General features: G+C 74.8%; 57 protein-coding genes (2 of these 57 running past the window's edge). 28 read left to right on the top strand and 29 right to left on the bottom strand.

The window, feature by feature from the left end:
• The 3 genes from IRY44_RS05810 to IRY44_RS05800 form a co-directional block, all read right to left on the bottom strand.
• Positions 1-719: the 5' portion of an RNA polymerase sigma factor gene (locus IRY44_RS05810; RefSeq protein ID WP_194799459.1), read on the bottom strand. Its footprint begins 439 nt before the window's first position; only the first 719 of its 1,158 coding nucleotides appear in the window; the start codon lies at positions 717-719; its stop codon lies beyond the left edge, outside the window.
• 8 nt (positions 720-727) lie between these two features.
• Positions 728-1,135: a YciI family protein gene (locus IRY44_RS05805; RefSeq protein WP_194799422.1), complete on the bottom strand. Its 408-nt coding sequence runs from the start codon at positions 1,133-1,135 to the stop codon at positions 728-730.
• A gap of 200 nt (positions 1,136-1,335) precedes the next feature.
• On the bottom strand, positions 1,336-1,752 hold the full coding sequence (locus IRY44_RS05800; RefSeq protein WP_194799421.1) for a DUF6069 family protein: 417 nt from the start codon (positions 1,750-1,752) through the stop codon (positions 1,336-1,338).
• A 169-nt stretch (positions 1,753-1,921) separates the two neighbouring features.
• Between IRY44_RS05800 and IRY44_RS05795 the strand changes: the two genes are divergently transcribed.
• The 4 genes from IRY44_RS05795 (at position 1,922) to IRY44_RS05780 (ending at position 5,131) form a co-directional block, all read left to right on the top strand.
• Entirely contained in the window at positions 1,922-3,025 is a 1,104-nt protein-coding gene (locus IRY44_RS05795; RefSeq protein WP_194799420.1) for a sensor histidine kinase, read from the top strand.
• Positions 3,022-3,690 (top strand): response regulator transcription factor, encoded by a 669-nt coding sequence (locus IRY44_RS05790; RefSeq protein ID WP_194799419.1) that lies wholly within the window; start codon positions 3,022-3,024, stop codon positions 3,688-3,690. Before IRY44_RS05795 ends, IRY44_RS05790 begins: the two co-directional genes overlap by 4 nt.
• A 243-nt stretch (positions 3,691-3,933) precedes the next feature.
• Positions 3,934-4,416: a hypothetical protein gene (locus tag IRY44_RS05785; protein ID WP_194799418.1), complete on the top strand. Its 483-nt coding sequence runs from the start codon at positions 3,934-3,936 to the stop codon at positions 4,414-4,416.
• A gap of 73 nt (positions 4,417-4,489) precedes the next feature.
• Complete coding sequence (locus tag IRY44_RS05780; RefSeq protein ID WP_194799417.1) at positions 4,490-5,131, top strand: class F sortase; 642 nt, start codon at positions 4,490-4,492, stop codon at positions 5,129-5,131.
• Positions 5,132-5,134: 3 nt separating this feature from the next.
• On the opposite strand, the gene IRY44_RS05775 is transcribed toward IRY44_RS05780, so the two are convergent.
• Entirely contained in the window at positions 5,135-6,136 is a 1,002-nt protein-coding gene (locus IRY44_RS05775) for a phosphotransferase family protein (protein ID WP_194799416.1), read from the bottom strand.
• 79 nt (positions 6,137-6,215) lie between these two features.
• On the opposite strand from IRY44_RS05775, the gene IRY44_RS05770 reads away from it, so the two are divergent.
• On the top strand, positions 6,216-6,614 hold the full coding sequence (locus tag IRY44_RS05770) for a YchJ family protein (RefSeq protein ID WP_194799415.1): 399 nt from the start codon (positions 6,216-6,218) through the stop codon (positions 6,612-6,614).
• An 18-nt stretch (positions 6,615-6,632) separates the two neighbouring features.
• Here the strand turns inward: IRY44_RS05770 and IRY44_RS05765 are convergent, their stop codons facing one another.
• The 9 genes from IRY44_RS05765 to IRY44_RS31225 form a co-directional block, all read right to left on the bottom strand.
• Positions 6,633-7,022: a DUF2267 domain-containing protein gene (locus IRY44_RS05765; RefSeq protein ID WP_194799414.1), complete on the bottom strand. Its 390-nt coding sequence runs from the start codon at positions 7,020-7,022 to the stop codon at positions 6,633-6,635.
• 81 nt (positions 7,023-7,103) lie between these two features.
• The gene (locus IRY44_RS05760; protein WP_194799413.1) at positions 7,104-8,966 is read right to left on the bottom strand and encodes a transketolase; all 1,863 of its coding nucleotides are present in this window, start codon (positions 8,964-8,966) and stop codon (positions 7,104-7,106) included.
• A 79-nt stretch (positions 8,967-9,045) separates the two neighbouring features.
• A complete protein-coding gene (locus tag IRY44_RS05755; RefSeq protein WP_194799412.1) occupies positions 9,046-10,278 on the bottom strand; it encodes an MFS transporter in 1,233 nt (410 codons plus the stop codon).
• 202 nt (positions 10,279-10,480) lie between these two features.
• The gene (locus IRY44_RS05750; protein WP_194799411.1) at positions 10,481-11,497 is read right to left on the bottom strand and encodes a hypothetical protein; all 1,017 of its coding nucleotides are present in this window, start codon (positions 11,495-11,497) and stop codon (positions 10,481-10,483) included.
• A gap of 73 nt (positions 11,498-11,570) precedes the next feature.
• Positions 11,571-12,587 carry a hypothetical protein gene (locus IRY44_RS05745; protein ID WP_194799410.1) on the bottom strand — a complete coding sequence of 339 codons (1,017 nt, stop codon included), beginning with the start codon at positions 12,585-12,587 and terminating at the stop codon, positions 11,571-11,573.
• A 54-nt stretch (positions 12,588-12,641) separates the two neighbouring features.
• Positions 12,642-14,276, bottom strand: coding sequence for a serine/threonine-protein kinase (locus tag IRY44_RS05740; protein WP_194799409.1), 1,635 nt, complete (start codon positions 14,274-14,276; stop codon positions 12,642-12,644).
• A 292-nt stretch (positions 14,277-14,568) separates the two neighbouring features.
• On the bottom strand, positions 14,569-16,356 hold the full coding sequence (locus tag IRY44_RS05735; RefSeq protein WP_194799408.1) for a hypothetical protein: 1,788 nt from the start codon (positions 16,354-16,356) through the stop codon (positions 14,569-14,571).
• Between the two features lie 43 nt (positions 16,357-16,399).
• On the bottom strand, positions 16,400-16,840 hold the full coding sequence (locus IRY44_RS05730; protein WP_194799407.1) for a DUF4395 domain-containing protein: 441 nt from the start codon (positions 16,838-16,840) through the stop codon (positions 16,400-16,402).
• 114 nt (positions 16,841-16,954) lie between these two features.
• On the bottom strand, positions 16,955-17,401 hold the full coding sequence (locus tag IRY44_RS31225; RefSeq protein WP_269697047.1) for a thioredoxin family protein: 447 nt from the start codon (positions 17,399-17,401) through the stop codon (positions 16,955-16,957).
• Positions 17,402-17,624: 223 nt separating this feature from the next.
• Here IRY44_RS31225 and IRY44_RS05720 point away from each other — a divergent pair, with 223 nt between their 5' ends.
• The 7 genes from IRY44_RS05720 (at position 17,625) to IRY44_RS05690 (ending at position 26,825) form a co-directional block, all read left to right on the top strand.
• Entirely contained in the window at positions 17,625-18,758 is a 1,134-nt protein-coding gene (locus IRY44_RS05720) for an N-acetylmuramoyl-L-alanine amidase (RefSeq protein ID WP_194799406.1), read from the top strand.
• Between the two features lie 258 nt (positions 18,759-19,016).
• Complete coding sequence (locus IRY44_RS05715) at positions 19,017-22,202, top strand: penicillin acylase family protein (RefSeq protein WP_194799405.1); 3,186 nt, start codon at positions 19,017-19,019, stop codon at positions 22,200-22,202.
• A gap of 98 nt (positions 22,203-22,300) precedes the next feature.
• Complete coding sequence (dinB, locus tag IRY44_RS05710; RefSeq protein ID WP_194799404.1) at positions 22,301-23,488, top strand: DNA polymerase IV; 1,188 nt, start codon at positions 22,301-22,303, stop codon at positions 23,486-23,488.
• A 105-nt stretch (positions 23,489-23,593) separates the two neighbouring features.
• A complete protein-coding gene (locus tag IRY44_RS05705; protein WP_194799403.1) occupies positions 23,594-24,526 on the top strand; it encodes a hypothetical protein in 933 nt (310 codons plus the stop codon).
• Positions 24,523-24,975: an ABA4-like family protein gene (locus IRY44_RS05700; protein WP_194799402.1), complete on the top strand. Its 453-nt coding sequence runs from the start codon at positions 24,523-24,525 to the stop codon at positions 24,973-24,975. Before IRY44_RS05705 ends, IRY44_RS05700 begins: the two co-directional genes overlap by 4 nt.
• 9 nt (positions 24,976-24,984) lie before the next feature.
• Complete coding sequence (locus IRY44_RS05695; protein ID WP_194799401.1) at positions 24,985-26,202, top strand: histidine kinase; 1,218 nt, start codon at positions 24,985-24,987, stop codon at positions 26,200-26,202.
• Positions 26,199-26,825: a response regulator transcription factor gene (locus IRY44_RS05690; protein ID WP_194799400.1), complete on the top strand. Its 627-nt coding sequence runs from the start codon at positions 26,199-26,201 to the stop codon at positions 26,823-26,825. The genes IRY44_RS05695 and IRY44_RS05690 overlap by 4 nt, the downstream gene beginning before the upstream one ends.
• 5 nt (positions 26,826-26,830) lie before the next feature.
• Here the strand turns inward: IRY44_RS05690 and IRY44_RS05685 are convergent, their stop codons facing one another.
• The 3 genes from IRY44_RS05685 to IRY44_RS05675 form a co-directional block, all read right to left on the bottom strand.
• Complete coding sequence (locus tag IRY44_RS05685) at positions 26,831-27,544, bottom strand: RraA family protein (RefSeq protein WP_194799399.1); 714 nt, start codon at positions 27,542-27,544, stop codon at positions 26,831-26,833.
• Positions 27,545-27,553: 9 nt separating this feature from the next.
• On the bottom strand, positions 27,554-28,852 hold the full coding sequence (locus IRY44_RS05680; RefSeq protein WP_194799398.1) for an aromatic acid exporter family protein: 1,299 nt from the start codon (positions 28,850-28,852) through the stop codon (positions 27,554-27,556).
• A 64-nt stretch (positions 28,853-28,916) separates the two neighbouring features.
• Entirely contained in the window at positions 28,917-29,669 is a 753-nt protein-coding gene (locus IRY44_RS05675; RefSeq protein WP_194799397.1) for a dienelactone hydrolase family protein, read from the bottom strand.
• Positions 29,670-29,782: 113 nt separating this feature from the next.
• Here IRY44_RS05675 and IRY44_RS05670 point away from each other — a divergent pair, with 113 nt between their 5' ends.
• A complete protein-coding gene (locus tag IRY44_RS05670; RefSeq protein ID WP_135240288.1) occupies positions 29,783-30,181 on the top strand; it encodes a DUF2267 domain-containing protein in 399 nt (132 codons plus the stop codon).
• Between the two features lie 10 nt (positions 30,182-30,191).
• Positions 30,192-30,452 (top strand): hypothetical protein, encoded by a 261-nt coding sequence (locus IRY44_RS05665; RefSeq protein ID WP_194799396.1) that lies wholly within the window; start codon positions 30,192-30,194, stop codon positions 30,450-30,452.
• A 5-nt stretch (positions 30,453-30,457) separates the two neighbouring features.
• On the opposite strand, the gene IRY44_RS05660 is transcribed toward IRY44_RS05665, so the two are convergent.
• Complete coding sequence (locus IRY44_RS05660; RefSeq protein ID WP_194799395.1) at positions 30,458-31,387, bottom strand: diacylglycerol kinase family protein; 930 nt, start codon at positions 31,385-31,387, stop codon at positions 30,458-30,460.
• Positions 31,388-31,502: 115 nt separating this feature from the next.
• Between IRY44_RS05660 and IRY44_RS05655 the strand changes: the two genes are divergently transcribed.
• Genes IRY44_RS05655 through IRY44_RS05635 form a run of 5 tightly spaced genes read left to right on the top strand, consistent with a single transcriptional unit; the run spans position 31,503 to position 38,606 of the window.
• Positions 31,503-33,209, top strand: a complete 1,707-nt coding sequence (locus tag IRY44_RS05655; RefSeq protein WP_194799394.1) for a sugar ABC transporter permease — start codon at positions 31,503-31,505, stop codon at positions 33,207-33,209.
• A 47-nt stretch (positions 33,210-33,256) separates the two neighbouring features.
• Positions 33,257-33,823 (top strand): hypothetical protein, encoded by a 567-nt coding sequence (locus IRY44_RS05650; RefSeq protein ID WP_194799393.1) that lies wholly within the window; start codon positions 33,257-33,259, stop codon positions 33,821-33,823.
• A gap of 11 nt (positions 33,824-33,834) precedes the next feature.
• Positions 33,835-34,389, top strand: a complete 555-nt coding sequence (locus IRY44_RS05645; RefSeq protein WP_194799392.1) for a hypothetical protein — start codon at positions 33,835-33,837, stop codon at positions 34,387-34,389.
• Positions 34,386-35,816 (top strand): hypothetical protein, encoded by a 1,431-nt coding sequence (locus IRY44_RS05640; protein WP_370584861.1) that lies wholly within the window; start codon positions 34,386-34,388, stop codon positions 35,814-35,816. Before IRY44_RS05645 ends, IRY44_RS05640 begins: the two co-directional genes overlap by 4 nt.
• 48 nt (positions 35,817-35,864) lie before the next feature.
• Positions 35,865-38,606, top strand: coding sequence for an AAA family ATPase (locus IRY44_RS05635; protein WP_194799391.1), 2,742 nt, complete (start codon positions 35,865-35,867; stop codon positions 38,604-38,606).
• A gap of 5 nt (positions 38,607-38,611) precedes the next feature.
• Here the strand turns inward: IRY44_RS05635 and IRY44_RS05630 are convergent, their stop codons facing one another.
• Entirely contained in the window at positions 38,612-39,190 is a 579-nt protein-coding gene (locus tag IRY44_RS05630) for a TetR/AcrR family transcriptional regulator (protein ID WP_194799390.1), read from the bottom strand.
• A 70-nt stretch (positions 39,191-39,260) separates the two neighbouring features.
• On the opposite strand from IRY44_RS05630, the gene IRY44_RS05625 reads away from it, so the two are divergent.
• The gene (locus IRY44_RS05625) at positions 39,261-39,806 is read left to right on the top strand and encodes a hypothetical protein (protein WP_194799389.1); all 546 of its coding nucleotides are present in this window, start codon (positions 39,261-39,263) and stop codon (positions 39,804-39,806) included.
• 3 nt (positions 39,807-39,809) lie between these two features.
• Here IRY44_RS05625 and IRY44_RS05620 read toward each other — a convergent pair whose 3' ends face one another.
• The 7 genes from IRY44_RS05620 to IRY44_RS05590 all read right to left on the bottom strand — a co-directional run bounded on the left by IRY44_RS05620 (position 39,810) and on the right by IRY44_RS05590 (position 46,327).
• The gene (locus IRY44_RS05620; RefSeq protein ID WP_194799388.1) at positions 39,810-40,727 is read right to left on the bottom strand and encodes a carbohydrate ABC transporter permease; all 918 of its coding nucleotides are present in this window, start codon (positions 40,725-40,727) and stop codon (positions 39,810-39,812) included.
• Positions 40,724-41,677 carry a carbohydrate ABC transporter permease gene (locus IRY44_RS05615; RefSeq protein WP_194799387.1) on the bottom strand — a complete coding sequence of 318 codons (954 nt, stop codon included), beginning with the start codon at positions 41,675-41,677 and terminating at the stop codon, positions 40,724-40,726. Before IRY44_RS05615 ends, IRY44_RS05620 begins: the two co-directional genes overlap by 4 nt.
• Positions 41,678-41,683: 6 nt before the next feature.
• On the bottom strand, positions 41,684-43,036 hold the full coding sequence (locus IRY44_RS05610; protein WP_194799386.1) for an extracellular solute-binding protein: 1,353 nt from the start codon (positions 43,034-43,036) through the stop codon (positions 41,684-41,686).
• Positions 43,037-43,105: 69 nt separating this feature from the next.
• Positions 43,106-44,332 (bottom strand): low temperature requirement protein A, encoded by a 1,227-nt coding sequence (locus IRY44_RS05605; protein WP_194799385.1) that lies wholly within the window; start codon positions 44,330-44,332, stop codon positions 43,106-43,108.
• A gap of 168 nt (positions 44,333-44,500) precedes the next feature.
• On the bottom strand, positions 44,501-45,397 hold the full coding sequence (locus tag IRY44_RS05600; protein WP_194799384.1) for a Sir2 family NAD-dependent protein deacetylase: 897 nt from the start codon (positions 45,395-45,397) through the stop codon (positions 44,501-44,503).
• Positions 45,394-45,681: a DUF1905 domain-containing protein gene (locus IRY44_RS05595; protein WP_013476678.1), complete on the bottom strand. Its 288-nt coding sequence runs from the start codon at positions 45,679-45,681 to the stop codon at positions 45,394-45,396. Before IRY44_RS05595 ends, IRY44_RS05600 begins: the two co-directional genes overlap by 4 nt.
• Before the next feature lie 4 nt (positions 45,682-45,685).
• Positions 45,686-46,327 (bottom strand): DUF998 domain-containing protein, encoded by a 642-nt coding sequence (locus tag IRY44_RS05590; protein ID WP_194799383.1) that lies wholly within the window; start codon positions 46,325-46,327, stop codon positions 45,686-45,688.
• A 133-nt stretch (positions 46,328-46,460) separates the two neighbouring features.
• On the opposite strand from IRY44_RS05590, the gene IRY44_RS05585 reads away from it, so the two are divergent.
• Both IRY44_RS05585 and IRY44_RS05580 read left to right on the top strand, forming a co-directional pair.
• Complete coding sequence (locus tag IRY44_RS05585; RefSeq protein ID WP_194799382.1) at positions 46,461-47,744, top strand: sensor histidine kinase; 1,284 nt, start codon at positions 46,461-46,463, stop codon at positions 47,742-47,744.
• A complete protein-coding gene (locus tag IRY44_RS05580; RefSeq protein WP_194799381.1) occupies positions 47,732-48,391 on the top strand; it encodes a response regulator transcription factor in 660 nt (219 codons plus the stop codon). Before IRY44_RS05585 ends, IRY44_RS05580 begins: the two co-directional genes overlap by 13 nt.
• Positions 48,392-48,399: 8 nt before the next feature.
• On the opposite strand, the gene IRY44_RS05575 is transcribed toward IRY44_RS05580, so the two are convergent.
• Positions 48,400-48,822, bottom strand: a complete 423-nt coding sequence (locus tag IRY44_RS05575) for a thioesterase family protein (protein ID WP_194799380.1) — start codon at positions 48,820-48,822, stop codon at positions 48,400-48,402.
• A gap of 72 nt (positions 48,823-48,894) precedes the next feature.
• Here IRY44_RS05575 and IRY44_RS05570 point away from each other — a divergent pair, with 72 nt between their 5' ends.
• Entirely contained in the window at positions 48,895-49,638 is a 744-nt protein-coding gene (locus tag IRY44_RS05570; protein ID WP_281601125.1) for an N-acetyltransferase, read from the top strand.
• 13 nt (positions 49,639-49,651) lie between these two features.
• Here the strand turns inward: IRY44_RS05570 and IRY44_RS05565 are convergent, their stop codons facing one another.
• A complete protein-coding gene (locus tag IRY44_RS05565; protein ID WP_013286485.1) occupies positions 49,652-49,957 on the bottom strand; it encodes a DUF1330 domain-containing protein in 306 nt (101 codons plus the stop codon).
• Positions 49,958-50,120: 163 nt separating this feature from the next.
• Between IRY44_RS05565 and IRY44_RS05560 the strand changes: the two genes are divergently transcribed.
• From IRY44_RS05560 to IRY44_RS05550, 3 genes are all read left to right on the top strand, one after another.
• Entirely contained in the window at positions 50,121-51,083 is a 963-nt protein-coding gene (locus IRY44_RS05560) for a hypothetical protein (protein WP_194799378.1), read from the top strand.
• A gap of 39 nt (positions 51,084-51,122) precedes the next feature.
• Complete coding sequence (locus tag IRY44_RS05555) at positions 51,123-51,461, top strand: putative quinol monooxygenase (RefSeq protein ID WP_194799377.1); 339 nt, start codon at positions 51,123-51,125, stop codon at positions 51,459-51,461.
• A 98-nt stretch (positions 51,462-51,559) separates the two neighbouring features.
• Positions 51,560-51,919, top strand: coding sequence for a hypothetical protein (locus tag IRY44_RS05550; RefSeq protein ID WP_194799376.1), 360 nt, complete (start codon positions 51,560-51,562; stop codon positions 51,917-51,919).
• A 42-nt stretch (positions 51,920-51,961) separates the two neighbouring features.
• Here IRY44_RS05550 and IRY44_RS05545 read toward each other — a convergent pair whose 3' ends face one another.
• A complete protein-coding gene (locus IRY44_RS05545; protein WP_194799375.1) occupies positions 51,962-52,807 on the bottom strand; it encodes a S1 family peptidase in 846 nt (281 codons plus the stop codon).
• A 382-nt stretch (positions 52,808-53,189) separates the two neighbouring features.
• On the opposite strand from IRY44_RS05545, the gene IRY44_RS05540 reads away from it, so the two are divergent.
• Positions 53,190-54,635 (top strand): endo-1,4-beta-xylanase, encoded by a 1,446-nt coding sequence (locus IRY44_RS05540; RefSeq protein ID WP_194799374.1) that lies wholly within the window; start codon positions 53,190-53,192, stop codon positions 54,633-54,635.
• Positions 54,636-54,751: 116 nt separating this feature from the next.
• Positions 54,752-55,687, top strand: a complete 936-nt coding sequence (locus IRY44_RS05535) for a superoxide dismutase (protein WP_194799373.1) — start codon at positions 54,752-54,754, stop codon at positions 55,685-55,687.
• Positions 55,688-55,729: 42 nt separating this feature from the next.
• Here IRY44_RS05535 and IRY44_RS05530 read toward each other — a convergent pair whose 3' ends face one another.
• Positions 55,730-55,774, bottom strand: partial view of a Na+/H+ antiporter gene (locus tag IRY44_RS05530; protein WP_194799372.1) — the end only. It continues 1,521 nt past the right edge of the window; only the last 45 of its 1,566 coding nucleotides appear in the window; its start codon lies beyond the right edge, outside the window; it ends in the stop codon at positions 55,730-55,732.

The raw sequence follows: 55,774 nt of genomic DNA, 5'->3' as shown, positions 1-55,774 counted from the left end.
AGCGTCGTGTCCCACCGGCCGCGGTCCTGCTCGGCCAGCGGCACCAGGCTGCCGTCGGGCGCGGTCCGCCCGGCCCGGCGGGCGTGGTGCAGCAGCATGAGCGCGAGCAGCCCGGCCACCTCCGGATGGTCGATCGCGGCGGCGAGCTGCCGGGTGAGCCGGATCGCCTCGGCCGCCAGGTCCACGTCGCCGGAGTAGCCCTCGTTGAACACCAGGTACAGCACCCGCAGCACGGTGGCGACGTCACCGGGCTGGTCGAACCGGACCCCGGAGACGGTGCGCTTGGCGCGGCTGATCCGCTGCGCCGTGGTGGCCTCCGGCACCAGGTACGCCTGCGCGATCTGCCGGGTGGTGAGCCCGCCGACGGCACGCAGCGTCAACGCGACGGCCGACGACGGGCTCAGCGACGGATGCGCGCAGAGGAAGTAGAGCCGCAGCGTGTCGTCCACCGCCGGCACCGGGCCGGGTGGCGGCTCCTCGTCCACGAGGTCCTCACGCCGGCGCCGGGCGGCGTCGGCGCGGACCACGTCGAGGAACCGCCGCCACGCCACTGTGACCAGCCAGCCGCGCGGATCGCGGGGCGTGTCGGCCGGCCAGACGCGCAGCGCCTCGATCAGCGCGTCCTGCACGGCGTCCTCGGCCGCCGCGAAGTCGGCTCCGCGGCGGACGAGGACACCGAGCACGCCCGGGATGAGGCTGCGGAGCGCGACCTCGTCCATCGGACGGATCACTCGGTGATGGTCGGCGGCGCGGTCAGGAACGGGCGCAGCTCCAGCCACTCGTGGATCGGCTTGCCGCCCTGCCCCGGCGCGGCCGACAGCTCACCGGCCAGTTCGAGCGCGCGCTCGTAGCTGTCCACGTCGATCACCATCCAGCCGGCGATGAGGTCCTTCGTCTCGGCGAACGGGCCGTCGGTGACCGGCGGGCGTCCCTCGCCGTCGTAGCGGACGAACGTGCCCTCCGGGGCGAGCGCCTGGCCGTCGACGTACTCGCCGCTCTCCTGGAGCCGCGCCGCGAACTCCTGCATGTAGTTCACGTGCGCGGAGATCTCCTCCGGCGTCCACTTGTCGATCATCGGCATGTCGGTGACCGGAGTCGGGCCGCCGCGGTAGTGCTTCAGGAGCAGGTACTTCATGAGTGTCTCCTCGTGGAGTCGTGCGGTCCATTCTGGCCGCGTTCACTCCGGGGACGAAGCTGCCCGTCCGTTCTCGACATCGGTGGCGGAGGAATTTCGGGCGTCACCTCGTGTAGGGCATCCTAGGAGGCTGGTTCTAGTGGTCCGAGCCGCCCGCCCCCGTCGCGGCGGCCCGGACCCGTCAGCGGATCGCCCGGCCGTCAGCGGGCGGCGGTCCGGCGCAGGCCGGTGATCAGCACCGCGCCCGCGACCAGGTGCAGCGCCACCAGCGTCAGCGTCGCCGCGCCCCCCACTCCCCCGCCCAGCGGCCCGAGCAGCGACACCAGCAGCACCAGGCCCGCGACCACCGTCCAGGCCGTCCGGGCGCGGGCGGTGAGCCGCTCCAGCAGGGCCAGCAGCGCCCAGCCGGCCAGCCCGGCTAGCAGCGTGCTCACCACCACCGCCACCGGCGTCACCCGCTGGTCGGCGGAGCCGCTGCGCGTTATCAGCTCCACCCCGGCGACCGGTACCGCGACCACCCATCCCAGCAGCGCGGCGACGGTCGCCGCGAACACCGCGAGCAGACGGTCCCGGCGGCGGTTCGGGCGGGCGGCGACGGTCGGGATCGTGGTCTCCATCGGTGACTCCTCCACATCGGGACGACTGCCGGAAACGCTAGGTCCGGCCTGCCGCCGCGCGGATCGGGCCACGGAGCGGTTCCCGGCTCCGCCGCCGGACCGACCACCGGCCCGGATCTCCGTCCGGCGACCGATGAGAAGCGGTGGACCGGCGGCCTAGCATCCGGACATGAGGTGCGCGTCCCGGTCCCGGTTCCTGCTGCTGCTCGACGGCGGCATCGCCACCGCGAGCCTCGCCGTGTGCCTGCTCGCGCTACTGGCCTCCGACGCCGGCCCGGACACGCCCGGCGCGACCGCCGTCGCGGTCGGCCTCGCCGTCGCGCAGGCGAGTTGTCTGCTGTGGATCCGGCGCCACCCGGGGTACGCCGCCGGCGTCGCCGCGCTCGCGGGCGTCGGCCTGGAGGCGCTCTGCCCGCAGCTCGGCTGGCTCGGCCTGGTCGCCATCCCGATGGCGTACGTGGCCCGGCTGCGCCCGCCCCGGTACTCGCTCGTCGCACTCGGACTGCTGCTGGCGCCCACACCGTGGAAGCTGGTCACCGGCGGCTGGCGGGACCTGCTGCTGGCGGTGACCGCGCTGGCCCTGAGCTGGACGCTCGGCGAACTGCAACGGGGCCAGGCGCAACGGCGCTGCGCGTGGGAACGGCAGGTGCTGGCGGCCGAGCGGGAACGCATCTCCCGGGAACTGCACGACGTGGTGGCGCACCACGTCGCGGTCATCGCGGTGCAGGCCGGCGCCGCCGAGGACGTGTTCGACGAGCACCCGGCGCAGGCCCGGGCCGCGCTCGCCGCGATCGACACGGCGGCCCGGTCGGCGCTGACCGAACTACGGTCCATGCTGCACGCGCTCGCCGTCGACGACGGGTCCGAGCAGGGCGGGCCACAGCCGGGGCTGGCGCAGCTCGACGCGCTCGCCGACGCGGTACGGGCGGTCGGTCTGCCGGTGACGCTGCACCGGGAGGGCGACGGCGAGGCGCTACCCGGCGGGGTGCAGCTGTCGGCGTACCGGATCGTGCAGGAGTCACTGACGAACGCGCTGCGCCACGGGCACGCCACCCGCGCCGACGTGGACGTCCACTACCGCGACGGCGTACTGCGGCTGGAGGTCGTCAACGACGGCCCGGCGCCCGCCCGCCGGCCCGGTACGCCCACCGGGCGCGGCATCGTCGGCATGCGGGAGCGGGCCCGGCTGCTCGGCGGCACGCTGGACGCCGGCCCGCTGCCGGCCGGCGGGTTCCGGGTCCACGCGCGACTGCCGGTCGGAGCGGGCCGGTGACCGTGCGGGTGGTGGTCGCCGACGACCAGGAGCTGATCCGCGCCGGGCTGCGCACAGTCCTCGACGCGCGGCCCGACCTGAGCGTGGTCGGCGAGGCCGCCGACGGCGTCGAGGCGGTCGCGGTGGCGACGCGGACGAGGCCGGACGTGGTGCTGATGGACGTGCGGATGCCCCGGCGCGACGGCATCGCGGCCACCCGGGACCTGGTGGCCGCCGGCAACCCGGCCCGGGTGGTCATGCTGACCACGTTCGACCTGGACGAACACGTCTACGCCGCGCTGCGCGCCGGGGCGAGCGCGTTCCTGCTCAAGGACACCCGCCCGGCCGACCTCGCCGAGGCGGTACGCGTGGTGGCGCGCGGCGAGGCCCTGCTCGCGCCCACAGTGACCCGGCGGCTGCTGGACCGGTACGCCGAACGCCTGCCCGCGCCCGCGCCCACCGGCGACGTGCTCGCCGTGCTGACCGCGCGCGAGCGGGAGGTGCTGACGCTCACCGCGCGGGCACTGTCCAATGCGGAGATCGCCGCCCGGCTGCACCTGAGCACCGCCACCGTGAAGACCCACGTCTCGGCGATCCTCACCAAGCTGGGCCTGCGCGACCGGATCCAGGCGGTGGTGCTCGCGTACGACACCGGACTGGTCCGGCCGGAGCCGCCGGTCCGGTAGGCAACCGAACCGGACAGCGGACCCAGACGTACCGAACCGGGACGGTTCGCCGCCCGGCCTGGCCCGGCATGTCCGCCGTCTCGCGGCGGCAGGGAGCACACCGGACGGCAACGAAGATTTCTCAATTACCCCCAGTGACCGCCGCAACCCTCCTAGTGTTGGCCACACCGGTGCTCGTCACGGAGTTGGCCACCCGAACGACGTCCCACGCCTACAGCGGACGAAAAGTGAGGGAAGACGCGGATGAAGGCACAGTCATTTCTCGGATCGGCGGCGTTCGGCGTGGGCCTCGGCGCACTGCTGCTCCCGGCCGCCGCGCTGGCGGACACCAGAGTCTCACCCGCCACCACCCCGGTCGGCGGCACCGTCGTGCTGACCACCACGTGCAACCCGAACGCCGGTGACGCGATCTTCCGGGTCACCGGCCCGGACCGGGACCAGAACGTCCGGTCCACCACTGCGGCCGCGGGCGGTGGCCTGAGCGCCGAACTGTTCACCGCCGGGTTCACGCTCGGCACGTACACCGTGGCCACCACCTGCGGCGACGGCAGCGACGGCGGCAGCGCCACGTTCACCGTCACGCCGATCGGTGGTGCGCAGGCCGGTGGCGGCGGGCGCGACGGCGACACCGGAGTGCTGATCGCCGGTGGCGTGCTGGCCGCCGGGGCGCTCGCCGGTGGCGCGTACGCGGTCATCCGCCGGCGCCGCGCGGACGCCGTAGCCTGACCGGCTCGCCGGGCGGTCCGCCCGCGCCGGATGCTCCGGCGCGGGCGCCGCGTCTCCGTCGAACGGAGGTGGGATGCTGTCGGAGTCGCAGCGCCGGTCGCGCCTGCACACCGCCGTCCTGGTCACCGCCGTCACCGTCGCCGCCGCCACCGGCACCGGCCTGGTCTCGGCCGGGCTCGGCACCACATCGGCGTCACCACCGCAGCCCGGCGTCTCCGCCGCGCCCGCCACCGAACGGCCGGGTACGGCAGGTCCGGCGCTCCCCCGGTCCACGCCGGTCCGGGTCACCGTCCCGCGCATCGGCGTCGACGCCGAGATCGTCCCGGTCGCCACCGACGCGGACGGCGCGCTCGAGGTGCCACCGCTGGACCGCCCGGAGGTCACCGGCTGGTACCACCCCGGTCCCGCCCCCGGCCAGGCCGGCAACGCGGTGCTGGTCGGGCACGTCGACTCGCAGCACGGCCCGGCGGTCTTCTTCGACCTCGGGCGGCTGCGCGGCGGCGACACGATCCGGGTGCTGCGGGCCGACGGCCGGACCGCGACGTTCACTGTGGACGGCGTCGGGGCGTACCCGAAGGAGCGCTTCCCCACCGCGCGGGTCTACGGCGGCGACGCGGCGGCGCGGCTCCGGTTGATCACGTGCGGCGGGCGGTTCGACCCGCGCACCGGCAGCTACCCGGACAACATCGTCGTCTTCGCCACCGCGACCCGGTGACGCTCAGTCCGCCAGGTCGGCCAGCTCCGCGCCGAGGAGTTCCGCCAGCAGCTCCACCCGGCCCGGGTCGTTGTCGGCGGTGATGTTCCGGCTGGGCATCTCGACGGTCATCAGCAGGTAGAGGTAGAGCCGGTAGAGCCCGAGCCGCCGCCGCGCCCCGGCGTCGAGCGGGAACGGCGCCGCCGCCCGGTAGGCGCGCACCAGCGGGTCGTCCGGCTCGTCCTCGGCGCGGCGGAACAGCAGCGGCGACACCAGGTCCATCAGCGGGTCACCCCACAGGTACCGCTCGCCGTCGACCAGGCCGCTCAGGCGCGGCGTGCCGTCCGGCCCGTCGACGGCGAGCACGTTCCCGGCCCAGCCGTCGAAGTGCAGCAGCGCCGGGCGGTCGACCGCGTCGAGCACCGCCGCGTGCCGCGCCACCAGCTCCCGGATCCGGGAGGCGGGCACCGGCAGCGGCACCGCCCAATCCGCGGCATCGGCGAGCATGTCGTCCACCATCGCCGTGTACGCGTCCCGCCACGTCGCGCCGGAGGCCCGGTCGCCGTCGTAGCCGTACCGCTCGCCGGTGACCGTGTGCAGCGCGGCGAGCGCGCGGCCGAACTCGGCGCGCAGCGGACCGACGTCCGCGCCGGCCTGGCTCAGGTCCCAGAGGGTACGACCCGGTAGCCGCGCCATGAGCAGCCAGTCGCCCAGCTCGGGGTCGGTTCCGTGCCGCAGCAGCGCCGGCGTCGGCACCCCCGGTGCGCGGTCGGCCACCAGGCGCAGGTAGTGCGCCTCCGCGCCGATCATGTCCCGCTCGTAGCGCAGCAACGGCACGTGCGGCGGCGGACCGACCTTGAGCACCACCTCGCGGCCGTCGGTGAGGCGTACCCACCAGACGGCGGCGAAGCCGCCACCGGTCAGCGGCCCGCAGTCGGCCACCTCGGCGCCGGATCCGAGCGAGGCGGTGAGGTAGCGGCGGACCTGCGCGGGGTCGAGAGCACGCTGAGTAGGACTCACGCTCATGGTCCGGGGAGCCTAGTGCGTCGAGGTGCCGGGAAGGGCCCCTGCTGGGCACCGCCCCGGCGCTTGGGAGAATCGTGGCATGGCGAAACGGGGTCAAAGTCCGGCGGTGTGCCCGTGCGGCACCGGCCGGCCGTACGCGGACTGCTGCGCCCCGGTCCACCGGGGCGAGGCGACGGCGGCGACCGCGGAGGCGCTGATGCGGTCCCGGTTCAGCGCGTTCGCGCTCGGCGACGCCGCGTACCTGCGGCACAGCTGGCACTCCAGCACCCGCCCCGAGCGGCTGGAGCTGGACCCGGGCACCCGCTGGACCCGGCTGGAGATCGTGGAGACCGGGCAGGGCGGCCTGTTCGACAGCGCCGGTACGGTCCGGTTCCGGGCGCACTACCGCGAGAGTGGCCGGGCGGGCGTGCTGGCCGAGCACAGCCGCTTCGCCCGCGAGGACGGCCGCTGGGTCTATCTGGACGCACTGCCCGAGTGACGGTCAGGCCGGGCGCGGTCAGGCCGGGCGGGGGGTGGGCTGGGCAAGCTCGGCGATCTCGCGGGGTAGCTGGGACAGCGCGCGGTTGAACTGGGCCGGCCCGATCACCCGGTGCAGCGCCTGCAACACCGCCCGCGCGCCGCGCTCGGCGTCGGACGGGGTCGCGCCGGAGCGCTCGGCGACCCGGCGCAGGAACTCGTCGTACCCGAAGACCTCCGGGTCCTCGACCCGGGCGCGGGCCAGCAGCGGACGCAGCTCGTGCGCGAGGTGCGCGGACAGGTCGTCGGCCTCGCCGCCGCTGATCCGTTCGGCGAGCGTGCGCAGCGTCGCCTCGGTCAGCGCGCGGGCCGTCTCGACCGGCACGCCGGCGCGGGCGGACACCCGCGCGTAGAACTCCGGTTCGGCCATCGTCCGTCCTCCCGTCGCAACGGCAGCGTGGCTACCCGCCGCCGGCCGCCGCAAACACCGCCGGCCCCGGCGAACAGGCGCTCAGGCCAGGGCCCGCGCCGCCGAGACGATCGCGCCGACGCCGATACCGGCCCGGTCGAACTGCTGGGCAGGGGTGCCGGAACCGGGCAGCCCGCGTACCGCCAGGTGGTTGACCCGGGCCGGTTCGCCCAGGTCGGCGAGCGCCTCCAGCACCGCGGAGCCCAACCCACCTTCCGGGTAGTGGTCCTCGACCACTACCAGCCGCCCGCCGGTCTCCACGACGGTCTCGGCCAGGCGTTGCCGGTCCACCGGCTTGATCGAGTACATGTCGATCACCCGGGCGTCGATGCCCTCGCGGGTCAGTTCGTCGGCGGCGGCGAGGCACAGGTGCACCGTCACGCCGGTGCCGAGCAGCGCCACGTCGCCGCCGTCGCGCACCATCCGGCTGCCGCCGATCGGGAACGGCTCGGCGTCGTCGTAGAGCACCGGGTACTTGCCACGCGTGGTGCGCAGGTAGGTGATGCCCGGGTGGTCGGGCATCTGGGCGACGAGGGCCGCGCAGGAGACCGCGTCGGCCGGGCAGAGCACCGTGGAGCCGGGCACGGCCCGCAGCGCGGCGATGTCCTCCAGCCCCATCTGGGACGGGCCGTCCGCGCCGATCTCCACCCCGGCGTGCGACCCGACCAGCGCGATGTCGGCCCGGGACACCCCGGCCATCCGGATGAAGTCGTAGGCCCGGGACCAGAACGCGGCGAACGTCGCCGCGAACGGCCGGTAGCCGCGCACCGCCAGGCCCACCGCCGCGGCGGTGAGCTGCTGTTCGGCGATGAACATCTGGAAGAACCGATCCGGGTACGCGGTGGCGAAGCGCTCCGCCCGGGTGGAGTCGCTGACCTCGCCGTCGAGCGCGACCACGTCGGGCCGGGCGGCGCCGAGGGCGCGCAGCGCGTCACCGTACGCGTCCCGCGTGGCGACCTTCGCGCCACGCTCGTATCGCGGCAGCTCCGGCTGCCCGTGCTCGGCCGGGGCGGTGCGCGGCGCGGCCGGTGGTTTCGGTCCGGCGACCCGGATGCGCCGGGGCCCGCCGAGCGCCCGGACGGCCCGATCGGCCAGCTCCGGGTCGAACGGCTTGCCGTGCCAGGACGGGTCGTTCTCCACCGCGGGTACGCCCTTGCCCTTGACCGTACGGGCCAGGACCACTGTCGGCCCGGTCGCGTCGCGGGCCTGCCCGTACGCCTCGTCGATCGCGCCCAGGTCGTGGCCGTCGACCACGATCGCCCGGCAGCCGAACGCCTCGACGCGCCGCCGGTAGGTGTCCAGGTCCCACTCCAGCTCGGTGGGGCCGCGCTGGCCGAACCGGTTGACGTCCACGATCGTGGTGAGGTTGCGCAGCCCGTAGTGGCCGGCCTTGTCCAGCGCCTCCCACACCGAGCCCTCGGCGGTCTCGCTGTCGCCGCAGAGCACCCAGACGTGCGCGGGCGACCGGTCGAGGTACTGGGCGGCGAGCGCCACCCCGACGCCGACCGGCAGTCCCTGCCCGAGCGAGCCGGTGGCGACGTCCACCCAGGGCAGCACCGGCGTGGGGTGGCCCTGCAGGCGCGACCCGGATCGCCGGTACGTCTCCAGCAGCTCCTGCTCGCTGATCGCGCCGGTGGCGCGGAACACCGCGTACAGCAGTGGGGAGGCGTGTCCCTTGGAGAAGATCAGGTGGTCGTTGCCGGGGTTGCCCGGGTAGGACCAGTCGTAGCGCAGGTGCCGGGCGACGAGCACGGCGAGCAGGTCGGCGGCGGACAGGCTGGACGTGGGATGCCCGGAGCCGGCCATCGTGCTGCACCTGATCGCGTCCACCCGTAGCTGGGCGGCCAGGTCCGCCAGCCCGGTCAGCTCCTCGTCGCGCAGCGTGCGCTCTGCTTCCAACGTCACCGCGATCGTCTCCCGGGGTCGCCGATGTCCGCACTCACGCTAGGCCGCGCACGCGACCATTGGTCCCCTTTCTGGCGATTCATGCTCGACCGGTGAGCAGCCAGAGCGCCACCAGCAGGTACGGCAGCACCGCGACCGCGAACGCCGCCGGGTTGCCCACCGCGCCGGCGAGCAGCCCGTACCCGCCGTAGAAGACGACGACGGTCAGGTCGGTGGCCATCCCGGCCAGCGACGTGACGGTGGCCCGGGCCGGCCCGGCGATCCGGGCCTGGAGCCGCACGTCGGCGAGCACGGTGGCGAGCTGGAACGCGGCGAACGCCGCCGCCAGCAGCACGAACCCCGCCGAGTGCCGCAGCAGCGCCCCGGCAGCGGTCGCCGCGGCCGCGAACACCAGCAGACCGGCGTACCCGCGGTGGGACAGCCGCTCGCCCAGCGGCGCGAGCAGCCCGCCCACAGTCATCCCGGCCCAGACCAGCAGGAGCAGCAGCGGTACGCCCACCTCGGCCATGCCGACGTCGGCGGCCAGCAGGCCGGTGTACTCGTCGAGCCCGCCCCAGATCGCGGTGACCGCCGCGACCAGCAGCACGGCGGCGCGGACGCGGCGGTTGGCCCGCACCTCGCGCAGGCCCACGCGCAGGCTGTCCAGCCAGCCGGGCTCATCGTCACCCTGCTCCTCCCGCGGCTCGTCGCCCGCGCGCGGCCCGTCCGGTGCGGCGCTCGGGGTCGGCGGCGGGCGGTGTTCCGGGAAGCGGGCCGCGACAGCAGCCGCCAGCAGGCACGCCGCCACGCTCGCCGCGCCGACGGCGAGGTAGCCGCCGAGCGCGAACACCGGCCCGGCGAGCACCCCCGAGCCGACCGCGCCGAGCACCTCGGCGGTGCGGGTCCGGCCGATCAGCCGGGCATACCTGTCGGCCGCGCCGAGGCGTTGCAGCTCGGTGAAGACGAGCGCCTCCAGCGCGCCGGAGCGCAGCGCGCCCCCGGCGCCCCAGAGCAGGAAGCCGGCGGCGAACGCCGGATAGGACGGCAGCAGCACCCAGAGTGCGAACCCGGCGGCGGCCAGCAGCGGCGCGAGGCAGAGCAGCAGGCGGCGCGACACCGCGTCGGCCCATACGCCGGAGGGCACCTCCAGCACGATGCCGGCGGCCGCCCAGAGCACGAACAGCGAGGAGATCTGCCCGACCGACAACCCGGTGTCGGCGAACAGCAGCACGTAGAGCGGGTAGAGCAGGACGAGGTCGGTGAGGAACGCGTACCCGTAGAGCGTCGCCGCCAGACGGCGGGTCGCGGGCACGCGGGCAGGAGCGACGAGCACGGAACCTTCCCACGGGGCGTGACGGACACCGGTCGGAAAGCACGGCGTCCGCGGCGGCCCGCGGGCTCGTCGTTCAGAAAGGCATCAACATCGCCAGGTCATGCCGGGATCCTATCCGCCGAGAGGCGGTCGGGTGGTCCCGGCGGGCACGCGATCGGGGCGGGACCGTGCGGTCCCGCCCCGATTCGTCGCTGCTGTCGGGTCAGCGGCGGAACTTGTCCACGTCGGCCTGCGGAATGACCATGGTGGCCTCGCTGTCCGCGGCCTGCTCGGCCGTCGGCTGGCGTGGCGTGGTCGGCTGGGTGCGCTCGGAGTCCGCGTACGCGGGGATGTGCTGCGTGGCCTCCACGCCCGCCTGCGACGGCACCGGCCCGGTGGCGTCCGCGGCGGCGGCCGACTGGGTGCCCGGGTACGCCGGGACCGGCTGGGTGCGGTCCGCCTCGGCGTCGCGGCTCACCGGCTGGGTCAGCTCGGAATCCGCGTACGGGCCGGTGGCGGCCAGGCGGGCCTCGACGTCACGCCGACCGGCCTGGTAGGCGCGGGCGTGCGTGGCGATGGTGCGCGACTCCTCCTCGGCCCGGGTCAGCCAGTTCTCCCAGCGGCTCTGCATCGGCCGGACCAGCCCGCCGCCGACACCGACGACCAGGATGCCGCCGACGGTGGCGAGCACCGCGATCAGCACCGGGGTGGTGACGGTGGTGGCGACGCCGATCTGGTTGAGCGCGGCGATGACACCGAGGCCCAGGATGAACACCGAGGCGAGGTTCGCCAGCACCCGGCCGTACGAGAGGCCGCCGAGCGCGCTGGAGATGATGTCCTTCACCGCGCGGGCGATGGCCGCGGCGACCACCACGATGACGATGGCGACGAACGCCCGGGGCAGCCAGGCGATCACGCCGGCGATCAGGTCGGAGATGGGGTTCGGGCCCCAGATGCCGAACGCGAGCTGGAGCGTGACCAGCAGAACGCCGTAGTAGGCCAGCTTCGCGACGATGTCGCTGGCGTCGTACTTCGAGCGGGCCAGCGCGGTCTTGATCCCGCCGCGCTCCACGGCCCGGTCGAAGTGGACCCGCTCCAGCACCTTGTCGACGAGCTTCAGCACGGCCTTGGCGATCAGCCAGCCGACGACCAGGATCGCGACGAACGCGACCGCCTTGGGCAGGAACAGCATCACCGAACGGAACGCGTCGCCCACCGCGTCCCCGAAGTTGTCTCTCATCGAAGGGCCTCCACGTGCGTGGTCCAGGTTTGTTCGGGTGGGGCTACCCCGACGCGCGTGCGGGGAAACGCGGTCAGCCTCCGGGGCAGCGGTAGACGACGCGCGTGCCGGCCTGCGCCGTCGTCGGTTCGATGATGTTGACGGTGGCGATGCCGGTGGTCGTCCCGACCCCGGTGAACGTCCACTTGAGGGTGAGGGCCGTGGTGTGCTGGCCGCTGCCGACCCGTTCGGTGAGCACGGCGCCGGGCGGCGCGTCCGAGCGGAACCACTGGTAGCGGATCGTCCCGCCGCGCCCGTTGGTGCGCACGGTGGCCACCACGTCGACCGTCACCTCGCAGGCCACACCGGCCGGCCGGGGCACCGCGACGGAGACCCCCTCGACCTCCAGCGGGCGCAGCCGCTGCCACAGGTAGAGGCCGACCGCCAGCAGCAGCACCACGGTGAGCAGCGTGGACAGCACCGAGACGACGCGACGCCAGACCGGGCGCGGGCGGATCGGAGGTGCGGTGGGCCAGGGCGGCGCGGGCGGCGGCGTGGCCGGTACGCCCGGCCCGAAGCGCAGCTCGCCGCCGGGCGCCCGCCCGCCGCTCCCCGCCCGCGCGTCGCCGGTCCGATCCGGGTACGCCCCGGCGCCCGTCGCCGCCGCACCGGTGGCGTGATGCCGGGGTGGGACGCCGGTGGGCTGCCAGGAGGTGGTGGGCTGCCACGACGCGGTCGGTTCCGCGCCGGGGCGGTCGGTCGGCCCCGGCGTCGGACGCGGATAGACGGTGGCCTGCCCGGTCGTGTTCCCCTGGCGCAGATGGACGGTCGCCTCGTCCGTCGGATGCGCCGGAGCCGGACGCAGGCTCAGCGTCGGCTCGCCGGCTGCCGTGGCTGCACGGAGATGAACCGTCTCCTCGTCTGCCTCGGCTGCCCGGCCCGGGTGCAGGTGCACGGTCGGCTCCGCGCGGTCGACGGCAAGTGGCATCGTCGAGTCGGCGTCGGATCGGGGCCGGGTGAGGTGGACCGTGGGGTCGGCGGCGTCCGCGTCGGGAGCGACCGGCAGGGCGCGGGTGGGCAGCGCCTCGGTGGGCTCGTCGGGGCGGGTCACGCCGACCGTCCCCGGGACGGGCTGCGGTGCGGGGCAGCGGGCACTGTCGTACTCCTAGCCGGGGGTGCAGTCGTGGTAGAGCGTCACGTACACCGGTGACGCCGAGGTGGTCGCGTTGCCGGCGGCGTCGGCGGCGGTGACCCGGATGGGGATGCGGGCGCTGCGCCTGGGCGTGGACAGCGGGCCGAGCGTGCCGGTGAACACGCCGCGCCCGGCGGCGGCCATCCGGATCGTGCCGGTGGCGCCATCGACTGTGTAGCCGAAGGTGACTGTGAGCGCGGCCGGGCCGCTGCGGTCGTCGGTGACGGTGGCGGTGACGGTGCTGCTCTTGGCGCCGTAGGGGCAGCCCTTCGGGTCCAGCTCGCCCGGGTCGGCGCTGACGCCGTCCACGACCGGCGCGGTCACGTCCGGTGGCGGCGGGCTGGTGGTGCGTGACGCGCTGGGGGTGGGTGTGCCGGTGCGGGTCGGCGTGCCGGTCGGGTCGGGGGTGGCCGACGGCGCGGGTGGTGGCGGCGCGGCGGACACGGTGGACGGGCCGGGTGTCGGTGACGGGCTGGGCGTCTCGGCGCCGGTCGGGTCCGGTACGGGTGCGCCGGTGGTGACGGGGGCGGCGCTCGCGGAGCCGGTCGGACCCGCGGCGGACGTGTCGTCGTGGGCGGCGTAGCTGTAGCCGGCGCCCCCGGCCAGGACGGCGGCGACCAGGGCGCCCGCCGCCAGGGCGGTACGGGTGCGGCCCTTGCGGAACCGTCCGCCCCGGCCGGTGGTGGTCGTGCCGAGTTCGGTGTGCGCGACGGCGGTGCCGCCCTCGGCCCGCTCCGGGAACGGCCACAGCGCGGCCAGCAGCACTGCCCGCCGGGCCAGCTCGCGCAGCCCGCGTTCCTCCCATTCCGGGCCGTAGCCGGTGCCGGCGACCCGTTCCAGCAGTTCCAAGAACGCCTCGGCGGACGGCGGGCGCTCGTCGGGGCGTTTGGCCATGCCGTGGCGCAGCAGTTCGTGCACCGGCGGGGGTGCCGCCTCGGCGGGGATCGGCGCGCTGGCGTGCTGGTCGCGCAGGGAGAGCAGGTCCGGTCCCTGGTACGGGGGACGGCCGGTGAGGCACTCGAAGAACGTGGCGGTGGCGGCGTAGACGTCGCACGCGGGGCTTGCCGGGGCACCGGTCCACTGCTCGGGGGCCATGTAGCGGGGCGTGCCGGACACCGTGGTGTCGGAGCCCTGGCCGATCGGCATGGCGATGCCGAAGTCGGCGAGCTTGCTCAGCCCGGCACCGGTGACCAGCACGTTCTCCGGTTTGTAGTCGCGGTGCACGACACCGTGGCCGTGCGCGGCGGCCAGGCCGGCGAGTGAGCCCTTGAGGACGCAGAGCGCGGCCTCGGGTGTGGTCGGGCCGTGTTCGCGCAGCATCTGGCGCAGTGAGACACCGTCGACCAGTTCCATCACGATGGCCGCGCCGTGCGGGCTCTCCACGTACTCGTAGAGGCGGCTGACGTGCGGGTCGTCGATCTCGCCGAGGAGCCGGGCCTCGGTGCGGAACGCGCTCCGGAACGCCGAGTCCTCGCCCAGGTCGCGGATCAGGTACTTGATCGCGACGGGGGTGCCGGTCGCGTCGTGGGTGGCGAGCACGACGCTGCCCGACGCGCCGGCGCCGAGCCGGCGGACCGGGGTGTATCCGGACAGTTCCCAGCCGCTCATGCGACAGACTCCACGGCGTCCCACGGGCGGATGTCGGACGCCGCCTCGCTCGTCATTCTCACCGTGGCGCAGCCACGGGCCATCGCCGCAACGGCTGCTTCCGGGCGCCGACCGGCGCCCGGGCGCTCGGGCGGCACGGCGCGGCACGACAGGTGGTCGGTATCGGACACACCGCCACGACTACCAGACCCCGGCAACCACAGTCAGCTCGTCGATCATGAAGTTGACAGGAACAAAAAGGACAGGCATCGCCGCCAACTTCATGATCGACGGAGAGGTAGCGGGGCGCGGGTCAGCGGCGGCGGGGTGGGGGGATTCCTGCGGGTGGAGGGGTGCGGAGCAGCCAGAGCGGGTTGCTCGCGCCGACGATCTCGCCGTCGCGGTCGCGGACCTGGGTGCGGACGTACGTGCCGGCGCCGACGCGCACCGGCAGGTCGTACCAGCCCTGCCGCAACTGCCGCCAGGGCACCTGATCGACCCGGACCGCCGGTGTCGGGTCCGCGACACCGGCCCGGTCGACCTCACCGGTGACCGTCTCCAGCGTGGCCCCGGCGGGCAGGTCGGTGGCGCGCAGCCGCACCGTGACGGTGTCCTCGGTGAGCACGGCGAGCGCGCCCATCCCGCTGCGGCCGCCCAGTTCCAGGTCCAGCGCGCCCCGGTAGCCGGCCAGGTCGGCGAACCACGCCTGCCCGGCGCGCAGCGCCGCGACCAGGTCGTCCCGGCCGGTCGAGGCCGCCCACACCGACGTGACGTTGCGGTCCCGGCCGGCCCGCCAGTCGGTGCCGTCGTGGTCGTCGGTGACCCCCACGGCGGTGAGCGGGATCGCGTTGCGGGCCGCCACGTCGTACGCCCAGAGGTGGTCCTCGACCGGCCGGCGTCCGATCTCGATCAGGTCGACGCCGAGCGCGTCGCGGCTGACCAGCAGGCGGGCCAGGGACTCGCGCCGCTCCACGTCCAGCGGGTGGTTCCAGCACACCACGCCGCCGTGCGCGTGCAGGAACTCCACCATCCGCTCGGTGGCGTCGACGTCGTTGTCCCGGTACGGCGGGGACGGGAAGCGCGGCAGCGTGCCGTCGCCGCCGAACCAGTTGAGGTGCCGCACCATCGACACCTCGTACGCCCGGTGGTGGGTGACGCCGGGGTACGCGCCGTCGTAGCCGCGCAGCACCTCGGCGCGCATCTCCTCGCCCGCCTGGCCGGCGCGGCGGGCGCGGTCGAAGACGAGCCGGTCCACCAGGTAGGCGCCGCGCCCGCCACCGGCCACCGTCACGCCGAGGCGCAGTCCGCGCAGCGAGTTGTCCCCGGCGACGATGTCGGGCCAGAGCCGCCGTACGTCGGCGAGCAGGCCGAACGTGTGCCGCCGCCACGCGCCGGGCGGGGCGGGCAGCTCGACGGTGCCGTGCCGGCCGTCCACCGTGTGCCGGACCGTGTCGACGCCACCGAGGCGGTAGCGCAGCACGAGCTGCCCGGCGGGCCGCCCGGGTCCGGCCGGGTGGTGCGACAGTGCGAGTTCCACGGTGAGCGTGGCGTCCCGGCCGGCGGCTTCGGGGCGTACGTCGAGGTGCAGTGTGGTGTCGGAGATGTTTGAGGTGTGCGTCCAGTTCCACGCCTTGCCCGCGTACCAGTGGGTGCCGGAACCGGCGGCGGTCAGGCGCAGCGCGCGGCCCGGGCCGTCGGGGGCGTCCGGCGCGTCCACGAAGTCGGCGGCCGAGCCGGTCAGCCGTCCCTCGGTGGCGGGCTGCCAGGTCCAGGCCAGGCCGCCCTCGCGTTCCTCCGGGCCGTCGAAGTGGACGACCCGGCGGTGGTCGTGGGCGGCGACCCGGAAGTCGTGGTCGGTCCACCACAGCACGTCGACGCCGTTGCGCCGGGCCTGGTCGAGGTGGGCGGCGTAGCTGGCCACGCCCTCGCTGAACGAGGCGTGCAGGTGCATCGCCATGCTGACCGGCCGCCGGCCGCGCGGCGGGGGCGGCGGCCTGTCGTTCGTGGCGGCCAGCCCGACCGGCACGCCGATCCCGGCGACCGCCAGCCCGCCCGCGGCCACGAGCACGCTGCGCCGGTCCAGCCGCCCGCGACCCGCCATGCCACTCCCCCCGTCCGCCCGGGGCCAGCGTACGGGCGGAACCTCAGCGCGGGGGCACCGCCACCCGGGCGGCGAGCGGGCGCCCGGCCAGCCGCCGGATCGTCAGGTACGCCTCGCAGCCGAGGCAGAGCCCGAACGCGGCGTTGAGGAACGCGGCGGCCAGCGCCGCGCCGGTGGCGGCCAGGCCGAGCGCGGGCAGCCCGGCGAACCAGCCGGCCGCGCCGACGACACTGAAGGCCAGGCCGACGACCTGGGCGAAGCGAACCGGCGCGACCGGCTCCAGCTCCGCCGGCGGGTCCAGCCGGGGCGCCACCAGGGCGCGGAACAGCAGGCCGTACGGGCCGACGCGCGGGTTGACGGCGGTGAGCGCGAACACCAGGGCCTGGGCGAGCAGGAGCAGCCCGGAGCCGGTGACGAGGACGATCGCGAGGACGACTGTGGTGAGGACGGCGGCGAAGCGCGGTCCCCGGGGGTCGAGCAGCATGGGATGGGTCCGTTCGTGCGGGGCGGGTCGGTCAGGCGGGATGCGCCGCCGCACAGAGGCTCGTGGCGAGCCGGCCGTGGTCCACCACCCGGCGGCGGGTCAGCCGTACGCCGGTCATCGCGCCGCCCCGGCCGTGAGCGCGGCGATCAGGTCGTCGCGGTCGGGCACGCCGGCGGCCCGGCGCACCACGCGACCGGCGGCGTCCACCACCAGCACCGTCGGGGTACGCCACACGTCCAGTTCCCGGGCCGCGTCGAGGTGTTCGTCCACGCCCACCTCCCGCACCGCGACCCCGTCGAGGCGGGCGGCGACCTCGGCGAGCACCCGGCGGGCGGCCCGGCAGGGCGCGCAGACCGGTGCGGAGAACTGCACCAGCGTGACCTCGCCGGGGCGTACCCCGAGGGCGGTGAGGGTGGCGAGGTGCGGCGCGTCGGCGGCCGATGGGCGCTTCCGGACGGCGCGCAGCCGCCCGTCGTGGCGGCGGCGCCACCAGCCGAACGCGGTGGCGGCCGCGAGCACCGCGACGAGCACGAGGATCCCGGTCGGGCTGGGCGACTGCACCGGCCCAGGCTGCCACGGCGGGTCGCGGAAGACGATGGTCCGTCCCGGTCAGCGGACGTGAGATCGCCTACTCCGGCGGTAGGAGCAACCGGCTCACCGGCCGGCGAACGTCGCTTTTGTCCTCTGGCGCGCCGCGCGAGCTTGGCAATATTCTCCACCACGCGCGCAGTCGTTGCAGTTCCTTTACATCGCCCGGCGCCGGCCGGGCCATCGAGGAGGCGAGATGCACTTCGACCACCCCGAGCTGGACCGCCGTACGCTGCTGCGGGCCGGCCTCGGCGCCGCAGCGGTCGCGGTCGTCGGCAGTGAGCTCGCCCGGCCGGCCGCCGCGCAGGCCGCGCCGGGCGCGGACCTCGACTGGATCATCAGCTGTGACGAGTGGGCCGCCCGCCCGCCGGCCGACCCGCTGTCGGTGAGCGCGATCCCGACCAACAAGATCATCGTGCACCACATGGCGTTCCCGAACGTCACGGACTACTCCGAGGAGCACGCCAAGCAGCTCGCCCGCGACTGCCAGGACCTGCACATGGACGGCAACGGCTGGTCCGACACCGGGCAGCACTTCACGGTGAGCCGCGGCGGTCACGTCCTGGAGGGACGCCACGGCAGCCTGGACCGGCTGCGGGCCGGCGACCGGCAGATGATCGCCGCGCACTGCCCGGGCGAGAACGGGCGGGCCATCGGCATCGAGAACGAGGGCACCTACGTCACCGAGACGCCGCCGGAGGAGCTGCTCGACTCCCTCGCCCGGCTGTGCACCGCGATCTGCCGGCAGTACGGGCTGCACGCGCACGACATCTTCGGTCACTGGGACTTCCGCGCCACGCTCTGCCCCGGCGCGATGTTCTACCGGGAGTTCCCGGCGCTGCGCCGCGCGGTCTTCCAGAAGCTGGGCACGAAGCTGGGCGACGTGCCGGCCCGTCGCTGGCCGGACATCTGGCGTTTCGTCGGCGGCCCGGTGGTCCAGGTCGCGCAGTACCTGCTCACGTTCCGCGGCTACGCCGTGCCGGTGAACGGCGTGTTCGACGCGGCCACGGTCGCCGCGGTGCAGGACTGGCAGGCGCGCAACGGCATCCCGGTCGACGTCGACGCCACGCTCACGGCGCCGACCTGGGAGACCCTGGCCCCGGAGCTGGACCAGAAGTCGTCGGGCGTCCCGGTGGTGGCCGCGCAGTCCATGCTCGCCTCCAAGGGCTACGCCGAGGTCACCCCGACCGGCGAGTACGACCACGCGACCCGCACGGCGGTGAAGGACCTCCAGCGCCTGCACGGACTACCGCCCAACGGCAAGATCAGCACCACTACCTGGTGCGCGCTGGTGGGGGGTGTGGTGCGCCAGTCGTTCCACAAGCACTGACGGCGCACCGGCGGGGAGAGCGGTGGGGGTGGCAACGGCGCCACCCCCACCGCGTCGTTGCGGGACGGATCGCGGCGAAACGTCGGCATTGACGACTGGTGAACGACGGCTATCCCGGACGGCTGTGGTGCGCCGATCATTGCCCGCAGATAGATATGAGTCATTCTCACCTCCGGGCAGAACGCCCGGGCACGGAGGCCGAGACGCCGTCAGCCGGGCGTACCGAACGGCCCTACTCCGCGTCCCCGGAGGATCGCCATGCCATTACCCGCCATCCGTGCCCGCCTCGCGGCGCTCACCGCCGCCGCCCTCACCGCGAGCGTCCTGACGGTCATCCCGCCGTCACCGGCGCTCGCCGCCACCACGTTCACCCCCGACGACTACTGCCTCGGTCAGTGCGCCGACATCCTGCCCCCCGGGCAGAACGGCAACGCCACGCTGGCCGGCATCCTGGCCCACCAGGCGCTCGGCACCCGCCCCGCGCACTCAAGCGACCAGCTCGACGAGTACGCCAACCTGGTCTACAACTACGCCGGGTTGACCGACGAGCAGATCGCCCACTTCTACAACGACGCCTCGTTCGGCGTCCCCGATGCGCAGGTCGAGAGCAGGATCTCGCCGCGTTCGGACGTCACCATCGTGCGGGACAAGGCCACCGGCGTCCCGCACGTCACCGGCACCACGCGCTCCGGCACCATGTTCGGCGCCGGGTACGCCGGAGCCCAGGACCGGCTCTGGGTGATGGACCTGCTGCGGCACGTCGGCCGCGGCAACGTCAGCTCGTTCGCCGGCGGCGCGCCGGGCAATCGCGAGCTGGAGCAGAGCGTCTGGGCCAACTCGCCCTACACCGAGGCGGACCTCCAGGCCCAGGTGGACGCGCTGCGCCTCAAGGGCACCCGGGGCCAGCAGCTCTACACCGACGTCGTCGACTACATCGCCGGCATCAACGCCTACATCGACAAGTCGATCGCCGACGACAACTACCCCGGCGAGTACGTGCTCACCGGCGCCGGGAAGCCGAAGCACTTCACCATGACCGACCTGATCGCCACCGCCGGTGTCATCGGCGGGCTGTTCGGCGGGGGCGGCGGCAGCGAGGTGCAGTCCGCGCTGGTGCGGGTGGCCGCCCGGGCCAAGTACGGCCCGACCGAGGGCGACCGGGTCTGGGCGGCGTTCCGCTCCCAGAACGACCCGGAGACCGTGCTGACGCTGCACGACGGGCAGAGCTTCCCGTACGGCGCGACACCGCCCGGTGCCACCAGCGCGGTGCTGCCCGACGCCGGCACCGTGGTCGCCGAGCCGCTCGCGTACGACGCCACCGGCGGGGCCGCCGCCCGCACCGGCACCAGCGCCGCCACCAAGGACCTGGTCGGCGGCCTGTCCAACCTGCGGGCGCACGGCATGTCCAACGCCGTGGTGGTCTCCGGCCGGCACACCACCACCGGCAACCCGGTGGCCGTGTTCGGCCCGCAGACCGGCTACTTCGCTCCGCAGCTGCTCATGCTCCAGGAACTCCAGGGGCCGGGGATCAGCGCCCGCGGCGCGGCGTTCGCCGGGCTGAACCTCTACGTGCTGCTCGGCCGCGGCCAGGACTACGCGTGGAGCGCCACCTCCGCCTCGCAGGACCTGACCGACACGTACGCGGTGCCGCTGTGCACCACCGACGGCAGCGCGCCGACGCTGCGCTCCAACCGCTACCTCTTCCGCGGCCAGTGCGTCGCGATGGAGGTGCTGGAGAAGCGCAACTCCTGGTCTCCGACGCTCGCCGACTCCACCCCGGCCGGCGCGTACACGCTGCGCGCGCTGCGCACCAAGTACGGACTGGTGTCCTACCGGGGCCTGGTGAACGGGCAGCCCACCGCGTTCACCAAGCTGCGCTCCACCTACCGGCACGAGGCCGACTCGGCGATCGGCTTCCAGGCGTACAACGACCCGGCGGCGATGGGCAGCGCGGCGGCGTTCCAGGCGTCCGCGGCCAGCGTCGGGTACGCGTTCAACTGGTTCTACGTCAACTCGACCGAGGCGGCGTACTACAACTCCGGCTCGAACCCGGTGCGCTCCTCCACCTCCGACCCGAACCTGCCGATGAAGGCGGAGCCGGCGTACGAGTGGGCCGGCTGGAACCCGGACACCAACGACGCCACGTACGCCCCGGCGTCGGCCCACCCGCAGTCGGTCAACCAGGACTACTACGTCAGCTGGAACAACAAGCAGGCGCGTGACTTCGGCGCGGCCGACGGCAACTTCAGCTACGGCGCGGTGCACCGGGGTCAGCTGCTCGACGGTCCGGTGAAGGCGGCCATCGCCCAGCGCAAGGTAGGCCGCGCCGACATCGTGCGGATCACCGCCGAGGCGGCGGTGACCGACCTGCGCGGCCAGCAGGTGCTCGGCGAACTGCTACGGGTGCTCGACAGCACGCCGGTCACCGACCCGACACTGGCCGCCGCGGTGACAAAGCTGCGGGCCTGGCAGCAGGCCGGGTCGCGGCGGGTGGAGACGTCACCCGGGTCGAAGGTCTACCAGCACGCCGAGGCGATCCGGATCTTCGACGCCTGGTGGCCGCTGCTCGCCGCGGCGCAGTTCCGCCCCGGCCTCGGCCCCGACCTGTACGGCGCGCTCGTCGGCGCCCTCCAGGTCAACGAGGCGCCCTCGGGCGGCCAGAACGGCGCCCGCGACGGCACCGTGAGCTGGGCGGCGCAGGGCCAGGCGCACAAGGGCTCGGCGTTCCAGTACGGCTGGTGGGGTTACGTCGACAAGGACCTGCGGGCCGTGCTCGGCGACCCGGTGGCCGGCGGCCTCGGGCGCACGTACTGCGGCAACGGCAACCTGGGCGCGTGCCGGCAGGCGCTGCTCGACACGCTCGGCCAGGCCGCGGCGGCGCCGGCGACCACCGTCTACCCGGGCGACTCGTCGTGCGGTGCCGGCGACCAGTGGTGCGCCGACTCGATCGCCCAGTCCGGGCTCGGCGGCATCACCCACCCGCTGATCGCCTGGCAGAACCGGCCCACATACCAGCAGGTCGTCTCGTTCCCGGCGCGCCGGGGCGACGCGGTGACCAACCTGGCGCAGGGCCGTACCGCCACCGCGTCCAGCACGCAGTTCCTGACCAGCAACACCCCGGCGAAGGCGGTCGACGGCAGCCTCGGCACCCGGTGGGCCAGCAGCTACAACGACAACCAGTGGCTGCGGGTGGACCTCGGCTCGGCCCGGACGATCAGCCGGGCGGTGCTGCGGTGGGAGGCCGCGTACGCCACCGGCTACCGGATCGAGGTCTCCGCCGACGGCAACTCCTGGCAGCCGGTGTTCAGCACCACCACCGGCAACGGCGGCGTCGACAACGTGACGTTCGCCCCGGTCAGCGCACGATACGTGCGGATGTACGGCGTCACCCGGGCCACCTCGTACGGCTTCTCGCTCTACGAGTTCGAGGTCTACGGACGGTGAGGCGCACGCGACCGGCCGGCGGGTGCTCCCGTCGGCCGGTCGCGTGTATCCAGGCAGGTCAGCCGCGCTCATTCGAACATGTGTGCGAGTATGGCGGGGTGTCGAGCGAGGCCACCATCCTGCACGCCGACCTGGACGCGTTCTACGCCTCGGTCGAGCAGCGCGACGACCCCCGGCTGCGCGGCCGGCCGGTGATCGTCGGCGGCGGCGTGGTGCTCGCGTGCAGCTACGAGGCCAAGGCCCGGGGCGTGCGCAGCGCGATGGGCGGCCGGCAGGCGCGGCGGCTCTGCCCGGACGCCGTCGTGGTGCCGCCCCGGATGGCCGCGTACACGGCCGCCAGCCGGGCGGTGTTCGAGATCTTCCGGCACACCACCCCGCTCGTCGAAGGGCTCAGCATCGACGAGGCGTTCCTCGACGTGGGTGGGCTGCGGCGGCTCGCCGGAACGCCGGCCGCCGTCGCGGCCACGCTGCGGGAGCGGGTACGCCGAGAGGTCGGCCTGCCGATCACCGTCGGCGTGGCCCGGACGAAGTTCCTGGCGAAGGTCGCAAGCGGCGTGGCGAAGCCGGACGGGCTGCTGGTCGTGGAGCCGGACCGGGAACTGGCGTTCCTGCACCCGCTGCCTGTCGAACGGCTGTGGGGCGTCGGCCCGGTCACCGCCGCGCGGCTGCGCGACCGCGGCATCCGTACCGTCGGGCAGGTGGCCCGGCTGGACGAGCCGGCGCTGGTGTCGCTGCTCGGCGCGGGCGCCGGCCGGCACCTGCACGCGCTGGCCCACAACCGCGACCCACGGGCGGTTCAGGTGGGCCGCCGCCGCTCCTCGATGGGCGCGCAGCACGCGCTGGGACGCGGCCCGCACTCCCCCGCCGACCTGGACGCGGTGCTGGCCGGGCTGGTCGACCGGGTCACCGGCCGGATGCGCGCCGCCCGCCGCACCGGCCGCACGGTGACGCTGCGGCTGCGCTTCGCCGACTACACCCGCGCCACCCGGTCGCACACGCTCGACGAGCCGACCGCGCAGACCGGGCCGCTGCGGGCCGCCGCCCGTGACCTGCTGCGCGCCGCGCTGCCGCAGATCGCGGAGCGGGGCGTCACGCTGCTCGGCGTCTCGGTGGGCAACCTCGGTGCCGGGCACACGCAGCTCACCCTGCCGTTCACCGCCGAACCCGGCCCGGCGCTGGACGCCGCCGTCGACGCGGTGCGGGACCGCTTCGGCTCGCGGGCGCTGACCCGCGGGGTGCTGCTCGGCCGCGACCCGGGCGTCGAGATGCCCCGGCTGCCGGACTGACCGTCCGGCCTCCTCCCCGGGTAGGAGACGCCCTCCGACCCGTGGCCGCGAACGCGGCCTGCGGGCGGGCGCGATCGGCCCGGTCCGTCACGAGCATCTAGAGGCATGACTACCGTACGGAACCGGGCGGCCGGATGGCACCGCCCCCTGATGCTCCTCGTGTCCGCGATGACGGTGCTCACCGTCGTCGCCGCGGTCGGCGTCGTGGCCGACCCGCGCGTGTTGACCGGCGCGCCGATCTGGCTCAAGCCGCTGAAGTTCGCGATCTCGTTCGTCCTCTACGGCGTCACGCTGGCCTGGATGCTGTCCCTGCTGCCCCGCCGCAGCCGGGCGGCCGAGCGGGCCGCCACCGTGATCGTGGCCATGTCCGTGGTGGAGATGGTCGTCATCGTGGGTCAGGTGCTCCGGGGCACCACCAGTCACTACAACGAAACCACCACGCTGGACGCGGCGCTGTTCAGCGTCATGGGCGCAGCGATCACCGTCCTGTTCGCCGCCCAGCTCGTGCTGGCGGTCGTGCTGTCCCGCCGGTCCCTCGCCGACCGGGCCGGCGGCTACGCGGTCCGGCTCGGCCTCGCCGTGTCCCTGCTCGGCATGCTCGTCGCGTTCCCGATGGTGGCGCAGCAGCCGGCCGGCGCGCCCGCCGGGATCAGCGGAGCGCACAGCGTCGGTGTACCGGACGGCGGCCCGGGGCTACCGCTGGTCGGCTGGAGCACCACCGGCGGCGACCTGCGCGTCGGGCACTTCGTCGGCATGCACGCGTTGCAGGCGCTGCCGCTGCTGGCGATCCTGCTCGACCGGTTCCTCGGCAGGCGGCTGGACGAGCTGACCCGGGCCCGGCTGGTGCTCGTCGGCGGGGCCGCGTACGCGGCACTGACGCTGCTGGTGACCGCCCAGGCCCTGCGCGGGCAGCCGCTGCTCGCGCCGGACGGGCTCACGCTCGCCGCGGCGGCCGCGCTGGTCGTGGCCACGGCGGCGGCCACCGCGCTGGTGCTGGCCCGCCGGGCCCGCCGTACCGAGGTGGTGCTGGTCGGATGAGCACCGCGCTGTTCAGTCTGACGTTCGCGCTCGCGGCCCCGTTCTGGGCGCTGATGATCCTGGTGCCGCGCTGGTCCTGGACCGGCCGGATCGTCGGCTCGCCGCTGATCGTGGCGCCGGTGCTGCTCGTCTACGCGGCCCTGGTGCTCCCCGCGCTCGGCACGGTGCTGCCGGTGGTGACCGCGCCCACGCTCGACGGCCTGCGGGACCTGCTCGGCACCGCCGACGGCGCGGCGGCGGCCTGGGCCCACATGATCGCCTTCGACCTGTTCGTCGGCAGGTGGATCTGGCAGGACGCGCGGGAGCGAGGGCTGCCGGCCCTGCTCACCGCCCCGGTGCTGCTGCTCACCGTCCTGCTCGGCCCGATCGGGCTGGCCGTCCACCTCGGACTGCGCTCCGCGTGGCGGCGGCCGGCGAACGCGGTGGCTGCGGCCGCACCGGTTGCCTAGGCTGACGCGGTGGGCTGGGCCGGTCGGTTGTTCGACGCGCGGGACACGTTCGCGCGTGTCCTGCTGCTGGATCTCAGCGGCATCGGCTACATGGTCTTCGGTCCGCACGGGAACTCGGCCGCCACCGGTACGCAATGGGCGCTGGCGGTCCCGGCGTTCCTGCTGGCCCTGCTGTGCCACCGCCGGCCGCTGCTCAACCTGCTGCTCCAGTCGGCGCTGCTGGTCGCCGCGCTCGTGCTGGTCGACGACGTGGTGATCAACCAGGTCGGTGCGAGCTGGGCGCTGCTGGAGCTGACCATGCGGGCCACCCGGCCACGCACGATCTGGCTCGGCGCCGGGCTGCTCGCCGCCGTCGACCTTACCGACCTGATCGGGCTACCGGTCCGCGCGGCGTTCACCGGCCTGTTCGGGCTGGCCGTCACCGTCGGCCTGCCGCTGCTGCTCGGACTGGTCGTGCGGACCACCCGGGAACTCGGGCGGCAGGCCGAGGAGCGGGCCGAGGCGGAGCGGCGCCGGCGCGAGTCGGAGAGCCGGGCGGCCCGCGCCGACGAGCGCGGCGCCATCGCCCGCGAGCTGCACGACGTGCTCGCGCACCACGTCGCGTCGATGGTGCTGCGGGTCGGGGTGGCCCGGCACGTCCTGCCCGACCTGGATCCCCGGGTCGGCGAGGTGTTCGACGACGTGCACGCCACCGGCACCGCCGCGCTGACCGACCTGCGGCGGCTGGTGGCGGTGCTGCGCGACCCGGACGGCGTCCGCGGCGACGCCGCGCTGACCGCGATCGAGCCGTCGGCGCTGCCGGCCGCGCTCGGCGCGGCGGTCGACCGGGCCCGGCAGGCCGGCGTCGTCGTCGAGGCCGACATCGACCCGGCCGTCGGCACCCTCGACGCGGTACGCGGCCAGGCGGTGCTGCGACTGACCCAGGAGGCGTTGACGAACGTGGCGAAGCACGCCGGCGCGGCGGCCCGCGCACACCTGAGCGTGTCGGTCGAGGACGACGCGGTGCACTGGGCGGTCACCGACGACGGCCGGGGCGCCGCGCCGGCCGGGGTGCCCGCAGGCGGCGGCCACGGCATCGTCGGCATGCGGGAACGGGTCGAGGTGCTCGGCGGGCGGCTGGAGGCCGGGCCCACCGGGTCCGGCTGGCGGGTCCGTACCGTGCTGCCGGCGGCCGGGCCCGCCCGCCAGGCGCCCCGGCCCCGCGCGGGCACGCCGGAGCCGGCGTGATCCGGGTGCTGCTGGTCGACGACCAGCACCTCATCCGGGCCGGCCTGCGGATGCTCTGCGACGCCCAGCCCGACCTCGAGGTGGTCGGTGAGGCCGACAACGGCCGGGACGCGGTCGCCCTGGCCGCCCGGCTACGCCCCGACGTGGTGGTGATGGACCTGCGGATGCCCGGCGTCGACGGGATCACCGCGACCAGCCGGATCCTCGCCGACCGGCCCGTCACCCGGATCATGGTGCTCACCACGTTCGGCGACGACGACCACCTCTATCCCGCGCTGACCGCCGGCGCCTGCGGGTTCCTGCTCAAGGACGCGCCCCCGGCCGACCTGCTCGACGGCGTCCGCCGCGCCGCCGCCGGCGACAGCCCGTTCAGCCCGGACGTGCTGCGCCGGCTGGTCGACCGCGCGGTGCACGCCCGCGCCGGCGCGCCCCGGCGGACGGCCGACCTGACCGCCCGCGAGCGGGACGTGCTGGACCTGGTCGCCGACGGCCTGTCGAACACCGAGATCGCCGAACGGCTGCACATCGGGGTGACCACAGTGAAGACGCACATCACCAGCCTGATGACCAAGACCGGCAGCGCCAACCGGGTACGCCTGGCGCTGTGGGCGCGCGGCGGCTGACCGGGTCACTCCTCGATCGCGCCGCCCACCGTCCGCAGGTGCGCCCGGAACGTCAGCGCCGGATCCGCCTCCCGGGCCGCCAGGTAGGCGGCGAAGCCGACCTGCGACCGCAGCGACTCGCCGGCCCGGATCCGGTCCGCCTGCCGCCGCTCGGTGTCCCGGATGGACTCGGCCAGGTCGAACAGCTCCCCGGCCCGGTCGGCGGGTACGAACAGCACACCGTCGTCGTCGGCCAGCGCCAGATCCCCCGGGCCGACGGTGAACGGCCCGACCCGGGCGTGCGCCAGCGCCCCGTCCGGGCGCGGGTCCAGCTCCAACGGCCCGCTCGGGGTGGCGCCGAGGCTGAACACCGGCAGCCCGACCGCGACCAGGTCCGCGGTGTCCCGGTGCGCGCCCCACACCACCAGCCCGGCCAGGCCGGCGGCCCGCGCCTCCAGCACCACCAGGTCGCCGACGCAGGCCCGATCGGTGCGCCCGCCGTCGTCGACGACGAGCACGTCCCCCTCGGCGGCCTGCTCGATCGCCTCCAGGAAGACGTCCACGCTGCCGACGTGCCGGGCCGGGCGCACCCGGCCGGCCAGGCGCCGCCCGGGCAGCACCGGGACGACGGCGGCCGGGGCGCAGCGGACGGGGACACCGGCGCGCAGGCAGGCGTCGGCGACGTGGGCGGTGCTCAGCGCGGCGAAGCGCGCGGCCGGCGCGTCGTGACGGATGTCCATACGCCGACGCTAGCCAGCCGGACCGGCCCGGGCAGGTGCCAGTTGACGCCCGGTGGCCTTCGGCCGGTGCCGGACGCCGGACCGGCGCGGGACCGGCCGGCTCATCCGGGCGCGGGCCGGCGGGCGCGCCTCCGACTCCCCCGCGCCGGCGGCCCGGCGCACACTGCCGTTTGCGTCCTCGGGCCGGCAGCCGGTGGCCCGCAGCAGCTCGCTCTGCGCGGTCCGCAGGTCGCTGATCATCGCCTCGCCGAACGCGCGAACGCCCTGCGACCAGGCTCGCCCGGCCAGCTCGGCGCCGGACCGGACCAGTTCCCGGGTGCTTTCCAGGTCCGCACCGGACTTGCAGGCCCGCTTCATCTCCCGTACCGCCTGGCCGAGGCGGGCCACCGCGTCGGGCAGCGCGGGCGGAACCGGCTCGTCGTACTGCAGCGCGGTGGCGGAGCGGCGGGCGATCGAGCGGGCGTACAGCACCAGGCGTTCGAGGTGCCGGGTCGCTTCGGCGTACCTGTGGAACTGGGCGCGGCGGTGCCAGCGGGCCGGCGCGATGGTGACCACCTCCTCGGCCCCGCTGAGCGCGTCGTTGAGCCGCCCGATGTCCGGTTCGATCCCGCGCAGGTCCTCCAGGGCGCGCTGGGCCGCGTCGGCGTCGCGGCGGGTCAGCGCGTGGGCGACGGCGTCGAGCCGCTCGGTGAGCCGGGCGACCACCGGTTCCACCGCCCGGTCCAGCACCCGGATCGGGTTGACCGGCAGCAGCAGCGCCACCACGAACAGGCCGACCAGGCCGCCGACCAGCGCGTCGAAGATACGGGGCAGCTCCAGGCCGGGCTGCACCGGCGCGAGCGTGGCGATCAGCACCGCCGTACCGCCGGCCTGGCCGACGAGCGCGCCGCCGCGCCCGGCCACCAGCAGCGCGGTGGCGATGGCCAGCGTGACCACCAGGCCGGTCTGCCAGGATCCGCTGCCCAGCAGCGCGCGCAGCAGGTCACCGACCAGGATGCCGAGGCCGACGCCGATGAGCAGCTCGAACGTGCGCCGGGCACGCTGGCCGATGGCGGTGGCGATGGTGCCGACCGCGGCCGCGGGGGCGAAGACGTGCGCGCCGGAGCCGAGCAGCTCGTCGGCGAGCAGCGCGGCGAGCGCCGCGGCCAGCCCGGCCTGCACGGAGATCACCACGGTGATCTCCAACTGGCGCAGCCGGTTGCGGCCGGCCGCGCCACCCTCGGCCCGGGCCCGGGACAGCGCGAGACCGCCCCGCTCGACCGCCCGGTCCAGGGGCGAGCGGACGGTGTCGGCGCGGCGGTCGGCCATGACGGCGGTTACCCGCCTCCGGGCCGGTGAATCGTCCGCCGTGCTCCCGCGCGCCTTGTGCGGGTCAGCTGCGGAACGTGCGGTCGAGCAGGTCGAACAGCGCCGTCCAGTGCCGCTTCGTGGCCTGCTCGTCGTACATCGGGGTGTCCGACTGGGTGTAGCCGTGGCGGGCACCGGCGTACACCTCGGAGCGGTACGCCACCCCGGCCGCGTCGAGCGTCTTCTCCAGCGTGGCGATCTGCTCGGCGGTCATCGACGGGTCGGCGTCGGCGTGCCCGAAGTAGAGCTCACCGGTCACCGCGCCGAGCGCCAGGTGCGGGCTGTCCGGGGCGTCGGTGACCACCCGGCCGGCGTGGAACGCTGCTACCGCGGCGATCCGGTCCGGCAGCGCCTCGATCGCGCGCAGCGCGTTCGTGCCGCCCATGCAGTAGCCGGTGATCACCGCCGGTCCCGGCGCGACGTCCGGCCGGGCGGCCAGGAAGTCCAGGTAGGCAGCGGTGTCGCGGGCCACCGCGTCCGGCGTCAACGCGGCCATCATCGGCCCGATGCTCTCGAACAGGGCGCCGCGGCGGCTGTCGTCGGCGAGCGCGCCGAGGTCGATCAGCGGGGCCCGGCCGGCGCGGTGGAACAGGTTGGGGGCGAGCACCACGTACCCGCGCTCGGCGATCGTGGCGGCCATCTCCGCGACCCGGGGCCGCAGCCCGAACGCGTCCATGAACAGCAGGACGGCCGGGAAGGGCCCGCCGGCCTCCGGCACGGCCAGGTAGGCGTCAGCGGTTCCGTCGGGGGTGGGCACGTCCACGGTCGTCGGCTGCACTGTCGGGGCCTCCTCGCTGCGGGTTCCGCGCTGCAGGCTACCCCCCGGCCCGGCGGCCGTTTGCGGAGGTCCAGCGTGGGAATCCGGCGATCCCGGCGGAGGAAGGCGGCGAGATGGACCAGGATCAGTTCATCGGCGCGGTGGCCCAGCGGTGCGGCGCGTCCGCGGAGCAGGCCACCGCGATCACCCGGGCGACCTTGACCACGCTGGCCGAGCGGATCGACGGCGGGGAGGCCCGTGACCTCGCCGATCGGCTGCCGGAGGCGCTGCGGGCGTACGCGTTCGGCCCGGCCGAGGACGCCGAACCGTTCGGGCTCGACGTGTTCGTGGAGCGGGTGAGCGGACGCGCCGACGTCGACGTGGACGCCGCCCGGGACGGCATCACCGCCGTGTTCGACGTGCTGCGCGACGCCGTCGATCCGGCCGCCTACGCTCAGGTCGTCACGCAGCTCCCGGCCGAGTACGGCGAGGTGGCCGACCAGAGCGCGCCGTACGTGCGGCGTACGGCGTGACGGGCGCGCGATGAGCGAGGACGCGCTGCGCCGGCCGCCCGCGGCCGACGCGCAGGAGCAGCGGCAGGACGAGACGCTCGTCGGCCCACCCGACACGGTCGACGCGGCGGTGCCCGAGGCGAGCGAGGCGGACCTGGCCGAGCAGGGTGTGCTGCGCGCGCCGAGCGACCGGGCGGGCCTGGGCGAGTCGGTGCGCGACGACCTCACCGCCGCCGACGCGGTGGAGCAGAACACGGAGATCCCGCTGCCCGACGAGGAGCACTGGGCCTGACCGCCTCAGTGGTCCGGGCTGTCGGAGCGGGCCATCAGCCGCAACGCGTTCGGATCCAGGCCGATGCGGACCGGCGTCTGCCCGTACGGCTCGCCGTCGACCTCGATGCGGGCCGGCCGGTCGGTGTCCAGCCACAGCTGGCGGACCGCCAGGAACGGCTCGTCGCCGAGGGTGCGGCGGTGGCCGGCCGCCGCGTTGCGCGCCGTCTCGCGCAGCAGCCCGCGCCGGGTCGGCCCACCCACCGGGTACGCCACCAGCAGCCGGTCGTCGGCGGTGGCGTCGGCGGTGATCGGCCGGCCGGCGTGGAAGCCGCCGTTCGCCACATACACCTGGTGCGTGGTGAACGTGTGCTCGCGGCCCTCGGCGCGGACCGTCACGGCCAGCGGCCGGTGCCGGGCCAGCAGCCCCAGCCCGGTCATCGGGTACGCGAGCCGCCCGACGACCCGCTTCAGCCCCGGCGGAGCGGCCTGCATGATGTCGGCGGACAGCCCGATCCCGACGTGGTTGGTGAACCGGGTGTCACCGATCAGGCCCAGGTCGACGTCGATCACCTTGCCGCCGGTGAGCACCGCGATCGCGGCGTCGAGATCGAGCGGGACGCCGACCGTACGGGCGAAGTTGTTAGTGGTGCCCAGCGGCAGCAGGCCCATCGCGATGTCCCGGTGGGCTAGCAGCCGGGCCGCCGCGCCGACGGTGCCGTCACCGCCGCCGGTCACCAGCAGGTCCGGGCCCAGGTCGGCGGCCTCGGCGAGCACCCGGTCCAGCTCGCCGGGCCGGTCGACCGGGTACGCGCCGAGCAGCACGAAACCGGCCGCCCGCAGGCGTTCGTGGACGGTGTCGTAGAGCCGCCGGCCCCGGCGGGAGTGGGCGTTGACCACCAGCGCCGCCCGCCGTCGTTCCCGGATCGCCGTCGACAGCTCCTGCTTGGTCCGCACGGTTGCGACCCTATCCGGCTGCGCCGGGTCGCCGGTCGGCCGCCGCGCGCTGGTGGACGGCATCGGTTATCGTCGCGACGGCCGTGATCGTCGATCTTCGAGGGTGGATGTCCCGATGAACCAGCCGGCCGCGCCGCAGGTGACAGCGTCAGTGCCCCCGCTCACGCCGCCGACCCGTCCGGGGAGGGCCCTGGTCGGGCTGGCGCTGATCGTCCCGGCGGTGATCGTCTGGGTCTGGTCGTACGTCCTGCCCACGCTGTCCACTGTGTCCCGCAGCTTCCAGGCCGACGGGCCGCGCCGCTCGGGTGAGTCGGCCGGTACGGCGAACTACGAGGCCGCCTTCACCTCCGGGTTCGCCGGGCAGGTCGGGTTCGCGGTGCTGCTCGCCCTGATCCCGCTGGCGGTGGCGCTGCTCGCCGCGCCGCTGCTCGCGGTCCTCGCCGACCGGGCCGGCCGGGTCACCCGCCTGGTCACCCGGGGCGTGCTCGCGCTGCCGCTGGCCGCGTACGCACCGGTCGCGGTGTACCTCGGCCGGCGCGCCGAGGGCATCGAGAACGGCACTCTCACCCAGGATCTGCAGTCCCCCCGGGCGTTCCTCGTCTCGGCGCTGGCCCAGGTGACGTTCGGACTGGTCGTCGCGGTGGCCGCGACGCTGTACCTGAGCGCCCTGCGCCGCCGCGAGCCCGACCAGCGGCCCGCGCCCGCGATGCTGGCTGCCGGCGGGCTGCTCGGCCTGGGCGTCCTCGCCGCCGGCCTGCAGACCTACACCGCCCCGTCCATCCTGACCGGCGGCGGGCCGCGCGGCGACTACACGGCGACGCCGGTGTTCACCGCCGTGCAGACCTCGTTCCGGACGTTGCGCCTGGGCGTCGGATCGGCCACGTCGACGCTGCTGCTGGTGCTGCTCGGGCTGCTCGGGCTGGCCGCGGTGGCGCTCATCCTGGCCACCCGGCTGCGCATCGAGTTCGACGGCTGGCGGGACGGCCCGGCCGCCCGGGAGGCGGAGTCCTTCACCGGCCGCCGGCCGCTGCTCGTCGGGTCGACCGTCGCCGCGCTCGTCGTGGTCGTCGGCGTGACCGTCTGGGCGTCGCTGCCGTGGCTGCGGAACCTCTCCGCCGACACCGGGCCCCTGCCGCGGGGGGTCGAGACCTCGAACCTGTTCGCCAACACCTGGGTGCCGCCGCTGCTGTCCACACTCGTCGCGGTGACGCTCGCCGCGCTGGCCGGATTCGGGATCGGCGCGCTGCGGCCGCTCGGACGCTGGAGCGAACTGCTGCTGGTGCCGTTCGCGCCCTGGTTGTTCGTCGGTGCCGGCCCGCTGGCCATCGCCAATTTCGAACGCACGATGGAACGCGAACAGCTGGGCCTGTTCCTCGGCCTGGTGCCGCCCACCTGGCTGTCGGTGCCCGCGCTGTTCGCGTTCACGCTGCTGTTCCGGGGCCAGCACGAGCGGTGGCGCTCCGGCGGCGGCATCGGCCGTACGCTGCTGCTGCCGGCGCTGCCGATGCTGGCCGTGACCGCGTTGCCGACCTGGCTGGCACACGCCCAGTCGCCACTGTGGGCCACGCTGGTGGGCCGGGGCCCGGACAGCCTCACCGCGCCCGCGCTGGTGACGATGATCGCGAACCGTGCTTTCGGCGGCGGCGGTGAGCTTCCGCTGGGCCTGATCCTGCCGCTGCCGATGCTGATCCTGTTCGTGGTGCTGTTCGTCGCGCTCCTGGTCGGCTACGTGGAGCGGCTCGCCATCCGGGTGGGACGGCGCAGCGGCACGGACGCGCCGCCCGCCGGGGCGGACGAGCCGGTTCGCAAGGTCATCGCATAGGGAAACCCCCGATTACGCGCGGTGACGACGCGCCTAGCGTCAGGGGCATGGCATCTGACGCGCTCACACCGGTCCGGACCGCCCGTTCCCGCCGCGACGGCGGGCTCCCGCTGGGGCTGATCCTGCCCCTGCTCCTGCTCGCCCTGCTCGCGCCGGCCGGGTGCGACTCCGGCGGCGGGATCGTCGACGTCGGGTCGGCCGACACCGCGGCGGACGGGGACGGCGGCGACCCGGACGCGGGCGCGGTGGACGACGTGCGGCCGCCGTGCCCGTTCACCGCCGCCCAGGTCTCCGAACTGGTCGACCGGAAGCTGCGCGACGAGGGCAACTGCTCGTTCGGCGACGGCGTCGCCCAGCTGGCGGTCACCACCGCCTCGGCGACCGCCGGCAAGGCCACCTACGACTACCAGTACGACCAGGCCGGCCAGCAGTACGAGAAGATCGTCGACCTGGACCGGGGCGAGCGGGGCTACCTCGCCGTGAAGGACGTGCGCGGCGAGGCGGTGCTGATCGACGGCAAGGGCACGTACACGGTGACCATCAGCAGCTTCGAAGGCGGCACCGCAGGTAACGAGCAGATCCTGCGCCGCACGCTCGACGCGATCCCGGCCTGAGCGGGGCAGGCATGCGAACCCGCCGACTGGTCGCGCTCGCGCTCGCGCTGGCCGCGGCCCTGCTCACCGCGTCCGCCGGTTGCGGCGGCGACGAACCGCCCGCCGCCGGTGGCGCCGTACCCGGTGCGGGCACGCCGGTCGCGGACCCGACCGGGGAGGCGCCGGCCGAGCCGAGCGCCGGACCGGTGGACGACGCCGCCGATGCGCCGCAGGCGTGCACGCTGGTGTCGAAGGACGACGCCGAGCGCCTCGCCGGCACGCCGCTGGAGGAACCGGTGGCGGCCGGGCAGTCCTGCACCTACACCGGCCCGGTGAGCGGGCCGACCGCCCAGGTCGAGGTGTTCGTGGGTGACGGCGCCAAGAAGTACCTCGACATCGAGCGGCAGCTCGGGCACGAGATCCGGGAGCTGACCGGCACGGCAGACGAGGCCCTGCTCACCTACGAGGCGTTCTTCCTGCGCAAGGGCGAGCTGTGGGTCGCGGTGCGGCTGATGCGGCTCAACGACCCGCAGGAGAACCGGGCGCCGCTGGAACGGCTCGCCCGTACCGTCGCCGGCCGGATGTGAGGCGGCCGGTGCGCGGCCGGCGGCTGCTCACGGCCGGCTTGGTGGTGCTGCTCGTGGTGACCGGCTGCGGCGGCCCCAGACCAGGCCCGGCCGACGCGGGCGACGGGGAGCCCCGGTACGGGCAGGCGCCGGTCCCGGGCAAGGACGTCACGCTGCAACCGGACGTGGTGCTCGTCGGCGGGGGCAGCCGCACCGTGCGGTCGGTGAGCCCGGACGGGCTGATCTGGCGGCTCGACCCCGGTGCCCGCGACGCCGACCGGCTCGCGCCCGGCCGGGTCATGTTCCTCACCGGACGCGGCGTGGGACGCGTGCTCGACCTGGCCGAGGAAGGCGGCGACCTTGTCGTCACGATCGGCCCGGTCACGCTCACCGAGGTGATCCGTGACGGCACGTTCGGCGGGGACGACGTCACGCTCGACCGCCCGACCGTCTACGTGGCCGGCGAGCCGTCGTGGACCCGGGACGCCGCGGCGGCCGGCGGCACGCTAGGCCGGGCCCGCCCGCTCGCCGTCGCGCCCGCGCAGCCGCCACCCGCGCCGGGCGGGCAGGCCGCCGCGAGCGCCCACGGCTACCGGGTCCGGACGTTCTGCTGCGCCGGTGGCGTCGGCACGCACTTCACGTACGACGACGGCGGCCTCCGGCTGGCCGGCACCGTGACGCTGACCGTGGGCCGACCGGCCGCGTCGTTCCACCTGGCCATCGGCGCCGGCAAGGTGACCCGGGCCGAACTGGAGATCGGTGGCGGCTTCGGCATCAAGGTGGACTTCACCGCCGGGATCGACGGCGGGCAGAACCACCGCCGGACGTTCCCGGTCCCGGTCGACATCGCGTTCCCGATCGGGCTGGTCGCCGGCCTGCCGCTGTCGTTCACGGTGAGCCAGACGCTTGAGGTGGCCACCGCGTTCGGCGCGAAACTGGGCACGTTCCGCGGCTCCGGCGAGTACGCCCTCGCCGGCAAGCTCGGGTTCGGCTACGCGGGCGGCCAGGTGGGCTCGCGCGTGACCGAGGGCTTCGCCCGCCGGGTGAGCCTGCTCGACTCGCTCACCGGTGTGCCGGTCGGCGTGATGGGGCTTGTCGTCCGGCACGGCGTGCGGTTCACCTTGGGCATCAGCGCGTTCCTGTTCACCGCCGGGATCTGGTTCGAGCTGGTCACCTCGTACGGCGCCACCATCGGGTCCGCGCTCGGCGCTCCGTACGCGCTGTGCCGGGGCGTCGGGCTCGGCGTGCGGGCGCGGTTCGGGATCGGCTACCGGATCCTGGAACCCGTCGTCCAGGTGATCAACAAGTTCCTCAGCCTGCTCAGCCCGTCCCGGGCCCCGCGGATACCGCCGATCGTGGCGTCCGCCGGACCGAGCTGGAGCGCCGACGTCTACCGCAACCAGGAGGTGATCCCGCCCGTCTCGATATGCGGACAGGTTCCCGGCTAAGCCGCGCCGACGCTGGGTCCACGGGCGCCGCTGTGCCACCATCCCGCCATGGACGCCGCACTGGTCGGCCGCGACGCGGTCGTCGAGCGGGTGTGGCGTGCCCTGACCGCCGGTACGCCGGTGCTCCTCGACGGCCCGAGCGGCATCGGCAAGACCGCGCTCTGGCGGGCGGTGGTCGCCCACGCCGGGCGGACCGGCTGGCGGGTGCTGTCCGCCGCACCCACCGAGGCCGAGAGCGCGCTGCCGTACGCGGCACTCGCCGACGTGCTGCGCCCGCTCGCGGACGCGCTGCCGGGGCTGCCCGCACCGCAGCGGGCCGCGGCCGACATGGTGCTGCTGACCGGTGAGCACGACGGCGCGGTGGACGAACGGGCGGTGGGCGCGGCCACATACACGCTGCTCGACGCGGCGGTCACCGGCGCGCCCCGGGTCCTGCTCGCGGTCGACGATCCGCAGTGGCTGGACCCGCCGAGCGCCCGGGCACTGCGGTTCGCGCTGCGCCGGCTGAACCGGTGGCCCGCCGTCCTGGCCACGCACCGCACCGGGGACGACCCGCCGTTTCCGGTGCCGCTCGGGCTGGACGACGACCCGGCCGGACGGCACCGGCTGCTGCGCGCCGACGTACCGCCGCTGGCCCCGGCGGACCTGCACCGCGTCCTGGCGGCCCGGCTCGGCGGCACGCTCAGCCGGCCGCTCACCGACCGGCTGGCCCGCGACGCCGACGGCAACCCGCTGCTCGCCATCGAGCTGGCCCGGGCGGTGCTGCGGCTGCCCCGCCCGCCCGCGCACGACGAGGACCTGCCCGTGCCGTCGTCGCTGCGCCTGCTGCTCGCCGAGACGCTGCGGGCGCTGCCCGGCCCGAGCCGCGACGCGGTGCGGCTGGCCGCGCTGCTGACCGTGCCGACGGTGCGCGACCTGGCGTCGGCGGACGTGCCGGCCGGGGCGCTGGACGCGGCCGAGGACGCCGGGCTGGTCGCGGTCACGGCGAGCCGGATCGATTTCGCGCACCCCCGGTACGCGGCGGCGGTGCGCGAGAGCATCCCGCCGGGAGCCCGGCGGCGGCTGCACGCGCTGCTCGCCGGCGCGGTCGCCGACCCGGACGAGCGGGCCCGGCACCTGTCCCGGTGCACCGTCGCGCCGGACACCGCCGTCGCGGCCGACCTGGCCGCGGCGGCGGCCCGGCAGCGGATGCGCGGCGCGTCCGCGCTCGCCGCCGACTGGTACGCCCGGGCCGCCGAGCTGACCCCGCCGTCGGCTGCCGCCGAGCGGAACCGGCGCCGCCTCGACGCGGTGCAGTGCCGCATCGACAGCGGCGACTACGCGGCGGCCGGGCGGGCTGCCGAGGTGGCGGCGGGTGAGCTGACCGGCGCCGAGCGGGGCGAGGCGCTGCTGTTGCGCGCGCTCGTCGCCTGGTGCGCCGACGACCTGGTCACCGCCGTCCGCGTCGCCGAGCAGGCGCTCGCCGCCGCCGGGCCGGACGGCGACCTGGCCGGGCGGATCCACACCCACCTGACCATGTTCCACGACCAGCCGGAGCCCGCCCGCCGGCACGCGCGGGCCGCGATCGCCCGCCTGTCCGACCGCGACGAGCACCGCCCGCTGCTCACCGCCGCGCTGCTGCTGCTGTTCTTCCACGAGGTACGCGCCGGCGGCCCGGCGTCCACCGAGCTGCTGGACCGGGCGCTGGCGCTGGAGGGTGGTGAACCGTCCTTCCTGGCCGGTTCGGTGCCGGCGATCTGGTGGAAGTCGGTCGACGACCACGACCGGGCGCGGGCCCGGCTGCACCTGATGCTGGACCTGGCGGTGGCGCGCGGCGACGATCCGCTGCGGCACGAGGTGCTCACCCACCTCGGCGAGACGGAACTGCTGGCGGGACGCTTCGCCGAGGCCGGGACGCACATCGCCGCGGCCCGTGACCTGGGTGAGCAGCTGGGCACCGGGCTGGTCGGCGAGAGCTGGCTGGGCGGCGTGCTCGACGCGCACCGGGGACGGCTGGCTCAGGCCGGCGCGGCAGCGGCCGGGCTGCGCCGCGACGACGACCTCGGCGACGCCTGGAGCCGCCGGCTGCACCACCAGCTCACCGGGCTGGTGGCGCTTGCGTCCGGGGAGTGGGCCGCCGCCGCGGCGGCGTACGGCGCGCTCGCCGCCGACCTGGACGGATCGGGCATCGCCGAACCGCTGGGGCAGCGCTTCGAGCCGGACTGGATCGAGGCGTGCGTGGGCGCCGGTGACCTGGACACCGCGCACGCCGCGCTGGACCGGCTGGCCCGGCGCCACAGCCGGCTGCCGCGTCCGTGGACGACGCTGGGTCTGGCCCGTAGCCGGGTGCTGCTGGCCGGGGCCACCGGGACGGATCCGGGCACGGCGCTGGACGCGCTGACGCAGGCCCGGGCCGCGGTGCCGGAGGCGGTGCTGCCGCTGGACCGGGCCCGGTGCCTCCTCGCCGCCGGGCGCGCGTACCGGCGGGTGCGGCGACGCCGGGAGGCGCGGGAGGCGCTGGACGCGGCAGTGGCCGAGTTCGACGCGCTCGGCGCGTCCGCGTTCGCCGACCGGGCGCGGGCGGAGCTGGGCCGCATCGGCGCCCGCACCCCGGCGCCGACGACGCTCACCGCGACCGAGGAGCGGGTGGCCCGGCTCGCCGCGCGGGGGCAGACGAACCGGCTCATCGCCGACGCGCTCTACATCAGCCCGAAGACGGTCGAGGCCAACCTGGCCCGGGTCTACCGCAAGCTGGGCATCACCAGCCGCGCCGAGCTGGGCGCGGCGATGGGCCGGCCGCCCGGCGACTGAGACGGTCAGGACGCGGCGAGCGCGTCCAGGTGCGCGCCGAGCAGTTCCCGGGCGCGCCGGGGCGGCATCCGGTCGGGGTGCAGCAGCGCGTGCAGCGCGAGCCCGTCGAGCACCGCGTGCAGCCCCGCGACCGCCTCGGGGTCGGCGGCCGGTTCCCCGGTGAGCAGCGTGACGGCGAACTCGACGGCGCGTCGGATGCCGTCGTCCGCCTCGGCCGTCCGGGCGCGGGCGGCCGGGTCGGTCGGGGCGCGCGCGGCGAGCAGCAGCCACACCTCGGCCTCGCGGACGCGCTGGCGGTCGAGCGGCAGCAGTTGTTCCAGGATCCGCTGGGCGACCTCGCGCGGGCTGCCGCTGCGGTCGCCTCCGGTGATCCGCGAGGCCGCCTCGGCCTGCACGTGCTCCATGGCGAACACCAGCAGCTCGGTCTGGGTGGCGAAGTAGTGCCGCAGTGCGCTCGGTGACCAGCCCGCCTCGGCCGCGATGCTGCGGACGGTGGCGGCGCCGACGCCGTCGCGGTAGACGACCCGCCACATCGCCCGCGCCAGTTCGGCACGTCGCGCGTCGTGGTCGACGATCTTGGGCACGGGCCCCTCCGGAACCTGGTCGACGAGCGCTGTTACGGTTATCGCACAGCGTACTAAAAAAGGAGACCGCATGCTCGTGGCAGTGATCGTCGGATGCGAGGTGGCGTTCTGGGTGGTGCTGCTCGCCGGACTGATCGCCCGGTACCCGCTGCGCCGGCCCCGCCTCGGCGCCGCACTGCTGATCGCCGTGCCGGTCGTCGACCTGGTGCTGCTGGCCGCCACGATGATCGACCTGCGCCGGGGCGCGACAGCCACGTTCGCCCACGGCCTCGCCGCCGCGTACCTCGGGTTCTCGGTGGCGTTCGGGCACAGCATGGTGCGCTGGGCCGACCAGCGGTTCGCGCACCGGTTCGCCGGCGGTCCTCCCCCGAGCCGGGCGCCCCGGTACGGAATGGCACGGGCCCGGCACGAGTGGCGCGAGTGGGGCAAGGGCATGCTCGGCTGGGCCGTCGCCTGCGGCGTGCTGCTCGCCGGCATCGCCGTGGTGGGCGACGGCGAGCGCACCGCCGAGCTGTGGGCGTGGACCGGACGGCTCAGCGTGGTGATGGCGGGCTGGCTGGTGTTCTGGCCGGTCGCGTACACCGTCTTCCCGAAACGGGCGCCGCGCGACGCGTGAGGCTCACCCCTTGCGCCCGCCCGTCGCAATCCCCTCCACGAAGTGCCGCTGGGCCAGGAAGAACAGGACGATCATCGGTACGGTGGCGATCACGCTGGCGGCGAGGACGACCTCCCACTGCTGCTCGCCGCCGTAGCCGAACCGGTCCAGGATCACCTTCAGCCCCCGGGGCAGCGTGTAGAGCTGCTCGTTGCGCAGATAGATCAGCGGCTTCACCAGGTCCGTCCAGCTCGCCTTGAACTCGAACACGAACGCCACCAGCAGGGCCGGACGGACCAGCGGGAACGCCATCCGCCAGAACAGCTGCGGATAGCTGGCCCCGTCGACCCGGGCCGCCTCGAAGTACTCCCGGGGCAGCGACAGGAAGAACTGGCGCAGCAGGAAGATGTAGAACGCCGAGCCGAACAGGTTGCCGGCCCAGAGCGGCACCTGTGTGTCGACCAGGCCGAGCCGGTTCCAGATCAGGTACGTCGGGATCATGGTGACCGCGAACGGCAGCATCATGGTGGCCAGCACCAGCCCGAACAGCACGTTGCGGCCGGGGAACCGGAAGTACGCGAACCCGAACGCGACCCAGGCGCTGGACAACGTAGCCGCGGCCGCCGCCGCCACGCCCACCACGACGCTGTTGAACAGCCAGGTGAACAGCGGCATCGCGTCCCACGCCCGGGCGTAGTTGTCCGGCGCGAACGGCGTGGGCAGCAGGCCGGGCGCGAAGACGTACTCCCGGGGTCGCAGCGACGCGCCGACCAGCCAGACGAACGGCAGCAGGAAGACCACGGCGGCGGCCACCAGGGCGAGCACGAACAGCACGCGCTGCCAGCGGGGCCGGCGGCCGTCGTCGGCCTGCCGCACCGGTCCGGGTACGGTCACCGGCGCCACCACGGCGCCGGCAGCCGGCGGCTGACTCGTGGTGGTCACCGGTCCTCCCCCTCGTAGTAGACGAACCGGTTGCCGAGCTTCACCTGTACCAGCGTGATCACCAGGATGATCAGGAAGAGCAGCCAGGCCATCGCCGAGGCGAAGCCCATGTGCAGGAACTGGAACGCCTCCCGGAACAGGTGGATCACGTAGAACGACGCCGCGTCGCTGCTGAACGAGCCCGCGGTCTGCCGGTTGCCGAAGTACATGGTGTAGACCTCGGTGAACATCTGCAGCGACGCGATGGTGTTGACGATCAGCGTGAAGAACAGCGCGCCGGAGATCATCGGCAGCGTGACGTGCCGGAACCGCGCCCAGGCCCCGGCACCGTCGAGCTGGGCCGCCTCGTACAGGTCGCGGGGCACGCCCTGCAACGCGGCCAGGTAGATGATCACGGTGGAGCCGAGGCTCCACAGGCTCATCAGCACGATGCCCGGCATCACCCAGTCCGGGTCCGTGGTCCAGCTCGGACCGTCGATCCCGACCAGCGCCAGGCCGCGGTTGATCAGGCCGTCCTGCGTGTTGAGCAGCAGCAGGAACAGGATGCCGACCGCCACCGCCGGGGTCATCACCGGCAGGTAGAACACGGTACGGAAGAAGCCGGAGAGCCGGCCGACGCGCTTGAGCAGCAGGGCCAGCCCGAGCGAGATCGCCATCACCAGCGGCACGTGCAGCGCGGTGTAGTAGACGGTGTTGCCGAGGCTGCGCGCCACCTGCGGGTCCGACATCAGCTGCCGGTAGTTGTCCAGCCCGGTGAAGCGCGGTGGGTTGATCACGTCGTACTCGGTGAAGCTGAGCCACAGGCTGGCGAGCATCGGCCCGGCGGTGAACGCCAGGAACCCGACGATCCACGGCGCCAGGAACAGGTACGCCCAACGAGCCTCCCGCCGGGCCAGCGACGTGCGGCGCCGCCGGCCCGGTACGGCAGGGGTGACGGTGGTGGTGGCCATGGCGGGCTAGTCCGCGGCCTTGTCCAGCGCGGCGGTCGCCTCCCGCTGCGCCCGGTCGAGCGCCTGCGCGGGCTGCTCCTGACCGGACAGCACCCGGTTGACCGCGTCCGTCCACGCCTTGTCGAACTCGGCGCCGGCGGGCGAGGCGGGCATCGCGAACGCGGCGTCCTGCGCCTGGCGGATGGTCTGCACCGCGTCGTCGAAGCGCTTGTTGCCGGTGGGCTTGTACACCTCGTCGAAGATCTTCTTGTCGGCTGTCGTGTTGCCGGTCCAGAGGCCGGTGAAGGGCAGGTTGGCGGCCTTGCGCGCCTCGGCGCGGGCCTGGGCGGCGGCCAGCCAGGTGTCGGTGGCGGTCATCTGCTTGACGAACGCGCAGGCGGCCTCCGGGTTCTTCGCCCCCTTGGTGATCACCCACGCCTGCCCGGAGGCCAGGCTCAGCGGCTTGCCCTGCCGGTCGACGAACGGCTTGACCACCAGCTCGGCGTCCGGGCTGTTCTTCGCGGCCTGGTTGAGGAACCACTCCTCCATCGGCCACGCGGCGATCTGGTTCTTCGCGAGCGGGTTCTGCGCGCCGAAGAAGTCGAACGTGTCCCGGAACGACTTGAACTTCCCCCAGCCGCCCTGGGCCCGGATGAGCCCGACGCCGGTGGTGAGCGCCTCGACCACCTTCGGGTCGGTGAGGTTGGCCCGGGTGCCGTCGGCGGAGATCATGTCGGCGCCGTTGGCCTTGGCCCACATCGGCAGGAACTCGGGGATCTTCGGGTCGATGCCGATGCGGCTGAGCCGGCCCCCGGAGACGGCGGCGAGCCTGGCGTTGAGCGCGGGCAGGCCCGCCCAGTCGGCCAGGTTCACGTCGTCGGCGCCCAGCCCGGCCCGTTTGAGCAGCGCCTCGTTCAGGTAGAGCACACGGACCTGGGAGAACTCGGGAATGCCGTACACCGTGCCGCCGAGCGTCACCTGTTCCCGCGCGGACTGCCGGTACTGCGCCATGTCGATCCGCTGCTTCTCGACGCAGTCGGTGAGCGGCTGGATCGAGCCGCGCTCGGCGTACGTGCCGATGAGCTTGCGGTCCATGTAGACCAGGTCCGGTGGGTTGCCCGAGGCAACCGCCGACAGGAACTGCTGCTCGTCGAACGCGCCCTCGGTGATCGTCAGCCGGACGTCGCCGTGGTCACGCTTGAACGCGTCCACCCGGGTGGTGGCGATCTCGTCGGACAGGCTGAAGCCCATGGTGCTCAGCGCGCCGCTGCCCTCGGCGCCACCGCCGCCGGAGTCCCCTCCCCCGCCGACGCCGCCGCAGCCGCTGATCGCCAGGGTCAGCACCCCGGCCAACGCGGTCGCCCGCAGTTTCCGTGACATCGCCACCTCCCGTGATCGCGCCGGCCACTCTGCCGGGCGCGACCTGCACTTCTCCGGTGGGTGCGGCTTTCAAACCGGTTGATGCGCATCGGTTACCGTCGACCGCCCGGCGGCGGACGGCTCACCGCGCCGATCGACGGCGATCGCGACCAGCAGCAGCCCGGCCAGCGTCGCCAGCGCCAGCGCCGGCGGCAGTACCGTCCCGAGCGCGGCCAGCGGCAACGCCGCACCGGCGACGGCCAGCCGGGCCGCACCCACCGGCTGACCGGTCAACCGCCGGAACAGCAGCCGTCCGGCCAGGTAGACGGCCGCGCCGCCGAACAGCGCCACCGCCGCCGAGCCGTTCAGCCGGGGCCCGGCCTGCGGATCGGCGACGTGCTCCAGCACCTGTTCGACGCCGAGCGCCAGGAAGATGATGCCGGCGACGAGCAGCAGATGGGTCTGGCTGTAGGCGTCCGCGGCCATCCGGTCCCGCTGCGCCGCCGGTGCGGCGGCGAGCGTCCGGGCCGCCGCCGGGGACGTGCGGCGGAAGTAGAGCCACCAGAGGCAGACGGTCACCACGAAGGCGACGAGCGCCGCGGCGAGGACCGGCGGCTCGGTGACCGCCGAGGCCGCGCCCACCCCCGCGGCCACCAGCGACTCCCCCAGCGAGATGATCAGCACCAGGCCGTACCGCTCGGCGAAGTGCGTCGGGCTGCGCAGCGGCCAGGCGCCCCGGCGGGCGTACGACAGTCGTTGGCCGGCCACCTCGACGGCGAAGCCCAGCACCCACAGCGCCGCGTGCGCGGCACCGTCCATCAGCGCGCCGAGCAGCAGCGGCACCCAGCCGACGGCGCTGACGAACGCGAAGAACCGGATCCGGGCGCGCAGTTCCGGGTCACCCGCCGCGGCCCAGTGGAACAGCGTCAGGTGCACCACGCGCAGCACCACGTAGGCCAGCACGACGATCAACGGCCCGTCCAGCCCCGGACCGGACGTCCACGCCTCCGGCATGGCGAGCGCGGCCAGGAACAACGCGGCCATCGCGACCAGGAACCCGCCGCGCACCACCCCGACGTCGGCGGGCGTGTGGTTGCCCAACCAGGTGTACGACAGCCACGCCACCCAGAGCAGCACGAGCAGGAGCAGCCCCTTGGCCATCCCGGCCGGGGTCGGGTGCGGCTCGATCAGCGCCATGATCCGGGTGAGCGCGAAGACGAAGACCAGGTCGAAGAAGATCTCGAAGGGGGTGACCCGGCGCTGGTCCGGCCCCGGCCGGGGCGCGCGCAGCCGCCCTCGCACCCGTTCGCGTCCCACGTCCGCCGCCCTCCGCCGGTCCACCTCCTGCGCCGACGGTAGGCGGCCCCGGACGGTTGAATCGGGTGATTCCCGCGATCACGCCCGGCTCGGTCTGCCGACCGGTGCCCGCCCGGCGGTACGACGAGGCGGCGGCGCCGGGCTGTCCCGCCGGTCGGTGGCCGCAGCTCAGCGGGCGTCGGCGTCCGGCCAGGCGGCGCAGACCAACGCGGGCAGCACCTCGCCGGCCGGGCCACGCAGGTTCACCGCGCAGATCGCGTCCAGCGGCGTCGGCACCGGGTTCACCTGCACCACGGGCGCGCCGAGGCGGGCCGCCACGAGCGGGATCTCGGCGGCCGGGTGCACGAGCGCCGAGGTGCCCACCGTCAGCAGCAGGTCGCAGCCGGAGGCCGCCTCGACCGCCGCGTCGAGCGCGGCCGACGGCAACGTCTCGCCGAACCACACCACCCCGGGCCGCACGGGCGCGCCGCATCCGGCGCAGGCGGGCGGGGTCAGCGGCCCGTCCTGCGATTCCGCCGCATGCGACACCGGCCCGCCGGGCGGTTCCGCCTCGTCATGCGCCTCCCGCCCGCCGAGCGGTTCCGCCTCGTCGTGCGCCTCCGGGCCGCCGGGCGGCACCGGCGCGTCGGAGGGTGGCGGCAGGTCGGGCGGCAGCGGCGCGGGCCGGGCGCAGGCCGAGCAGCGGGGCGCGAACAGGCTGCCGTGCAGGCGTACCGGGGCGGGCACACCGCCGCGCTCGTGCAGGTCGTCGACGTTCTGCGTGATCACCACGGTGTCCGGCAGCCGGGCCGCGATCGCCGCCACCGCCCGGTGACCCGCGTTCGGGAGCGCCCGGCGCACCCCGCGGCGGCGTGCCTCGTACCAGCCCCAGACCAGCGCCGGGTCGGCCCGGAACGCCGCCGGGGTCGCCAGCTCCTGCGGGTCGTACCGCTGCCAGAGCCCGGTCTGCGCGTCGCGGAACGTCGGCACGCCGCTCTCGGCCGACATGCCGGCCCCGGTGAACACCACCGGCCGCCGCGCGGCGGCGAGCAGCCGGCCCGCCTCGGCCAGCTCCGGCCCGGTCACACGTCCACCGTCAGCCGCACGTCGACCCGGTCACCCAGCTCGATCCCCTCCGCCCGGCGCGCCGCGACCCGCAGCGGCACCACGTACCGGCCGTCCTTGGGCCACAGCGACGTCCGCCAGCCGGTGTCACCGATGCGGACCGTCACCGGGATCATGCCCCAGCCGTAGGTGACCGACGCCGAGGCGGCCTCGATCGCCGCGCTCTGCTCGTCGGGCACCGTGACGAAGTGGTACGGCGCCGGGCCGCGCCAGAACCACACCTCGCCGCTGAACGCCAGCTCCATCCGGTCAGGATAGGGGCCGGGACCGACGCGACGGCAGCAGCCGCAGCCCGGCCACCGTCACCCAGGCGAACAGCGGGAACACGGCGACGCGTTCCATGCCGCCCACGCCGATGCCGGCGTCCACCCGGGACAGGAACAGCACGGTGCCGGCCAGGCCGAGCAGGCCCAGGAACGCGCTGACGATCCGCAGCTCACGCAGCAGCGGCGACCGGCCGAGCGCGGCGGCCAGCAGCGCCGCGTTGCCGAGCGCGAAGACCAGCAGCGCGCCGAGCACGTGCAGGTTCTCGTCCACGTCGGCCGGGTGGAGACCGGCCAGCACGTACCCGGACCCGGCGGCCACCGCCGACGCCACGGTGACGGTCGCGGCGCGGCCCGGGCGCAGCGCCCGGTGTGCGAGCAGCGCGCCGACCGCGAGCAGCAGCCCGGCGCCGACGAGCACCGTGTTCATGGCCGGGTGCCACGGCGAGCAGACCGGACGCGGGCGGCTGCTGTCCCACACGCCGCAGGTCACGTTGCCGAGGTCGCTGATGTTGTGTTCGGCCCAGCTGAACCGGGGCTGGTCCCAGACCAGGCCGACGACCACGTTGGCGGCCAGGAACGACACGGCGGCGAGCAGCCAGCAGGCGCCCGCGAGGCGGTTTCTCATCCGCCGAGTGCACCGTCGGCGGGCGCCCCGGCGCACGGGGCGTGGCGGGCCGGTTCGGGGTAGGGCCAGACCTACCCGGGAAGCGGGGTCCAGCCGGCTGGGAAGCACGGTGTGGCCTGGCTAGCGTCGGGCCATGACCGTTGATCACGGGTTGGCCGGCGCGTTGCGCCGCCGCCGCTACCTGCTGTCCGCGTGGCCGTGGCGGGCCCTGGCGTACGCCGTCACGACGCTGCCCCTGGCCGGCGCGGCGGCGCTCGGCGCGGCGGTGGTCGCCGCGCCGCTGCTGCTGGTGGCCGGCGCGCTGCGGCGGGGCCGCCCGGTCGACGCCCGGGCGCTGGCGGTGCTGGCCGTGCTGGCGCTCGTGGTGGTGGCGCTCGCGCCGCTGGCCGGCGCGCCGGTGGCGGCGGTCGAGCGGTGGCGCCTCGGCCTGGTCGACGACCGACCGGTGACCGCGCCGCGGTGGCGCGGGATCACCGCCCGCCTCACCACCGCCGCCGGGTGGCGGGAGGCCGCGTACCTGGCCGTGCTGGGCGTGGCGGTGCCGCTGGCGTACGGGATGGTCGGTCTGCTCGTGCTGCTGGACGCGGTGCTGGTCGCCGGTCCGTGGCTGGCCGGCGGCGAGGACCGGATCGTGCTGATCTGGGCCACTGTCGACTCCCCGGCCGAGGCGGTGCCGTACGCGCTCGCCGCTCTGCTGGCGGTCCCCGCGCTGGTCTATCTGGCCGGCCTGCTCGTAGCGGTCCAGGCGACGGCGGCCCGCCTGCTGCTCGACGACGCACCCGCCGGGACGGCGCTGCGCGAGGTGACCCGGTCCCGGGCCCGCCTGATGAGCGCCTACGAGGCCGAGCGCCGCCGCATCGAGCGGGACGTGCACGACGGCGTGCAGCCGCGCCTGACCAGCCTCACCCTCCAGCTCGGGCTGGCCCGCCTCGACGTGCCGGACGACTCCCCGGCGGCGGGGCCGCTCGCGTCCGCGCACGAGCAGGCCAAGGAGCTGATGGTGACGTTGCGCGGGATCGTCCACGGCATCCGCCCGGCGCAGCTCACCGAACTCGGCCTGGCCGCCGCCGTCGGTGACCTGGCCGCCCGGTCGGTCGTCCCGGTCGCCGTGCACGCCGACCTGACCCGCCCGGTGCCGGAGCTGGTGGAGACCACCGCCTGGTACGTGGTCTCGGAGACGCTCGGCAACGTGGCCCGGCACTCCGGGGCCACCCGGGCCGAGGTGCGGCTGATCCGCGACGAACGGCTGCTGGTGGTGGAGGTACGCGACGACGGCCGGGGAGGCGCCGACCCGGCGCGCGGCACCGGCCTGACCGGGCTCGCGGACCGGGTGGCCGCGGCGGACGGGCGGCTGCTGCTGTCCAGCCCGCCCGGTGGGCCTACCCTCGTGCGGGTGGAGCTGCCGTGCCGTCCGTGACCCGGGTCGTCCTGGCCGAGGACGAGGTCCTGCTCCGGGAGGGCCTGGTGGGCCTGCTGACCCGGTTCGGCTTCGCGGTGGACGCCGCCGTCGGCTCCGCACCGGAGCTGCTCGACGCGGTCCGCACGCACCGGCCCGACCTGCTGGTGACCGACATCCGGATGCCGCCGCAGCACCGCGACGACGGCCTGCGGGCGGCGGTCGCGTTGCGCGCCGAACGCCCGGACCTGGCCGTGGTGGTGCTCAGCCAGCACGTGCAGAGCGCGTACGCGGCTGCGCTGCTCGACAGCGGCGACGGCAACCGGGTCGGCTACCTGCTCAAGGACCGGGTGGCAGACGTCGCCGAGTTCGCCGCCACGCTGCGCCGGGTGGCGGCCGGCGGCACCGCCGTCGACCCGGACGTGGTGCGGCACCTGCTGCGCCGCCCCCGCGACCCGCTCGGCGCGCTGTCTCCCCGGGAGCGGGAGGTGCTGGGCCTGATCGCCGAGGGACACTCCAACAGCGCGATCGCGGCGCGGCTGCACGTCACCGAGGCGGCGGTGGGCAAGCACGTGGGCAACATCCTGGCCAAGCTCGGTCTGCCGCCGGACGAGGACACCAACCGGCGGGTGCTGGCAGTGCTGGCCTGGCTGCGCGCGGCGGGCTGACCGGGGCCCTACAGGTTCATCGGCACGGGGTCGGTGGCCAGCGCCCGGAACCGCTCGCGCGGGTCGGACACCAGCCGCCGCTCGGTGAGGTCGAGCAGGCCACCCACCCCGGTCACCGAGGCCACCGGGATGCCGTCGGCGCGGGTGAACTCCTGGCCGATCCGGAACGTCTTGCCCTCGCCCCAGTGGAACTCGCAGGTCACGTCCACCTCGTCGCCGCCGCGCAGCTCCCGCAGGTAGCGCACCGTCACCTCCAGCGCGACCGGCCCGACGCCGCCGGCGAGCAGCCGGTCCTGGCCGATGCCGGAGGCGCGCAGGCACTCCCAGCGGGCGTGCTCGGCGTACTGGAGGTAGACCGCCTGGTTGAGGTGTCCCTGCGTGTCGAGTTCGTAGCCGCGCACGGTGACGCGTACCCGGAACGGATCTGCCATGCCGGCAGCCTAACCAGGGGCGCAGCGGTAATCGGCGTGCGGTCCGGGCCGTGTGGTCCTAGCCTCCCCGGCGTGACCCTGGAGATCGTGACACTGGCGCAGCGGCCCGGCCTGGCGCCGCTGCTGGACACCGACTTCGACGGCGCCTGGCCGCCGTTCATGCTCTGGGATCCGATGGGCGCCCTCTACTACGGCGTCGCGCACGAGCTGTACCCCGAGTTCGTCTTCGCCGCCGTCGACCCGGCCGAGCCGGGCCGGGCCGTCGCCCGCGGGTATGCGGTGCCGCTGCGCTGGACCGAGGACGAACTGCCCGACGGCGGCTGGGACCGGGTGATCCAGCGGGCCACGCTCGGCCGCCTCACCGGGTCCACCCCCAACCTGGTGTCCGCGCTGGAGATCTGCGTGCGCCCGGACCGGCGCGGCGGCGGGGTGTCCGGGCTGATGCTCGCGGTCATGCGTGCGGCGGTGGCCCGCGCGGGCTTCGACACGCTGGTGGCGCCGGTGCGCCCGAGCGGCAAGGCCGCCGTCCCGGACGTGCCGATGGCCGAGTACGCGGCCCGGCGCCGCCCCGACGGACTGCCGGCCGACCCGTGGCTGCGGGTGCACGTCCGCGCGGGCGGGGTGATCGAGCGGGTCGCGCCCCGGTCGATGACGGTGACCGGCACCCTCGCCGACTGGCGGCGCTGGACCGGGCTGCCGTTCGACACCTCCGGCCCGGTACGCGTGCCCGGCGCGCTGACGCCGGTGCTCGTCGACGCCGGCCACGACCACGCCGCGTACGTCGAACCGAACGTGTGGGTGCGGCACCGGCTCTGAGCGGGCCCGCCGGTCAGGCCGGCCAGGCGTGACCGATCCCGTCGAGCAGCAGCACCACGCCCTCGGTGGCCGCCTCCCGGTCGCGGGAGATCTCCCGGTACTCCGGCGAGGTGGACCAGCGCTCGAAGTCCTCCCGGCTGTCGAACGACAACAGCACCGCCTTCTGATGCGGCCACTCCCCCTCGACCACGCGGGGGGCGGTGTCGGCGGCGAGCAGCTTCCCGCCGTAGCGGGCCAGCACCGGCGGGAAGGCGGCGGCATACCTGTCGTAGCGCGCCCGGTCGTGGATGGTGAGCTGTGCGAGGGCGTAGACGGTCACCGGCCCAGGCTACCGACGTCCGACGGCTGCGGCCTCGTCCGTCGGGCCGGATCCCGCGCCGCCGCGAGCCGGGCCGACTGTCCGGTGCGCTCTAGCCATTATGGCTCTGACCTGCGAATACTGGTAGCAGGACCGCGCGGCGTGGGGAAAGAGGTGGGGCACGATGATCGAGCAGGAGACCCAGCCGGAGGCCATACCGGAACCCCGGAACGCGCCGGAGGGCGCGCCGTCCCGGCCCGCGACGCCGGTTCCCGGCGCGGTGTGGCAGGTCCGCGTACGGACCAAGCTCGACGACCTGTACCAGCAGCTCGCGGTGCTGTCCCCGCGCGACCCCGAGCGGGCCGAGGCGCTGCGCGCGCAGCTGTCCCGGGTGGAGGTGGTGCTCGGGCGCAGCGGCGTGGTCGAGTGGTTGCGCGGCGGCAACCTGGAGTACGCGTGGCAGACGATCCACTCGGTGGAGCGGGCCACGGTGGCGCTGCGCTCCGCGGACGAGCTGACCGGGCTGCTGCCCGCGTACCGCAGCGCGGCGGCGCAGGTGCTGCCGGCCGACGACAAGGTGCTCACCGACCTCGACACCGTGACCGGCGGGGTGCCCGCGGACCTGCTGCGCGCCCGGGTGCAGGCGGTGCTGCTGCGCTACCACTCCGCGTCCGACGAGTTCCACGAGTCGGCGCGCCGGCTGCGCAACCGGATGCTGGGGCTGTCGGTGTTCGCGCTGGTGGCGGAGGTCCTCGTGGTGCTGATGCAGTGGCTCAGCCACGACGTCCGGCTGCTGGAGGCGCCGACCGACGCCGGTGGCGTACCGGCCTGGCGGCTGCTGTTCTTCGTGCTGATCGCCGGGGCCCTCGGGGCGTTCCTCAGCGCGCTGCCGTCGATGATCACCTCACGGTCCGGCGGGCTGCCCTACAAGCTGCCGTTCCAGCAGGGGCTGCTGAAGCTCGCCGTCGGCCCGCTGGTCGCGGTGGTCGGCATCATGCTGGTCATCGGCGGCCTGGTGGAGACCAGCGTGAGCAGCACGGCCGCGCTGCTGGGCCTGGCGATCGTGTTCGGCGCCGGGCAGCAGGCGGTCACCGCGTTCGCCGACCGGCGGGCCGCCGAACTGCTCGGGCCGGGGGCCAAGAGCTGATGCCGGACGGCGGCCACCCGGCCTGGGTAGCCTGATCCCATGATCTTCATTACCGCGAAGTTCCGGGTCCGTCCGGAGGACGCCGACAACTGGCCGCAGATCGCCGCCGACTTCACCGCCGCGACCCGGGCCGAGCCCGGCTGCCTGTGGTTCGACTGGTCCCGCAGCCTGGACGACCCGACCGAGTACGTGCTGGTCGAGGCGTTCCGGGACGACGAGGCGGGCGCGGCGCACGTGCAGTCGGAGCACTTCCGGACCGCCCAGCGCACGCTGCCGCCGCACCTGGCCGAGACGCCCCGGATCGTCAACGTGACGGTGCCGCAGCAGGACTGGTCGCGCTTGGGCGAGATGGCGGTGCCCGGCGACGCCGCGAGCTGAAGATTTCCCACGGTTTACCGCTCAGGGATTGAAGCTTGTTTTCAGCTCCCGCTACCCTCGGCGGAAAGATCCACCATCCACCGTGGAGGAGCTGAAGCATGCGCAAGCTGATGGCGGCGCTCGGCGCCGGGGCGATGACGGCCGCGGGCCTGCTCGCGGTCGCGACACCGGCCCAGGCCGCGGCCTGCACCCTGGTGCAGTCGGAGATCTACAACGGGGCGAACCTGATCGCCTGGTCGCGCGGCCTGGACGGCTGCTCGGGCGACGTCTACTGGGAGATCCAGTCCGGTGACGGCGGCACGTGGCAGGTGACCGACAGCGGCACCACGCACTACGACGACCAGGTGGTCAGCTACTACGGCGACGTGGACCTGCCGTGCTACCTGCGGGTGTACGCGGCGTACGGGGACCAGGAGCGGCTGACCCGGCCGGTGCGCAACAACAACTGCGCGGGCTGACCACTGGCCGGGGCGCGTCGGGCGCCCCGGCCGCACCGCCGGTCAGGGGATGGTCAGGCCGTACGCGGCGAGGATCTCCAGGATCGGCTGGTAGTAGCTGGTGCCGCCGCTCGTGCAGTTGCCGCTGCCGCCGGACAGGACGCCGATGACGGTGCCGGTCGCCGCCACGTAGAGCGGGCCGCCGCTGTCGCCCGGCTCGGCGCAGATGTTCGTGCGGATGAGCCCGGTGACGCTGCCCTCGGCGTAGTTGACTGTGGCGTTCAGCCCGGTGACGGTGCCGCACCGCACGCCGGTGGTGGCGCCGCTGCGGCAGACCGCCTGTCCGACGTACGCGCTGCCGGCGGCGGTGACGGTGATCTGCCCCGGGTAGGTGTGGATCGCGCTCGGGTGGGCGACGGTGCCGGTGTAGCGGACCACGCCGTAGTCGTTGCCGGGGAAGCTGCTGCCGGTCCGGCTGCCCAGCACCGTGGTGCCGGCGCTGTCGGCGTACCAGGTGGCGGCCAGGCGGGTGCAGTGCCCGGCGGTCACGAAGTACCAGGTGGTGCCGCGGCGCACGTTCGCGCCCAGCGAGCAGCGCCCGCCGCCGCCGTAGATCGCCTGACCGCCGGCGATCAGCGTGCGCAGGCGCCCGGGTTCGTGGCGCAGCACCGCGCCGGCCCGGTCGGCGGTCCGGCGTACCGCCGCCAGCTCGCGCCCGCGTACCGTGTCGTCGGCGGTGACCGTGAGCCGGCCGGTGGCCGGGTCGTGCTCCCAGGCGGTGCCGGGCGTGCGGATCCCGGCGAGCGCGGCGGGGTCGGGCGGCGGTGCGGCGGCGCCGGCGCGGGCGACCGCCGGGGCGCCGGCGAGCAGGGCGGCGAGGACGAGTACGACGAGCGCGGGTCGGCGCATGCTCCGGCACCTCTTCCATCGTCTACGGTCGATTCACCAAGCATCGGTCCGCAGGCTCGATCGACTCAACCGGCAGAACTGGCGACCCCCGAAACTTCCGGAGCCACGGCGGGCGGCACGGGCGCGCCCGCAGGCCGCGCCCACACGCGGATCCCGCCCGCCCACCCGGCACCGCGTGCCCCGATGTCGACATATCGAGGTGATTAAGTTTTCGGAACGCTTCCGGTAGGCTCCGGGCAGAGATTCGCTTCGATCACCCACGATGTGCCGGGGAGTCCCTCCCCCACCTGGCGCGGCCACCGGGCGGCCGCGCGGAGCCGACATCGTGGCGGGCGGTGGCCGAGGCGAGCCGATCCCATTGACAGGCTAGAGAGGCGTTCAGATGGACAAGGTGCTCGCCCGCGGCAGCGGGAGCGCGGCAGCCCGGTCACGCCCGCGGACCGCAGTGGTCGCGATGGTGGCGGGGGCCGCGGTGGTCGCCGCCACGATAGCGGTGGCGACAAGCGCCAGCGCCGGCACGACGCTCGGCGCGTCGGCGGCGGAACAGGGCCGGTACTTCGGCACGGCGGTGGCGGTGAACAAGTTGTCCGACAGCACGTACGTCGGAATCCTGAACCGCGAGTTCAACATGGTCACCGCCGAGAACGAGATGAAGTGGGACGCCACCGAGCCGTCCCGGAACCAGTTCAACTTCAGCGCCGGCGACCGGCTCGTCGCGCACGCTCAGGCAAACGGCATGCGGGTACGCGGCCACGCGCTGCTCTGGCACCAGCAGCAGCCCGGCTGGACGGGAAGCCTGTCCGGCAGCGCGCTGCGCGACGCGATGATCAATCACGTCACCCAGGTCGCCACCCACTACCGGGGCAAGATCCACTCCTGGGACGTGGTGAACGAGGCGTTCGACGACGGCAACAGCGGCGCCCGCCGCAACTCGAACCTCCAGCAGACCGGCAACGACTGGATCGAGGCCGCGTTCCGTGCCGCGCGCGCCGCCGACCCCGGCGCCAAGCTCTGCTACAACGACTACAACACGGACAACTGGAACTGGGCCAAGACCCAGGGCGTCTACAACATGGTGCGGGACTTCAAGTCCCGGGGCGTGCCGATCGACTGCGTCGGTTTCCAGTCGCACTTCAACAGCGGCTCGCCGTACCCGAGCAACTACCGCACCACGCTGCAGAACTTCGCCGCGCTCGGCGTCGACGTGCAGATCACCGAGCTGGACATCGAGGGCTCGGGCAGCAGCCAGGCCACCACGTACGGCAACGTGACCCGAGACTGCCTGGCCGTGCCGCGCTGCAACGGCATCACGGTCTGGGGCATCCGCGACACCGACTCGTGGCGGGCCAGCGGCACCCCGCTGCTGTTCGACGGCAGCGGGAACAAGAAGCAGGCGTACACCGCAGTGCTGAACGCGCTCAACGAGGGCGGCACCCCGCCGCCCACGACCGCGCCGCCGACCAGCACCCCGCCCACGTCGACGCCGCCGACCAGCACGCCGCCGACCAGCGAGCCGCCGACGACTCCCCCGCCGACCGGCGCCTGCACCGCCACGATCACCACCAACCAGTGGCCGGGCGGCTTCGTGACAAACGTGCGGATCACCGCGGGCTCCAGCGGGCTCAACGGGTGGGCCGTGTCGCTCACCGTGCCGTCGGGCTCGGCGGTCACGAACACCTGGAGCGCCCAGGCCAGCGGCACCAGCGGTGCGGTGACCTTCCGCAACGTCGACTACAACCGCCAGGTCGGTGCCGGTGGCACCACCGAGTTCGGATTCCAGGGCACGGGTACCGCGCCCTCCGGCACGCCGACCTGCGCGGCCGGCTGACCGTCGGCGCGACCCGGCACGGGACCACCGTGCCGGGTCGCGTCCCGGGCGGACACCGGCCCGCGACCGTACAGTGGGGCAGGTCCTGTTCCACCGTTTCGCCCGGAAGGACCACAGTGAACCGACGCATCAGGACCACCCTCGGCGTCGCCCTGGCCGCCACCCTCGTCACCACCGCCGCGCCGGCCCCCGCCGCCGCTGCCCACGACCGACGTCCCACGGTCATCGCGCTGCCGGACGGCTTCCAGCCGGAGGGCGTCGCCACCGCCGGCCGGTACGCCTGGTTCGGGTCGCGGGCCACCGGTGAGATCTACCGCGCCGACCTGATCACCGGGGCGGGCAAGCAGGTCAGCCCCGCCACCGGCACCCCGTCGCTCGGCCTGAAGGTCGACCCACGGGGCCGGCTCTTCGTCGCCGGCGGCACCGCCGGTGACGCCCGGGTCATCGACACCCGTACCGGCGCCGTGCTCGCGAGCTACCGGTTCGCCGAGGCGCCGACGTTCGTCAACGACGTGACGCTCACCCGCGACGCCGCCTGGTTCACCGACTCGAACCGGCCGGCGCTCTACCGCCTGCCGCTGGGACGCGGCGGCACGCTGCCGCCCGCCGGCGGCTTCACCACGCTCCCGCTGACCGGCGACTTCCAGCAGAGCGGCACCGGCGTCAACCTCAACGGCATCGTGCCCACCCCGGACGGGCGGGCGCTGATAGTCGTGCAGTCGAACACCGGCACGCTGTTCCGGGTGGACCCGGCCACCGGCGTCACCACCGCCGTCGACGTGCCGGGCACCACGTTCGTCAACGGTGACGGCCTGCTGCTGCTCGGCCGCACGCTGTACGTGGTGCAGAATTTCCTCAACCAGGTCGCCGTGGTCGACCTGAACCGCTCCGGCACGGCCGGCGTCGCGCGCGGCGTCATCACCGACCCGGGCTTCGACGTGCCGACCACGGTGGCCGCCGCGCTCGGCCGGCTCTACCTGCCGAACGGCCGGTTCACCACCCCGCCGACGCCGACCACCCCGTACACGGTCGTCGCTGTCGACGCGCGCTGAGCCACGCCGGCCGCCACCCGTCCGGGTGGCGGCCGGCCCGGTTCACTCCTCCATCTCCGGCCCGAGCAGCCGGATCTCCTCGATGTC

The organism is Micromonospora sp. ANENR4 (assembly GCF_015354395.1).
Taxonomy (GTDB): Bacteria; Actinomycetota; Actinomycetes; order Mycobacteriales; family Micromonosporaceae; genus Micromonospora; species Micromonospora aurantiaca.
This window is presented reverse-complemented; position numbering and strand designations above follow the sequence as displayed.

Bases quoted from the DNA above. Each gene is read 5' to 3' on its own strand.
- IRY44_RS05720 (WP_194799406.1), top strand. From the start codon at position 17,625: ATGCACTTCGACCACCCCGAGCTGGACCGCCGTACGCTGCTGCGGGCC.
- IRY44_RS05550 (WP_194799376.1), top strand. From the start codon at position 51,560: ATGCGCAAGCTGATGGCGGCGCTCGGCGCCGGGGCGATGACGGCCGCG.
- IRY44_RS05665 (WP_194799396.1), top strand. From the start codon at position 30,192: ATGAGCGAGGACGCGCTGCGCCGGCCGCCCGCGGCCGACGCGCAGGAG.
- IRY44_RS05765 (WP_194799414.1), bottom strand. From the start codon at position 7,022: ATGGCCGAACCGGAGTTCTACGCGCGGGTGTCCGCCCGCGCCGGCGTG.
- IRY44_RS05805 (WP_194799422.1), bottom strand. From the start codon at position 1,135: ATGAAGTACCTGCTCCTGAAGCACTACCGCGGCGGCCCGACTCCGGTC.
- IRY44_RS05655 (WP_194799394.1), top strand. From the start codon at position 31,503: ATGAACCAGCCGGCCGCGCCGCAGGTGACAGCGTCAGTGCCCCCGCTC.
- IRY44_RS05585 (WP_194799382.1), top strand. From the start codon at position 46,461: ATGACCGTTGATCACGGGTTGGCCGGCGCGTTGCGCCGCCGCCGCTAC.
- IRY44_RS05575 (WP_194799380.1), bottom strand. From the start codon at position 48,822: ATGGCAGATCCGTTCCGGGTACGCGTCACCGTGCGCGGCTACGAACTC.
- IRY44_RS05700 (WP_194799402.1), top strand. From the start codon at position 24,523: ATGAGCACCGCGCTGTTCAGTCTGACGTTCGCGCTCGCGGCCCCGTTC.
- IRY44_RS05730 (WP_194799407.1), bottom strand. From the start codon at position 16,840: ATGCTGCTCGACCCCCGGGGACCGCGCTTCGCCGCCGTCCTCACCACA.
- IRY44_RS05645 (WP_194799392.1), top strand. From the start codon at position 33,835: ATGCGAACCCGCCGACTGGTCGCGCTCGCGCTCGCGCTGGCCGCGGCC.
- IRY44_RS05740 (WP_194799409.1), bottom strand. From the start codon at position 14,276: ATGAGCGGCTGGGAACTGTCCGGATACACCCCGGTCCGCCGGCTCGGC.
- IRY44_RS05595 (WP_013476678.1), bottom strand. From the start codon at position 45,681: ATGGAGCTGGCGTTCAGCGGCGAGGTGTGGTTCTGGCGCGGCCCGGCG.
- IRY44_RS05750 (WP_194799411.1), bottom strand. From the start codon at position 11,497: ATGAGAGACAACTTCGGGGACGCGGTGGGCGACGCGTTCCGTTCGGTG.
- IRY44_RS05650 (WP_194799393.1), top strand. From the start codon at position 33,257: ATGGCATCTGACGCGCTCACACCGGTCCGGACCGCCCGTTCCCGCCGC.
- IRY44_RS05610 (WP_194799386.1), bottom strand. From the start codon at position 43,036: ATGTCACGGAAACTGCGGGCGACCGCGTTGGCCGGGGTGCTGACCCTG.
- IRY44_RS05715 (WP_194799405.1), top strand. From the start codon at position 19,017: ATGCCATTACCCGCCATCCGTGCCCGCCTCGCGGCGCTCACCGCCGCC.
- IRY44_RS05670 (WP_135240288.1), top strand. From the start codon at position 29,783: ATGGACCAGGATCAGTTCATCGGCGCGGTGGCCCAGCGGTGCGGCGCG.
- IRY44_RS05540 (WP_194799374.1), top strand. From the start codon at position 53,190: ATGGACAAGGTGCTCGCCCGCGGCAGCGGGAGCGCGGCAGCCCGGTCA.
- IRY44_RS05795 (WP_194799420.1), top strand. From the start codon at position 1,922: ATGAGGTGCGCGTCCCGGTCCCGGTTCCTGCTGCTGCTCGACGGCGGC.
- IRY44_RS05685 (WP_194799399.1), bottom strand. From the start codon at position 27,544: ATGGACATCCGTCACGACGCGCCGGCCGCGCGCTTCGCCGCGCTGAGC.
- IRY44_RS05735 (WP_194799408.1), bottom strand. From the start codon at position 16,356: ATGGCGGGTCGCGGGCGGCTGGACCGGCGCAGCGTGCTCGTGGCCGCG.
- IRY44_RS05800 (WP_194799421.1), bottom strand. From the start codon at position 1,752: ATGGAGACCACGATCCCGACCGTCGCCGCCCGCCCGAACCGCCGCCGG.
- IRY44_RS05680 (WP_194799398.1), bottom strand. From the start codon at position 28,852: ATGGCCGACCGCCGCGCCGACACCGTCCGCTCGCCCCTGGACCGGGCG.
- IRY44_RS05615 (WP_194799387.1), bottom strand. From the start codon at position 41,677: ATGGCCACCACCACCGTCACCCCTGCCGTACCGGGCCGGCGGCGCCGC.
- IRY44_RS05590 (WP_194799383.1), bottom strand. From the start codon at position 46,327: ATGAGAAACCGCCTCGCGGGCGCCTGCTGGCTGCTCGCCGCCGTGTCG.
- IRY44_RS05625 (WP_194799389.1), top strand. From the start codon at position 39,261: ATGCTCGTGGCAGTGATCGTCGGATGCGAGGTGGCGTTCTGGGTGGTG.
- IRY44_RS05545 (WP_194799375.1), bottom strand. From the start codon at position 52,807: ATGCGCCGACCCGCGCTCGTCGTACTCGTCCTCGCCGCCCTGCTCGCC.
- IRY44_RS05705 (WP_194799403.1), top strand. From the start codon at position 23,594: ATGACTACCGTACGGAACCGGGCGGCCGGATGGCACCGCCCCCTGATG.
- IRY44_RS05555 (WP_194799377.1), top strand. From the start codon at position 51,123: ATGATCTTCATTACCGCGAAGTTCCGGGTCCGTCCGGAGGACGCCGAC.
- IRY44_RS05785 (WP_194799418.1), top strand. From the start codon at position 3,934: ATGAAGGCACAGTCATTTCTCGGATCGGCGGCGTTCGGCGTGGGCCTC.
- IRY44_RS05770 (WP_194799415.1), top strand. From the start codon at position 6,216: ATGGCGAAACGGGGTCAAAGTCCGGCGGTGTGCCCGTGCGGCACCGGC.
- IRY44_RS05635 (WP_194799391.1), top strand. From the start codon at position 35,865: ATGGACGCCGCACTGGTCGGCCGCGACGCGGTCGTCGAGCGGGTGTGG.
- IRY44_RS05780 (WP_194799417.1), top strand. From the start codon at position 4,490: ATGCTGTCGGAGTCGCAGCGCCGGTCGCGCCTGCACACCGCCGTCCTG.
- IRY44_RS05560 (WP_194799378.1), top strand. From the start codon at position 50,121: ATGATCGAGCAGGAGACCCAGCCGGAGGCCATACCGGAACCCCGGAAC.
- IRY44_RS05775 (WP_194799416.1), bottom strand. From the start codon at position 6,136: ATGAGCGTGAGTCCTACTCAGCGTGCTCTCGACCCCGCGCAGGTCCGC.